The sequence below is a fragment of the Pseudonocardia nigra genome (assembly GCF_019396355.1).
Lineage (GTDB): Bacteria > Actinomycetota > Actinomycetes > Mycobacteriales > Pseudonocardiaceae > Pseudonocardia > Pseudonocardia nigra.
The window spans coordinates 1-55,379 of the sequence record NZ_JAHKRK010000005.1; the positions used below are offsets into that span (position 1 = coordinate 1).

The window sequence follows — 55,379 nt, forward strand, 5'->3', positions numbered from 1 at the left end:
CGCGGTCGAGGACCTCGCGGGCGGCCGGCGGGCGCTCCGCGCCCGGATCCTGGCCCCGCCGTTCCGGCGGCTGGACGTGCCCGCGCACCTCACGCTGGTGCACCCGCGCACCTCGCCGGCCGGCCCGGAGGCGTGGCGGGAGCTGCGCGGCGCCCGGTTCGACGCCGCGTTCACCGTGACCGAACTCCTGCTCACCGCGACCTCCGCGGCAGGCTGCACCGTGCTCGCGGCCGCTCCCCTGCGGCCGTAGCCGGCTCATCCGGCTCATACCGTCACCGGCGCCTCCCTTCGCCGGCACGCCGCCGCGTAGCCGGCGGGCGTGATCCCGATCGCCGCGGTGAAGTCGCGGATGAAGTGCGACTGATCGGAGTACCCGAGATCGACGGCGGCCTCCGCCCACGGCCGGTGCTGTTCCTGCGCCAGTAGAGCGGCGGCCTCGTGCAGCCGGTACCGGCGCAGCACCCACTTCGGGCTGACACCGACATACCGCGCGAACAGTCGCTGCAGGGTGCGCGGGCCGATATCGAACCGCTCGGCGACGTCGTCGACACGGCTGATCGTGCGATCGTGCAGCAACGTGGCGACGATCCGGCCGACGTACTCCACCTGGGGGTCGTAGGGCGGCCACCGCTCGCGCAGGAACTCCTCGACGAGCGCGATGAGTTCCTCGACCCGGGCCGTCGCGGTGAGCCGGGCGGCGAGCGCGGACGCGGGCGGCCCCCACAGCCGCTCGGCGGGCAGCACCGAACCGGTGATCTCCGACAGCGCGGTTCCGAGGAACGGGAGGAACGCCCCCGGCCGGAACTTGACGCCGAAGACCCGGCCGGTGTCGCGGTAGGCGTAGGTGAACCGGTCGCGCCCGACGCCGGAGATCGCGAGCCGCCCGCCGTCGAGCACCAGGTTGACGCACGGGTGGGGCAGCAGGGTGACCGACGCGGTGCGGCCCGGTGGGAGCTCCCAGGACACCAGCCAGTGCCGCTCGATCAGGTCGGCGAGGTCGGCGGCGGGTGGACGGCGGTCGAGCGTGAAATCGAGATCACGCACGCCGAGGACGCCGTACTCGCTCGTGGTGGCCACGTCCTGCGCCCAGGATGCCGCGCTCCACCGACAGTTCTGCGCCTTGACAAGAAAAGTTGTCGGCGGGACAGTGGGCACGTGCAGGAGCTCAGCGTCATCGAGGACCCGGCGGCGGCGGGCGTCTCCCTCGACCCGATGCGCGCGCGGCTGCTGGCCGAGCTCGCGGAGCCGGGCTCCGCCAGCAGCTTGGCGGCCAAGGTCGGACTCCCCCGCCAGAAGATCAACTACCACCTGCGGACGCTGGAACAGCACGGGCTCGTCGAGCTGGTCGAGGAGCGCCGCAGGGGCAACATGACCGAGCGGGTCATGCGCGCCACCGCGGCGAGCTACGTGATCTCACCCGCGGCGCTCGGCGCGGTCGCCCCCGATCCGTCGCGCGCCCCCGACCGCCTGTCGGCGCGCTGGCTGATCGCGGTCGCGGCCCGCACGGTCCGGGAGGTCGGGGAGCTCCTGGCCCGCGCGACGAAGGCAGGAAGACGACTGGCCACCTTCGCGATCGACGGCGAGGTCCGGTTCGCCTCCGCCGCCGACCGTGCCGCGTTCGCCGAGGAGCTCGCCTCCGCGGTCACCGCCTTGGTGGCCAAGTACCACGACGAGGCCGCGCCCGGTGGCCGCCCCCACCGGGTCGCGGTCACGGTGCACCCCACACTTTGGGAGGAGAAGCCGTGACGGAACGGCGCTTGGAGAAACAAGTCGAGCTCGACGCCACCCCCGAGCAGGTCTGGGAGGCGATCGCGACCGGTCCCGGCATCGCCACCTGGTTCGTGCCGCACCGGGTGGAACCCCGGGAGGGCGGCGTCGTCGAGCAGGACTACGGCGGCGGCTTCACCACGTCGGGACGTGTCACCGCGTGGGAACCGGGGCGCCGGTTCGCGTACGGCTCGTTCGACCAGCTCTCCGACGGTCACCCCGACTACGCCTACGAGTTCCTGGTCGAGGGTCGCGACGGTGGCAGCACCGTGCTGCGGTTCGTGCAGAGCGGCTTCCTCGACGGTGCCGACTGGGACGGCGAGTACGACAGCTTCGACGCCGGCTGGACCCTGTTCTTCGCCAACCTGCGCAACTACCTGCGGTACTTCCCCGGCCGCCCCGCCCAGAACGCGGTCGCGATGACCTACACGGCGGGGTCCGCCCGCGAGGTGTGGCCGGTGCTGCACCGCGGGCTCGGGCTCCCCGGTCATCCCGCGCTCGGCGACGAGGTCACGCTCGCCCCCGACGGGCCCAAGGCGATCACCGGGGTCGTGGACGTCGCGAACGACGAGTTCGTCGGCGTCCGCTCGGCCCACGGGCTGCACCGCATCGGTGCCGAGGGCGATGCCGGGTGTGGCGTCAGCGCGTACCACTACTTCTACGACGGGCCGGTCGACGCCGCCGCCGTCACCACCGACTGGCAGGCGTGGCTCACACGCCTGTTCCCCGTTCCGGAGGGAGAGCCTCGATGACTGCGGAGTGGAAGATCGGCACGTTCGTGCACCTCGACCTGACCGTTCCCGACGCGCCCGGGCTGCGCGACTTCTACGCGGACGTCGTCGGCTGGAAGCCCGAGCCGCTCGGCGACGACTGGATGATGCTGGCCGCGGACGGGACCCCGGCGGCCGGTGTCTGCCACGCCAGGGGCGAGAACGCCGACCTGCCGCCGCAGTGGCTCGCCTACATCGCCGTGGACGACCTCGACGCGAGCCTCGCGGCCGCGACACGCCGCGGGGGCGAGATCGTGGCGGGCCCGAAGGGCGAGGGCCCCGGCTCGTACGCGGTGATCCGCGACCCGGCCGGCGCCGTGCTCGCCCTCATCCGGCCCGCCACCTGACCGATCAGCGCTTCTGGAGGTGCATCGCCTCGAGCCGCCGGATGCGCTCGCGCAGCGGCGGGTGCGTGGAGAACAGCCGCGCGGCCTGCTCACCCGCCCGGAACGGGTTGGCGATCATCAGGTGCGACTGGGCGGTCAGCTGCGGCTGCGGAGGCAGCGGGGCGAGCTGGGTGCCGCGTTCGAGCTTGCGCAGTGCGGACGCCAGTGCGAGCGGATCGCCGGTGAGCTCGGCGCCGCTCGCGTCGGCCCCGTACTCCCGGGAGCGGCTCACCGCCATCTGCACCACCCCGGCCGCGACCGGCCCGAGCAGCGCGATGAGCAGCATGGCGAGCGGGTTGGGGCGGTCCTCGTCGCCGCCGCCGAACAGCCCGGCGAACATCGCCATGTTGGCCAGGAAGCCCACCATCGACGCGAGCGCGCCCGCGACGGACGAGACGAGGATGTCGCGGTTGTAGACGTGGCTCAGCTCGTGGCCGAGCACCGCGCGCAACTCGCGCTCGTCGAGCATCGCGAGCAGCCCGGTGGTGGCGCAGACCGCGGCGTGGCGCGGGCTACGGCCGGTGGCGAACGCGTTGGGCGCCGCGGTCGGGCTGATGTAGAGGCGCGGCATCGGCTGGCGTGCGGTGCGGGACAGCTCGCGGACAATCCGGTACATGACCGGGTGCTCCGCCTCGGTGAGGGGACGCGCGTGCATCGCCCGCAACGCGATCTTGTCGGAGTTGAAGTAGGCGTAGCCGTTCATCCCGAGGGCGAGCACCAATGCGATCAGCAGACCGCCCCGGCCGAACATCGACCCGACGAGCAGCACCAGAGCGCTCAACCCGCCGAGCAGCAGTGCCGTCTTCAACCCGTTCATCGACCTGTGCACTTCGGGTCCTTCCTTCCGACCCGTTCAACGAGCAAGGACCGGGCGGTGTTCCGGTCGCGCGGCGAGGGACGACCGTCACAGGCGCGGAGCCTCGGCCGGGGCGGGCCACTGCGGGCAGGATGCGCCCATGGCCACAGACGTCCGTACCGAGATCAGCGACGGGGTCGCCGTCCTCACCCTGTCGAACCCCGAGCGCCGCAACGCGATGAACCTGGAGATGTCCGGGAAGCTGATCGCCGCGCTCGACGCGGTCACCGCCGACGACGGCGTCGGGGCGATCGTGCTCACCGGGGAGGACCCCGCGTTCTGTGCGGGCGGCGACCTCGGGGAGCTCGCCGACGCCGACCCGGATCGGCTGCGCAACGTCTACGCCGGGTTCCTCGCGGTCGCCGACTGCCCACTGCCGACGGTCGCGGCAGTGAACGGTGCCGCCGTCGGAGCCGGGCTCAACCTGGCGCTCGCGGCCGACCTGCGCCTGGCCGGACCGCGGGCGAAGTTCGACGCGCGCTTCCTGCCGCTGGGCCTGCACCCGGGCGGCGGCTACACGTGGATGGCGCACCGGGTCCTCGGCCCGCAGGGCGCCGCGGCGGTCACGCTGTTCGGCGAGGTGCTCGACGCCGAGGAGGCTGCCCGGATCGGGCTGGTGCACCGGGTGGCCGACGACGTGGTCACCGCCGCCGTCGAGCTCGCCGGCCGGGCGGCCGCCGCGCCGCGCGACCTGGTGCGCGCCACCAAGGCGACGATGCGGCTGACCGCGGGAATGACCTCGCAGGCGGATGCCGTTGAGGTAGAGGTGCGGGCGCAGGCCGCTTCGGTGCACTCCACGGAGTTCCGCGAGCGGCTCGCCGCCCTCCAGCAGAAGATCAGCAAGTCCGGCCGTTGACACCCGACGGCGGGGTGTGACGTGGCACAGGGTGCGCGGACACCCCGCCCTACCGGGAGTTAACCTCGGAAGGCAACCCTCATCACGCCCCGTCGACCCGAGGACCGACCTCGAATGACTTCTGACACCGCCGTCGACCAGCCAGCGCAGTCCGGCGGCGGTCGTGAGGTGCTCCAGCGCGACCGCATCGTCATCCGCTTCGCAGGCGACTCCGGCGACGGCATGCAGCTCACGGGCGACCGTTTCACCTCAGAGACCGCCGCGTTCGGCAACGACCTGTCCACGCTGCCCAACTTCCCCGCCGAGATCCGGGCCCCTGCCGGCACCCTGCCGGGCGTGTCGTCGTTCCAGCTGCACTTCGCGAACTACGACATCCTCACGCCCGGCGACCGGCCCGACGTGCTCGTCGCGATGAACCCGGCCGCGCTCAAGGCCAACATCGCCGACCTGCCCGCGGGCGGCATCCTGATCGTCAACACCGACGAGTTCAGCAAGCGGAACCTGGCCAAGGTCGGGTACGAGGCGAACCCGCTCGAGGACGGCTCGCTGGAGCAGTACTCGGTGTTCCCGGTCGCGATGGCCACGCTCACCCGCGGGGCGCTGGAGGAGACCGGGCTGTCGAAGAAGGACGCGGAGCGGGCGAAGAACATGTTCGCCCTCGGCCTGCTGTCGTGGATGTACCACCGGCCGCACGAGAGCACCGAGCGGTTCCTGCGGGAGAAGTTCGCCCGCCGCCCCGACCTCGCCGAGGCCAACATCCTCGCGTTCAAGGCGGGCCACGCCTACGGCGAGACCACCGAGGCGTTCGCCGTCACCTACGAGGTGGCGCCCGCGAAGCTCGACGTGGGCACCTACCGGCAGATCACCGGCAACACCGCGCTCGCCTACGGGATCGTGGCCGCCGGGCAGACCACCGGACTGCCGGTGTTCCTCGGGTCGTACCCGATCACGCCGGCGTCGGACATCCTGCACGAGCTGTCCAAGCACAAGTCGTTCAACGTCACCACCTTCCAGGCAGAGGACGAGATCTCCGGCGTCGGTGCCGCGCTGGGTGCGGCGTTCGGCGGCTCGCTGGGCGTCACCACGACGTCGGGGCCCGGCGTCTCGCTGAAGTCGGAGACGATCGGCCTCGCGGTGGCCCTGGAGCTGCCGCTGCTGGTGGTCGACGTGCAGCGCGGCGGCCCGTCGACGGGTCTGCCCACCAAGACGGAGCAGGCCGACCTGCTGCAGGCAATGTTCGGCCGCAACGGCGAGGCGCCGCTGCCGATCATCGCGCCGCGCTCGCCCGGTGACTGCTTCGACGCGGCGCTGGAGGCCGCGCGCATCGCCGTCACCTACCGCACACCGGTGATGCTGTTGTCGGACGGGTCGCTGGCCAACGGGTCCGAGCCGTGGAAGGTGCCCGACGCCGCGTCGCTGCCGACCGTCGACCCGAACTTCGCGACCGCGCCGAACGCGCCGGACGACTCCGGCGAGTTCTGGCCCTACCTGCGCGACACCGACACCCTGGCCCGGCCGTGGGCCGTGCCCGGCACACCGGGGCTGGAGCACCGTATCGGCGGCCTGGAGAAGGCCGACGGCCGCGGCGCCATCTCCTACGACCCCGACAACCACGACCGGATGACCCGGCTGCGCGCCGCCAAGATCGACGGCATCCCGGTGCCGGACGTCGAGGTCGACGACCCCGACGGTGGCGCCGACGTGCTGGTCGTCGGCTGGGGCTCCACCTACGGCCCGATCGGCGCGGCCGCGCGGCGCGTCCGGGCGCAGGGGCACCAGGTCGCGACCGCGCACCTGCGCCACCTCAACCCGCTGCCGGCCAACCTCGGTGACGTGCTGGCCCGCTACCGCATCGTCGTGGTGCCCGAGATGAACCTCGGGCAGCTGTCGGTGCTGCTGCGCTCCCGTTACCTGATCGACGTGCAGAGCTACACGAAGGTCGCCGGGCTCCCCTTCAAGGCCGAGGAGCTGCAGGACGTCTTCCTCCACTACGTGAAGGGGGTTTCGGCATGACAGCGCTGGACCTGGGACTGCCGAGCATCGGGGGTCTCGACGGCGTCCCGACCACCGACGTCAAGCAGACCGCCAAGGACTACACCTCCGACCAGGAGGTGCGCTGGTGCCCCGGCTGCGGCGACTACGCCGTGCTCGCCGCCGTGCGCCAGTTCCTCCCCACCCTGGGCATCAAGCGCGAGAACACCGTCTTCGTCTCCGGGATCGGCTGCTCGTCGCGGTTCCCGTACTACCTCAACACCTACGGGATGCACTCGATCCACGGGCGCGCCCCGACCATCGCCACCGGCCTGGCGGTGTCCCGGCCGGACCTGTCGGTGTGGGTCGTCACCGGTGACGGCGACGCGCTGTCGATCGGCGGCAACCACCTGATCCACGCGCTGCGCCGCAACGTCAACCTCAAGATCCTGCTGTTCAACAACCGGATCTACGGTCTGACGAAGGGCCAGTACTCGCCGACGTCCGAGGAGGGCAAGGTCACCAAGTCCACGCCGATGGGCTCGGTCGACCACCCGTTCAACCCGATCTCGGTGGCGCTCGGCGCCGAGGCCACGTTCGTCGGCCGGGCCCTGGACTCCGACCGCAAGGGCCTCACCGAGGTCCTCGGCGCCGCCGCGGCCCACCGCGGCACCGCGCTGGTCGAGATCTTCCAGGACTGCCCGATCTTCAACGACGGCAGCTTCGACGTGCTCCGCAAGGGCGACGACGCCGCCGAGCGACTCATCCCCGTGCGCCACGGCCAGCCGATCCGCTTCGGCCCGGAGGCCGAGGACGGGCTGGGCAGCTACGCCGTGGTCCAGGACGGGTTCGGGCTGCGCGTCGCGAAGATCGACGAGGTCGACGCGTCGCAGGTGGTCGTGCACGACGCGACCGACCACAACCTCGCCTTCGCGCTGTCCCGGCTGTCGGACCAGGACCTCACCCACACCGTCACCGGGATCTTCCGCAACGTCGACCGCACCACCTACGACGACGCGGTGCGCGCCCAGGTCCAGCAGGCCCGCGAGACCGGCAGCAACGACCTGCAGGCGCTCCTGACCGGCCGCGACACCTGGACCATCGCCGGCTGACCCGCCGAGCGTACGAAGGGGGACCGTCGGCGACGGTCCCCCTTCGTCACGGCTTCTCAGGCCGTCCGATCGCCGGGGTCGTTCTCGGTGCGGTCAGCGGGCTGCCTGCTCAACCGGTCCAGGGCTTCCGCCGCGGCCGTTCCCGCCCCCTCCGGCCGGCGGGTGACGTCGGCGTCGAGTGCAGCCAGCGCCGGGTCGACCGGAGGTGGCGGGTCTGCGCGCTCGGCAGCGTCGGCAGTCTCGCCGGCGTCGTCGGGCCGGCCCGCCACGTGGGTACCCGGTTCGGCGCGATGCGTCGGGTGCGTGCCGCGAGTCTTTCGCAGCGGTCGCACGAACGCCAGCCACGTCACCGCCGCTCCGGCGAGGAACGCGATCGCGCACAGGACCCACACCTGTGCGAAGAGCGACCACACGACCGTCCTCCTACCCCGCGCCGATCTCTACCCGGCGGCTCTCCGCCGGAGCGGCCAACGGCTCCTCGGCACCGCGGCCACGGATGCTGATCCGCCCCCGGTCCACACCGGCCGCGACGAGCGCCTCGGCGACGACGACCGCGCGCTGCTCCGAGAGCTGCCGGCCGCCCTCGGCGTTGCCGGGGGTGTCGGCCACGTGCCCCTCCACGGCGACGGGCACGCCCGGCTCGGCCAGCAGCAACACGGCCACCTGCCGCACGGCGGCCGCGGCCTGCTCCGTCAAGTCGGCGCTGTCGGGTCCGAAGACGATCGGGCCGATCGCGGCGAGCTGCCCGGCCACCCGCTGTGCGGCATCCGGGCCCGGTGCCACCGCGGTCGTGGCCGATGTGGGCGGCGGGACGGCCGGCAGTGGAGCGGCCGACGGCAATTCCGCGGGCGACGCCTCCCGGGCGTCGACGGGCGGGCCGGTCCAGACGAGGGCGAACCCGGCGAGCGCGGTGGGCACCACGGCGAGCGCCACCACCCACCAGACCCGGGGCGCGGCGGCCGACCGGTACCGGTGCTCCCCCATGGCCCTCCTTCCGACGCGACGGGAGACTCATCCAGAAACGTCACGGTCAGATCACGGTGGGCATCGCAGCGGCCGCAATCACCCGATCGGGCGGCGTCCCGCGCGCGGGCGAGCGGCTGCGACCATGGGGAGTTCCGCGACGGCACGGTCGTCCGCAAGGACTCGTACTGGAAGATCGTCGATCCCTCGGCCGGTTGAGACCGCACTTCCGGTATGCGCGGTGCGGCTCGGCGTCAGGCGGTGCGGTCCACCACGTAGGTCGTCAGGGAGGTGAGAGCATCGCGGGCCGGGCAGTCGGGCAGCTTCTCCAGCTCCGCGCGGGCGGCAGCGGCCTGCTCGGCCAGGACGGTCCGGGCCCGGGCAAGACCCGGCCCGACGCGCAGCAGCGCGAGCGCCTCCTCCACCTCGGCGTCGTCGCTGAGGGGTTGGGCCAGCAGCGTGCGCAACCGATCGGCGACGGTGCCGGTGTCCTGCAGCGCGTACAGCATCGGAAGGGTGAGCACGCCCTCGCGGAGGTCCGTGCCCGGTGTCTTGCCCGAGCGCTCCGAGGCCGACGCGATGTCGATGACGTCGTCGGAGATCTGGAACGCCGTGCCGATGATCGCGCCGAACCGGTGCAGCGACTCGACGTGCTCCGGCGGGCAGCCGGCGAACATGCCGCCGTAGCGGCCCGACGTGGCGATCAGCGACCCGGTCTTCTCCGCGATCACTGCCAGGTAGTGCTGCACCGGGTCCTCGCCGGGGCGTGGGCCACGCGTCTCCCGCATCTGACCGGTGACCAGCTCGGCGAACGTCTCGGCGATGATCCGTACCGCGTCCGGACCGAGGTCGGCCACGAGCCGGGACGCATGCGCGAACAGGAAGTCACCGGTGAGGATCGCGACCGTGTTGTCCCAGCGCGAGTTCGCGCTCTCCGCGCCGCGCCGCATCGTGGCCGAGTCCATGACGTCGTCGTGGTACAGCGTGGCCAGGTGGATCAGCTCCACCACCGCCCCGGCGATGATCACCTCGTCGGCGTCGGGCCGCGGCCCCATCTGTGCCCCGAGCAGGGTGAACAGCGGCCGGAACCGCTTGCCGCCGGCGTCGATCAGATGCAACGACGTCTCGGTGACGAACCGGTAGTCGCTGTGCACCTCGCGGTGCAGCAGGTCCTCCACCCGGTCCAGGCCCGCCGCCGTGGCGGCGGCGAGCTCGGGGTCCCCGAGCTCCACACCCGCAATCGCGTTGCTACTCACGCTGCTCAGCCTACGAAGGCCCCGCCACCGGCCCAGCCCAAGGCCAGGGTCGGCACGATTCCGAGCAGCAGGGTGACGAGCACGCCGAGCGTGATCGCCGCGGTCGTGAACGCGCCGGGCACCGTGACGGTGGGCCCGTCCGGCGCGGGCTCGCTGAAGTACATGAGCACGATCACCCGGACGTAGAAGAACGCCGCGATGGCGCTCGCCACGAGCGCGATGACCACCAGCGGCGCCATACCGTCGGCGAGCGCGGCCGAGAACACCGCGAACTTCGCCGTGAAACCGCTGGTCAGGGGGATCCCGGCGAGCGCGAGGAGCAGGAACGTCATCACGCCCGCCACCACCGGCGACCGCTTGGCGAGCCCGGCCCACTGCGAGAGGTGGGTGGCCTCGCCGTCGGCGTTCCGGACCAGGCTGATCACGCCGAAGACCGCGATCGTGGTGAAGCCGTACGCCAGGAGGTAGAACAGCGTGCCCGAGATGCCCTGATCGGTGATCGCGATCGCGCCGAGCAGCAGGAAGCCGGCGTGCGCCACCGAGGAGTAGGCCACCATCCGCTTCACGTCGGTCTGGGTGAGACCGAGCACAGCACCGATCACCATCGAGGCGATCACGATCGCCCAGAGGACGCCGCGCCACTCCCAGCGGGTGTCGCCGAACGCCACGTGCAGCACCCGCAGGATCGCGCCGAACGCAGCCACCTTCGTGCACGCCGCCATGAACGCCGTGACCGGCGTGGGCGCGCCCTGGTAGACGTCCGGCGTCCACGTGTGGAACGGGCCCACCGAGGCCTTGAACATCAGCCCGATGACGAGCAGCGCGAGTCCGCCGAACAGCAGGGTGTCCGAACGGGCCGACCCGACCGCGGCCTCGGCGATCTCGGTGAAGCGCACCGAGCCCGCGTAGCCGTACAGCAGCGCCAGGCCGTAGAGGAAGAACGCCGACGCGAAGGCGCCGAGCAGGAAGTACTTGACCGCCGCCTCCTGCGACAGCAGCCGCCTGCGGCGGGCCAGCCCGCACATCAGGTACAGCGGCAGGCTCAGCACCTCGAGCGCGATGAACATCGTGAGCAGGTCGTTGGCCGCGCAGAAGGTCATCATCCCGCCGAGCGCGAACAGCGTGAACGGGAAGACCTCGGTCTGCATCGTGGGCGCCTGCCCCGGCAGCCCGTAGGAGCGGCCCTCGGCCGTGTTGACCGGTCCGACGCCGACCGACCCGCCGCCGACGGCGGCCCGCTCCACGGAGGACGCGATGAACGCCCCGCCGGGTTCGACCGAGCGGTCGGCGATGAGCAGCACGCCGCCGAGCCCAAGTGCGAGCAGGGTGCCCCACAGGAACAGGGTGGGCGTGTCGACCGCGATCGCGTCGGCCAGCGTCGTGATCGGGTCCGGGCCGCTGCCCGCGTACAGCCCGAGCGCGACGCCCGCTCCGCCGAGCGCGACGACCGCCAGCGCCACCTGGGCAGGCCACCGCTGGTGGCGCGGCAGGAACGCCTCCACCAGCACGGCGACGCACGCCGCACCGAGCACGATGAGCAGCGGGGCGATCGCCGCGTAGTCGATCGGGGGCGCTGACAGCGCCCCCTGGGCCAGCGTGCTCGTCACCGGGACAGTCCTCCCACCGGGTCGGCGAGACCCACTTCGTTCAAGGTGGCCATCACGGACGGATTGATGACCTCGAGCACCGGGCCGGGAAAGAACCCGAGCACGATGATCATCACGATCAGCGGCGTGAGCACCGCGATCTCACGGCCCGACAGGTCGGGGAACCCGCTGCCGTCGCGCTTCGCGGAGACGGCCGGGTCGAGCAGGGTGCCGGGCCCGCCGGAACGCTCCAGCGCACCGAGGACCGCGGCGCCGCGGACCGGGCCCTGCATCGTCCGCTGGTACATCCACAGCACGTAGAGCGCCGCGAAGATGATGCCGACGGTGGCCAGGATCGTGAAGACCGGCTGCCGCGGGAACGAGCCCACCAGCACCAGGAACTCGCTGATGAACGAGTTGGTGCCGGGCAGCGCGAGCGACGACAGGCCCGCCACGAGGAACGCCCCCGCCAGCAGCGGCGCGATCTTCGAGACGCCGCCGTAGTCGCCGACGAGCCGCGACCCGCCGCGGGCGATCAGCAGGCCGACCACGATGAACAGCATCCCCGTCGAGATGCCGTGGTTGACCATGTAGAGCGTGGCGCCCGCGAACGCCTGCGTGGAGAACGCGAAGATCCCCAGCGCGATGAACCCGAAGTGCGCGATCGAGGTGTAGGCGACGAAGCGCTTCATGTCGGTCTGGCCGACCGCGAGCAGCGCGCCGTACAGCACGCCGATCACCGCGAGGACGAGCACGAGCGGCGCAAGGCGCTGCGACGCGAGCGGGAACAGCGGCAGGCAGTACCGCAGGAAGCCGAACGTGCCGACCTTGTCCAGCACGCCGACGAGCAGCACGCCGGCCCCGACCGGCGCCTCGGCACCGGCGTCGGGCAGCCAGGTGTGGAACGGCACCAGCGGTGCCTTGATCGCGAAGGCGACGAAGAACCCGAGGAACAGCCAGATCTGCGTGGACTCCGGGACGTCGGCGGCGATGGCCTGCAGCTCGGTCCAGGAGAACGTGGCCTGGTCCAGCCGGTTGCCGCTCACGACGTACAGCCCGATCACCGAGGCCAGCATGATCAGCCCGCCGAGCAGCGAGTACAGGAAGAACTTCACCGCCGCGTACTGCCTGCGCGGCCCGCCGAAACGCCCGATCATGAAGTACATCGGGATCAGCATGGCCTCGAAGAACACGTAGAACAGGAAGACGTCGGTGGCCGCGAATACGCCGACGAGCAGGCCCTGGGTGGTCAGCAGCAGCGCGAAGAAGCCGGCCGCGGTGCGCCCTTCGGGGAGCTTCTCCTCCCAGGAGAAGCCCATGACGATCGGCACCAGCACGGCGATCAGCGCGAGCATCACCAGCGCGATGCCGTCGACGCCGAGCGCGAACTGCGTGCCGAACGCGGGGATCCACGGCACGGCCAGCTCGAGCTGGAAGCGGGTACCCGCCGCGGCGTCGGCCACCGAGTAGGAGAACCACGTCACCGCGGTGAGCACCAGCGACGCGAGCGCGAAGCCGAACGCGACGAGCTTGGCGAGCCGCGCGTTGCCCTTCAGCGGCGCCACCACCAGCGCACCGACCAGCGGCAGCACCAGAAGGATCAGCAGCAACACATTGCCTCCGGTCATGCGAACCGCACCGCCAACAGCGCCGCGACGACGAGCACTCCGCCGCCCATCATCGACAGGGCATAGGACCGGACGAACCCGGTCTGGGCCCGCCGCATCCGTCCCGAACTGCCGCCCAGCAGCGCCGCGGTGCCGTTGACGATGCCGTCGACGCCACGGTTGTCCACGTAGACCAGCGCCCGGGTGAGCCAGGTGCCCGGCCGGGCGATGAGGGTCTCGTTGATCGCGTTGGCGTACAGGTCGCGCCGCGCGGCCCGCACCGGCAGCGACACCGGCTCCGGCTTCTCCACCGGAGTGGGTCGCCTGCCCACGGTGAGGTAGGCGATCAGCACGCCGAGCGCGGAGATCCCGACGACGAGGAACGGCACCACCGAGTGCCCGAGGACGCCGTCGTGCGGCTCCTCCAGCTCACCCAGCGTCGGCGCGAGCCAGTCGACCAGCACGTGGCCGTTGTAGAGCAGGAAGCCGGCCGCCACCGACCCGACGGCGAGCACGATCATCGGCACGGTCATCACGGCGGGCGACTCGTGCGGGTGGTAGTCCTCGCCGTGCTCGGTCTTCAGGTTCTGCCAGCGCTTCTCGCCGAAGAACGTCATGAGCATCAGGCGGGTCATGTAGAAGGCGGTGAGCCCGGCCGCGAGCGTGGCCGCCCCGCCGAACACCCAGCCCTGCCAGCCCGGCTGCCCGAACGACGCGGCGATGATCTCGTCCTTCGAGAAGTACCCGGACAGGAACGGGAAGCCGATCAGCGCGAGATAACCCAGCCCGAACGTCACGAACGTGATCGGCATGTACCGCGCGAGCCCTCCGTAGCGGCGCATGTCGACCTCGTCGTGCATCGCGTGCATCACCGAGCCGGCCCCGAGGAACAGCCCCGCCTTGAAGAAGCCGTGGGTGAGCAGGTGGAAGATGCCCAGTGCGTACCCGGCCGGGCCGAGCCCGACGGCGAGGATCATGTAGCCGATCTGGCTCACGGTGGAGTACGCGAGCACCTTCTTGATGTCGTCGTAGGCGCACCCGATGATCGCCCCGATCAGCAGGGTAACCACACCGACCAGCGCGACGACCAGCCGTCCCGTCTCGGTCAGGTTGTAGATCGGGTTGGCCCGGGCGATGAGGTAGACGCCCGCCGTGACCATCGTGGCCGCGTGGATCAGCGCCGAGACCGGCGTGGGGCCCTCCATGGCGTCGGGGAGCCAGGACTGGAGCGGGAACTGGCCGGACTTGCCGCACGCGCCGAGCAGCAGCAGCACGGTGATCGCCAGGATGACGCCCTGGTCGACCTCGCCGATGCGCGCGAACACCTCGCTGTACTGGAGCGTGCCGAGGTGCAGCCAGAGCAGGAAGATCGCGATCGCGAGCCCGACGTCACCGACGCGGTTCATCAGGAACGCCTTCTTCGCGGCCGTGGCCGCGGACGGGCGGTTCTGGTAGAAGCCGATCAGCAGGTAGGACGCCAGGCCGACGCCCTCCCAGCCGAGGTAGAGCATCACGAAGTTGTCGCCGAGGACGAGCACGAGCATCGCCGCGACGAACAGGTTGAGCTGCGCGAAGAAGCGGCGGCGCGCGGAGTCGTCACTGGGCTCGCCGTCGCCCTCGCTGTCGTGCGGCGCCATGTAGCCGACCGAGTAGATGTGGATCAGCGATCCGACCCCGGTGATCAGCAGCACGAACGTCAGCGACAGCGGGTCGAGCCGCACGCCGAAGTCGATGTCCAGGCCGCCCACCGCGATCCAGGAGAACAGCGACAGCTCGCGGGCGCGCTGCTCGGGGGCGAGCCCCACGGTCTCGAGGAAGATCACCAGGCCGATCACGAAGGACGCGACGACGGTGAGCACGCCCAGCCAGTGCCCCCACGCGTTGGCACGTCGCCCGGTGACGAACAGGACAAGCGCGCCCGCGGCAGGCAGCACGAACAACAGCCAGGCGAGCGAGGCCGCCCCGGTGGCGGCTCCCACGTCGACGACCTCAGTCACGTCAGGCCTCCGCAGGTCGGAGCCACACTGCTGTCAGGACCGGGGTCGGAGCAGCAGTACGGCTCCGAGGTGCGGTTGGTTTCGGGGAGCATCTCTTCGCCTCAGTACTTCAGGAGGTTCGCGTCGTCCACCGACGCGGTCCGGCGGGTGCGGAAGATCGACATGATGATCGCGAGGCCGACCACGACCTCCGCGGCGGCCACGACCATCACGAAGAACGCCATGACCTGGCCGTCCAGCGAGCCGTTGATGCGCGCGAACGTGACCAGGGAGAGGTTCACGGCGTTGAGCATCAGCTCGATGCACATGAACACGACGATCGCGTTGCGGCGCACCAGCACGCCGACCGCACCGATGGAGAACAGCAGCGCGGAGAGCAGCAGGTAGTAGGTGGGGGTCACCGGGACTCCTCGTCGGTGTCGGCCACGGCGTCGGTGCGGTCGGGGCGGCCACCGGTGAGGGCGCGCGCCCCGGGGTCCGGCTCGTCCTCGGTGGGCCGCACCGGAGTGGCGTCGATGATCGCGGAGATCGACTCCGGTGCGATCGACCCGTCCGGCAGCACGGCGGGCACGGCCACCGAGTTCCCGGTGGCGTAGACGCCCGGGCCGGGCAGCGGGGAGATGCGGTCGTGCTCGCCGCGCAACCGGGCCTCGACGGTGGCCCGCTGGCCCCGCTTGGCGTGGGCCTTGCCCTGGGCGAACGCCAGGACCATGCCCCCGAGTGCGGCCGTGATGAGCAGCGCCGAGGTGAGCTCGAACGCGAACAGGTAGTCGGTGAAGATCAGCGCGCCGAGCCCGGTGACGTTGCCGTTCGAGCCGGCGGCGCCGGCGGCCAGCCCGACCGGCGTGACGGCCGTGAGGGAGCGGGCGATCGCGGCCACCAGCAGCACCGCCAGCCCGACGCCGAACGCGAGCGCCGCGACGCGCTGCCCGCGCAGCACTTCGACGACGGTGTCGGAGCTGTCCCGGCCGACCAGCATCAGCACGAACAGGAACAGCATCATGACGGCGCCCGTGTAGACGATGATCTGCACGAAACCGAGGAACGGCGCCTGCTGCACGATGTAGAACACCGCGAGGCTGAACATCGTGAGCACCAGCATCAGCGCCGAGTGCACGGCGTTGCGGGCGAACACCATGCCGAGTGCGCCGAGCAGCGCGACCGGGCCGAGGATCCAGAAGGTGATGGCCTCGCCGGTGGTGACGACCTCGGTGGCCTGCTGAGCGAGAGTGATCACTTGACCTGCTCCCCCACCGGGTCGTTGTCGGCGCCCTTGCGGGCGAGGACCGGACCCTGCACGTAGTAGTCCTGCTCGTCGTCGCCCAGGCGCATCGGGTGCGGCGGCTGCTCCATGCCGGGCAGCAGCGGCGCGAGCAGCTGCTCCTTCGTGTAGATCAGGTCCTGCCGGTTGTCGTCGGCCAGCTCGTAGAAGTTGGTCATCGTCAGTGAGCGGGTGGGACAGGCCTCGATGCATAGCCCGCAGCCGATGCAGCGCAGGTAGTTGATCTGGTAGATCGCGCCGTAGCGCTCACCCGGGGAGTAGCGGGCCTCCTCGGTGTTGTCGCCGCCCTCCACGTAGATGGCGTCGGCGGGGCAGGCCCACGCGCAGAGCTCGCAGCCGACACACTTCTCCAGCCCGTCCGGGTGCCGGTTGAGCTGGTGACGCCCGTGGTAGCGCGGCGCGGCGGGCGGGAAGTCCTCCGGGTACTCCTCGGTGACGACCTTCTTGAACATCGTCCCGAAGGTGACGCCGAAGCCCTTGAAGAAGTCGAACATCTACTCGTTCTCCTTGCCGCTGAGCGCGGGCGTGCGGTTGTCCGCCGGGCTCTCGAGGGGGCGGCGGCGCAGCTTGTGCCGCGAGGGGGTGGGCACTGCGAGGTCCAGCGGCGGCACCGGGTAGTCCGACGCCAGCTCGATCACCGGCTCCTCGACCTTGCGGTCGGGCACCAGGAACGCCACCAGCAGCACCACCGCCAGCAGGATGCCGAGGCCGATCAGCAGCGCGGTGACGCTGCCACCGGAGGAGCGCCACGCGCGGATCGCGAAGACCGCCAGGATCCACAGCAGGCTGCCGGGGACCAGCACCTTCCAGCCCAGCCGCATGAACTGGTCGTAGCGGTACCGGGGCAGCGTGCCGCGCAGCCAGATGAAGACGAACAGGAAGATGAACGTCTTGATCAGGAACGCGATCATCTGCAGCCAGCCGTTGCCGTTGAGGAACGACAGCGGCCACGGCCAGGTGCCGCCGCCGAGGAACAGCGTGGTGGCCATCGCCGAGACCGTCACCATGTTCACGTACTCGGCCAGGAAGAATAGCGCGAACTTCAGCGACGAGTACTCGGTGTGGAACCCGCCCACCAGCTCCGACTCGGCCTCCGGGAGGTCGAACGGGGCCCGGTTGGTCTCGCCGACCATCGCGATGACGAACACGACGAAGCTCGGCGCGAGCAGCAGGACGTACCACCAGTCCGCCGACTGGGCCGCGACGATGTCGGCGGTGGACAGCGACCCGGCGTAGAGGATGACCCCGACGACCGAGAGGCCGAGCGCGATCTCGTAGGAGATCACCTGGGCAGCGCTGCGCAGTGCCGCGATCAGCGGGTACGGCGAGCCGGACGCCCAGCCGCCGAGCACGATCCCGTACACCCCGATCGAGCTCGCGGCCAGCACGACCAGCACCCCGACCGGCAGGTCGACCAACTGCAGCACGGTGGGCTCGCCGAAGATCGAGACCTCGCCGCCGAACGGGATCACCGAGAACGCGACGAACGCCGGGATCGTGGAGATGACCGGGGCGATGAAGTACACCCGCTTGTCGGCCATCACCGGCATGATGTCTTCCTTGAAGGCGAGCTTGAGCCCGTCGGCAAGGGACTGGAGCCAGCCACCGGGACCGGTGCGGTTCGGGCCGGGACGCTGCTGCATCCGGCCCACCACCTTGCGCTCCCAGTTGATCATGAACAGGGTGAGCACCACGCCGATGGCGAACAGCGCCACGACCTTGAGCAGGATCAGCCAGAGCGGGTCGTCCGCCAGCAGCTCCTGCGTGCGTGTCATGCCCTCCTGGGCCTGCACCGGGACGTTGATCATGCCGTCACTCCCACCAGGTCGCCGTGCCCAGCGCCGAGTCGGGTGCGCACGTGGGATTCACCGGAGTTGCCCGGCAGCCACACGACGCCGTCCGGCAGGTCGGCCAGCGCCACCGGCAGCGTGATCGAGCCGCGGTCGGTGCGCACCGTGGCGTTCCCGCCCTCGGTGACGCCGAGCCGCTCCGCCGTGGCGGCGTTGAGCCGGACGTACGCGGGCCGGGCGGTGCCTGCCAGCGCGGGCTCGTCGACGGCGAGCGTGGAGTCGTCGACCAGCTGGCGCCACGTCGCGAGCACGGCCTGGCCGAACGCGGGCCGCAGGGCCTCGACCGCGGGCACCGAGGGCGCAGCGGGGGTGGCCCCGGTGCGGACGCCGAGCCGGCCCAGCTCGCCTGCGGCGGCCGCGGGCGTCTGCGTGAACAGGTCGACGTCCATCTCGACGGCCAGCGTGTCGAGCACCCGGCAGTCGGGGAGCACGCCGCTCGCGTCGAGCGCCGGGGTGAACTCGCGGCGCCGGCCCTCCCAGTTGAGGTAGCTGCCCGAGCGCTGGGCGTCGGGGGCCACCGGGAGCACCACGTCGGCGAGCTCGGTGACGGCCGAGGTGTGCAGCTCCAGGCTGACCAGGAAGCCCACCTCGCGCAGCCCGGCCAGGGCGGCGGCCGGGTCGGCCAGGTCGTGCGGGTCGAGCCCGCCGACGACCAGCGCTGCCAGCTCCCCGTCGGCCGCGGCGGCGAGGATCTCGTCGGTGTCGCGGCCCGGGGTGGTGGGGAGCGTTCCCGCCGCCAGGCCCCACGCCGACTCGACCTCGGCCCGCGCGCCGGCGTCGGTGACCGGACGGCCACCGGGCAGCAGCGTCGGGACCGCGCCCGCGTCGAGGGCACCGCGCTCACCGGCGCGACGGGGCACCCAGCCCACGGCCGCGCCGGTGCGGGCGGCCAACGCCGACACTGCGGAGTACAGGCCGGGGACCTCGGCGGCGCGCTCGCCGACGAGGATGACGCCCCCGCCGGTCAACGCCTCGACCATGTGGGTCGGGAGGTCGGAGAGCACCGCGGCCTCGGCACCCGGGACCGCCGGGATCAGATTGTCCTTCGCCGCGGGCGCCGCAGCGCCCGTCTCCAGCGAGGTTCGCTCGACCGCGGGCGTCGTCCACTGGCCGAGGTGGAACACCCGCTGGCCGTGCTTGCGGGCCGCCTTGCGCAGCCGCAGGTAGACGATCGGCGACTCCTCCTCGGGCTCGAATGCCACGCACAGCACGGCGGGCGCGGCCTCGAGGCGCGTGTAGTCGAGCGTCTCCGGGCCCTGGCCGACGACGTGCGCGGCCAGGAAGTCGAGCTCCTCGGCCGAGTGCGGCCGGGCGCGGAAGTCGACGTCGTTGGTGTGCGCGGCGACGCGGGCGAACTTGCCGTAGGAGTAGGCGTCCTCGACGGTGAGCCTGCCGCCCGCCAGCACGCCGATCCCGCGCTCACGGGCGGCGAGCAGGCCGTCGGCCGCCACCCGCAACGCCTCGGTCCACGAGGTCTCGGCGAGCACGCCGTCGGCACCCCGGACCATCGGCCGGGTGATCCGCTGCTGCGAGCCCAGGTAGCGGAACGCGAAGCGGCCCTTGTCGCAGTTCCACTCCTCGTTGACCGCCGGGTTGTTGCCCGCGAGGCGGCGCAGCACCGTGCCACGACGGGTGTCGACGCGCTGCGCGCACCCGGACGAGCAGTGCTCGCACACGCCGTCGGTGGAGACGAGGTCGAACGGCCGCGAGCGGAACCGGTACGCGGCGCTGGTGAGCGCTCCGACCGGGCAGATCTGGATCGTGTTGCCGGAGAAGTAGCTCTGGAACGGCTTGTCCTCGGCCACGCCGATCTGCTGCTTCGCACCGCGCTCGAGCAGGTCGATGAACGGGTCGCCGCCGATCTCCTCCGAGAACCGGGTGCAGCGCTGGCAGAGCACGCAGCGCTCCCGGTCCAGCAGCACCTGCGACGAGATCGGCAGGGGCTTCGGGAACGTGCGCTTGGTCTCGACGAACCGCGAGTCGGTGCGGCCGGTGCTCATCGCCTGGTTCTGCAGGGGGCACTCACCGCCCTTGTCGCAGACCGGGCAGTCGAGCGGGTGGTTGATGAGCAGGAGCTCCATCACGCCCTGCTGGGCCTTGTCGGCCACCGGCGAGGTGTGCTGGGTCTTGACGACCATGCCGTCGGCGACCGTCATCGTGCAGCTGGCCTGCGGCTTGGGCATCGGCCGCCCGCCCATCTCCACCTCGACGAGGCACTGGCGGCAGGCGCCCGCCGGGTCGAGGAGGGGGTGGTCGCAGAACCGAGGGACGATGATGCCGAGCCGCTCACAGGCGCGGATGAGCAGCTCGCCCTTGGGGGCGTCGACCTCCTGGCCGTCGATCGTGAGGCGGACGTGGCCCTCGGGGACGGGCCGGGCGTCCTTCTTCTCCTCCGGGGCAATGGTCATGCCTGGGCTCCAACCAGATCGTCCAGCTGCTCCGGACGCTGCACCGCGGGCTGCGCGGCGATCAGGTCCAGGAACTCCTGGCGGAAGTACTTGATGCCGCTCGTGATCGGGCTCGTGGCGCCGTCACCGAGCGCACAGAACGAGCGGCCGAGGATGTTGTCGCAGATGTCGAGCATCGTCTCGACGTCGGCCTCGGTGCCCTCGCCGTGCACCATCCGCTCGAGGATCTGCACCAGCCAGTAGGTGCCCTCGCGGCACGGCGTGCACTTGCCGCAGGACTCGTGCTTGTAGAACTCGGTCCACTTCATGACCGCCCACGGCACCGAGACCGTCTCGTTGAACACCTGCACGGCCGTGGTGCCGAGCATCGAGCCGGCTGCGGCCGCGCCCTCGAAGTCCAGCGGGACGTCGAGGTGCTCCGCGGTGAAGATCGGGGTGGACGAGCCGCCCGGCGTCCAGAACTTGAGCGGGATCCCGTCCTTCATCCCGCCCGCGAGCTCCAGCAGCTGTCGCAGCGTGATACCCAGCGGGGCCTCGTACTGGCCGGGCCGCTCCACGTGCCCGGAGACCGAGTAGATCTTGGGGCCGGGGCTCTTCTCGGAGCCCATGGTGCGGAACCAGTCGCTGCCGCCCTGCACGATCGCGGGAACCGAGGCGATGGTCTCCACGTTGTTGACGACAGTGGGCGAGGCGTAGAGCCCGGACGTGGCCGGGAAGGGGGGCTTGAGGCGAGGTTGACCGCGACGACCCTCGAGCGAGTCGAGCAGCGCCGTCTCCTCGCCGCAGATGTAGGCGCCGGCCCCGGCGTGCACCACGATGTCCAGGTCGAACCCGGAGCCGAGGATGTCCTTGCCGAGGTAACCCTTGGCGTAGGCCTCCTCCACGGCGCGGCGCACCCGGCGGATGCAGTGCAGCGCCTCGCCACGCACGTAGATCGCGCAGAAGTTCGCGCGGATCGCGTAGCTGGTGATGATGCAGCCCTCCACCAGCGAGTGCGGGTCGGCCATCATCGTCGGGATGTCCTTGCAGGTGCCCGGCTCGCCCTCGTCGGCGTTGATCACCAGGTACTTCGGCTTGGCGCCGGGCCCGGTGGGCCCCTGCGGGATGAAACCCCACTTCATGCCGGTGGGGAACCCGGCGCCACCGCGGCCGCGCAGGCCGGAGTCCTTGACCAGCTGGATGAGCTGGTCGGGGTGCGCGGTCAAGGCGTGCCGCAGCGCCTGGTAGCCCTCGAGCTGCTCGTAGGTGTCGATCGACCACGACCGCGGCGACTGCCAGCGGCGGGTGAGCACCGGGGTCAGCGGGTCGGGTGTGGTGGAAGCAGTCACTTCTTCTCCGGGAGGTCCGGGAGGGCGGGCGCCGTGTCGGGCATCGACGGGGCGGTCCACCCCCGCTCGCTCGCGAGCCGGGCACCGCGCAGCGTCTCATCCGCCACCGACGATCCTTCGACGCTGCGCTCCAGGTCCGGGAAGATCCCGGCCAGCTCGAGCTCGGCGGTACGGAAGTCGGTGAGCGGGGCGCCCCGGGTGGGCTGGGGCTTCTCGCCGCGCTGCAGCGCGTCCACCAACTGCTCGGCCGAGTCGACCGTCTGGTTGTCGAAGTACTCGTAGTTGACCTGCAGCACCGGGGCGAGGTCGCAGGCCGCCAGGCACTCCGCGTGCTCGAGCGTGATCGAGCCCGGCTTCCCCGGCCCGCCCGCCGTCTCCTCGTGGCCCAGCGGCCGGCCCGGCGTGCCGAGCTTCTCCTGCAGCTTCACGTAGATCGCGTCGCCGCCCAGGGCCGCGCAGAGTGTGTTGGTGCAGACGCTCACCAGGTGCTCACCGCACGGCGTGCGCTTGTACATCGCGTAGAAGGTGGCGACCGCCGATACCTCGGCGGTGGTCAGCTCCAGCGCCTCGGCGCAGTACCGGATCCCGTCCTGGCTGACGTGCCCCTCCACCGACTGCACCAGGTGCAGCAGCGGGAGCAGCGCCGACCGCGACTGCGGGTACCGGGCGACGATCTCCTTGGTCCGCTGGCGCGTGACCTCGTCGAAGACCGGCGAGACCGGGCCGCCCTCCTCGACGACCGGCTCGAACACGACCTCCTCCGGCGCACTGATCGGGCCGTAGGACTCCGGGGTGCCCTCGGGGAGTGTCATTCTGGCGTCCTCGCTGCGCTCGGCCGACGTGTCACCGGTCCACACCTCCCATGACGGGGTCGATCGACGCGACGGCCGCGATGACGTCGGCGACCATGCCGCCCTCGCTCATCGCGGGCATCGACTGCAGGTTCACGAAGCTGGGGTCCCGCACGTGGACGCGCACCGGCCGGGTGCCGCCGTCGGAGACCAGGTGGTAGCCCAGCTCGCCGCGCGGCGACTCGACCGTCGCGTACACCTGTCCGGCCGGCACGGAGAAGCCCTCGGTGACCAGCTTGAAGTGGTGGATCAGCGACTCCATCGACTGACCCATGATCTTGCGGACGTGCTCGAGGCTGTTGCCCATGCCGTCGGAGGCGATCGACAGCTGCGCGGGCCAAGCGACCTTGCGGTCCTCCACCATCACCGGGCCGGGCTCCATCTTCGCCGCGGCCTGCTCGACGAGCTTGAGCGACTCGTGGATCTCGGCGACGCGCAGCCGGTAGCGCGCGTAGCAGTCGGCCTCGGTGGCCGTCGGCACCTCGAAGTCGTACTCCTCGTAGCCGCAGTACGGGTCGACCTTGCGCAGGTCCCACGGCAGGCCCGCGGACCGCAGGATCGGGCCGGTGGCGCCGAGGGCGAGGCAGCCGTCGAGCGGGAGGTAGCCGACGCCCTCCAGGCGCTGGCGCCAGATCGGCTGGGCGGTGAGCAGCTTGTCGTAGTCCGGCAGCCGCTTCTTCATCAGCTTGACGAAGTCGGCGACCTTCACCTCCCAGCCGTCCGGGAAGTCCTGCGCGAGCCCGCCGGGGCGGGCGTAGGCGTTGTTCATCCGCAGGCCGGTGAGGAACTCCATGAGGTGGAGCACCTCCTCGCGCTCGCGGAAGCCCGCCGTCATGCCGGTGAGGGCGCCCAGCTCCATGCCACCCGTGGCCAGCGCCACCAGGTGCGAGCCGATGCGCGTGAGCTCCATCAGCAGCACGCGGGCGACCTGCGCCCGCCGCGGCGCCTCGACGCCGAGCAGCCGCTCCACACCCAGGCAGTACGCCGTCTCGTTGAACAGCGGCGCCAGGTAGTCCATGCGCGTCACGAACGTGACGCCCTGGGTCCACGTGCGGTATTCGCAGTTCTTCTCGATGCCGGTGTGCAGGTAGCCGATCACCGACCGGGCCTGCTGCACCGTCTCGCCCTCGAGCTCCAGCACCAGCCGCAGCACGCCGTGCGTGGACGGGTGCTGCGGGCCCATGTTGATGACGATGCGGTCGTCGTGCTCTTCGTCGATCAGGGTGTCCCAGTCGCCACCGGTGACCGTGTAGACCGTGCCCTCGGTGGTCTCGCGCCCGGGGGCGTAGGCGTCCTGCGTCATGAGTAGGCCCTCCGCTGATCGGGCGGTGGGATCTCCGCCCCCTTGTACTCCACGGGGATCCCGCCGAGCGGGTAGTCCTTGCGCTGGGGGTGGCCGTCCCAGTCGTCCGGCATGAGGATCCGGGTGAGCGCCGGGTGGCCGTCGAAGACGATCCCGAACATGTCCCAGGTCTCGCGCTCGTGCCAGTCGGCCGTGGGGTAGATCTCGACGACGCTAGGGACGTGCGCGTCGTCGACGTCGAGGGCGACCTCGAGGCGGATCCGGCGCCGGTAGGTCATCGACAGCAGGTGGTAGGCCACGTGCAGCCGCTGCGGCACGTCCACGCCGTAGTCGACACCGGAGACCGACGAGCACAGCTCGAACCGCAGGCCCTCGTCGTCGCGCAGGGTGCGGCAGAGGTCGACGATCCGCTCGCGCTGCACGTAGAGCGTGATCTCATCGCGGTCGACCGTGATCTGCTGCACGGCGCCGCGCGGGATGCCGCGCTCGTCGAGCGCCTCGGCGAAGTCGTCGGCGAACTCGTCGAACCAGCCGCCGAACGGCCGCTCGGACGGTGCGGGCGCGTAGCCGGGCAACCGCAGGCCGCCGAAGCCGGACGTGTCGCCGGAGCCGGAGACGCCGAACATGCCGGCGCGGGGCCGCATCGCGGGCGCCCCGATCCGCGTGCCGCCCTCCGGGGTGGTCTGCTCGTCGGTCTCGGTGCCCGACGGCGCGTCGATGGGGGCGCCGGTCTGCTCGACCTCGCCGCCGCGGGCGTCCTCGGCCCCGCGGGCCCGCTGCTCCGCGGCGTCCGGACCGCTCTGCTGCGCGGACGATCCCGGGGTGCCGGTGCCCGGCTTGACGTCGTCGTTGTTCTCGGTCATCGGCTCACTTCCCCACGGTCTTCTTGGGGGCGAACTTGATCGACGACGGCACGAGCTCGGTCTTGTGACCGCTCTCGGCCAGCGCCGCGGCCCGCTTGGCGCCCAGCGGCTCGTCCATGATCTTGGCGTGGATCTTGAGGATCGCGTCCATCAGCATCTCCGGCCGCGGCGGGCAGCCGGGCAGGTACATGTCGACGGGCACGACGTGGTCGACGCCCTGGACCACCGCGTAGTTGTTGAACATGCCGCCGGAGGAGGCGCACACGCCCATCGCGAGCACCCAGCGCGGCTCCGGCATCTGGTCGTAGATCTGCCGCAGGACCGGGGCCATCTTGTTGCTCACCCGGCCCGCGACGATCATCAGGTCGGCCTGACGAGGCGAGGCGCGGAACACCTCCATGCCGAAGCGCGCGAGGTCGTAGCGCGGCGCACCGGTGGTCATCATCTCGATCGCGCAGCACGCGAGACCGAACGTGGCGGGCCACAGGGAGGACTTGCGCGTCCAGTTGACGAGCTTCTCGACGCTGGTCAGCAGGACGCCGTTGGGCAGGTGCTCTTCGAGACCCATCTCAGTTCCAATCCAGCCCGCCGCGCCGCCACACGTAGATGTAGGCGAAGCCGACCGTGACGATGAACAGCACGATCTCCACCAGCCCGAACAGGCCGAGCGCGTCGGCGCTCACCGCGAACGGGTAGAGGAAGACCATCTCGATGTCGAACAGGATGAACAACATCGCGGTGAGGTAGTAGGCGACCGGCATCCGGCCACCGCCCACGACGGGGTCCGGCGACGGCTCGATGCCGCACTCGTAGGCGTCGAGCTTCGCGCGGTTGTAGCGGCGGGGCCCGACGTACGGGGCGGCGGTCACGGAGAACAGCGCGAACGCCGCCGCCAGGGCGAACAGCAGCACCAGCGGGAGGTAGGGATCGAGCATCCGTTCAGCCTCGTCTTCTGATTCGATACCGGCCGCGACACTAGGTCGGGGCGCCCGCCGGACCGGAGCCAGGCAAGCCTTACTACTGGCCCTACAAACTCGGTGTGACCCTGGTCATCGCGGTGATGACCCGGTCGCTGACGCCGCCGCCCCGCGGGTCGTACAGGTTGGCGAGCAGCTTGAGGATGAACCTCATGAGCGTGGCTCGGGGCAGCCCGTACTTGGTGGCGACGCCCATGATCGTCGGGTTGCCGATCAGCTTCGAGAACACGTTGCCGATGCGGTAGTAGCTGCCCAGCGCCTGGCTCATCGCCGCCGGGTAGCCCGCCAGCGCGGCCTCGGCCGATGCGCCCGAGCGGGCGAGCGCCTGCACCGCGCAGCGGGAGGCGATCGCCGCCGACTCCATGGCGTAGGCGATGCCCTCGCCGTTGAACGGGTTGACCATGCCGCCGGCGTCGCCGACGAGCAGCAGCCCGGGCCGGTAGTGCGGCACCCGGTTGAACCCCATCGGCAGCGCGGCACCACCCACGGTGCCGACCGCGTTCTCGTCGCGGTAGCCCCACTCCTCCGGAGTGCCGTCCAGCCAGGACTTCAGCAGGGCGCGGTAGTCGGTGGAGCCGTAGGCCTTGGACGTGGACAGGATCCCCAGCCCGACGTTCGAGGTGCCGTCGCCCATGCCGAAGATCCAGCCGTAGCCGGGCAGCAGCTTCGGGTGCGCCGGGTCGGACCGGTCCCACAGCTCCAGGTGGCTCTCGAGGAAGTCGTCGTCGGTGCGCGGCGAGTTGTAGTAGCGGCGGACGGCCACGCCCATCGGCCGGTCGTCGCGCTTGGCCATCCCGAGGGAGAGCGCCAGCCGGGCGCTCACGCCGTCGCAGGCGAGGGTGAGCGGGGCCCGGAAGGTGACCGGCCGCTTGTCCTTGCCCTTGCCGACGTGGCCGGTGACGCCGAGCACGCGGCCCGTCCGGTCGTCGGTGACGGCCTCGGTGACCGTGGTGTCCTCGTGCAGCCGGGCCCCGGACTTCTCCGCGTGCCGCACCAGCAGCTCGTCGAAGTCCTGCCGGGGCCGCACGGCCCCGTAGTTCGGGAAATTGGCGAGGACGGGCCAGTCGAGCTCGAGGGTGACACCCCCGCCGACGACCCGCAGGCCCTTGTTGCGCAGCCAGCCGTTCTGCTCGGAGCAGTCGATGCCGAGGTCGATCAGCTGCTTCATCCCGCGCGGGGTGAAGCCGTCGCCGCACACCTTCGGGCGCGGGAACGTCGACTTCTCCAGCAGGAGGACGTCCAGCCCGGCGCGGGCGAGGTATGCGGCTGCGGTGGATCCGGCGGGGCCGGCGCCGACGACGATGACGTCGGCGTCGCCTGTGGTGGGTTCGGGCGCGGCCATGCGGCTCCTTGTGAACAGATTCACGAAGTCATGCCGCAGTCTAAGCAACCTGTTCGGGCGACGCGCGTCCGCACCCGGGCGGCCGGGTGCTCGGAGGGGTGCACCCGGTCGCGGGGCGCGATCGCGGCGGTAAGCGGGAGCGATCGGCGCGAGGGTGCGGTTTTCGTCGTGGGGACCGCGACAACTGCGCTGTCGTGGGGATCATCGGGGCCGTGATCGGCGCGCGAGCGCACTTTCCGTCGTGTAGCCGACGAGAACGCGCACCTCACGGGGATCAAGCGTGCGGCGGACGCCGGCGGGAGTGATCAGCGCGAGAGTGCATATTCCGTCGTCGCAACGACAAGGAGGGACCTCTCACAGTGATCACGGAGGCGGTGATCGCCGCGAGCGAGCACTCAACGTCCTGCGGACGACGACAACCCGCACCTCACGACGATCTTCCCGTCCGGGCCGGGATGATCAGGCGCGGCGCGCGCGGTGCAGGGCGACGGCACCGATGGCGAGGTTGCGCCAGGCCACCTGGGTCCAGCCGGCCGCAGCGATGCGCCGCGCCAGCTCGGGCTGGGGGCTCCAGTCGCGGATGGACTCGCCGAGGTAGCTGTAGGCCTCCGGATTGCTCGACACCTGCCGTGCGACCGCGGGCAGCACCCGCTCCAGCCCCGCGTAGTAGGCCGCCCGGAACGGCGCCCAGGTCGGGCGGCCGAACTCGCAGACGACGAGGCGCCCGCCCGGCCGCGTCACCCGGGCCAGTTCGCGCAGCGCGGCGTCCGGGTCGGTCACGTTGCGCAGCCCGAACGAGATCGTCGCGGCGTCGAAGGCGCCGTCGGCGAACGGCAGGTGCAGGGCGTCGGCCGCGACCTTCGGGACCGCGCGCTCCGCCCCGGCCCGCAGCATCCCGAGCGAGAAGTCGGCCGCCACGCACCAGGCCCCGGAGCGGGAGAGCTCCACCGTGGACACCGCCGTGCCGGCGGCGAGGTCGAGCACCCGCTCCCCCGGCCGCAGGTCCAGCGCTTCCCGGGTGAGCCTGCGCCAGCGGCGGTCCTGCCCGGCGGTGAGCACGGTGTTGGTCAGGTCGTAGCGGCGGGCGACGCCGTCGAACATCGCGGCGACGTCGTGCGGGTCCTTGCGGAGGTCGGCGCGGCTCACGGCGGGAACGCTACGCGGGGCCCGCCGCCAGCCGCCGCAGTGCCTCCTCGAGCCCGGCGCGGTAGTCCCTGCGGGTGCGCTCGGCGAGCGCGGCCCACTCCGGCGCGGGCAGGCTGAGCGGTTCGCCGGCGGGCCCGCCGAAGGCCGCCATCCCGTGCAGGTTGATCCAGCGGTGATCGTAGTCGTGCGGCGTGGCCCGGTCCCAGGCCACGGCCCGCTCGACGAGCGCCCGCAGCAGGTCCGGGTCGCGGAACGCGTGCGCCTTGACCGGTGGCCCGAACCGCTCGTTCAGCGATCCGACGGCGGCCGCGGCCGTCGGGTCGGTGCAGCGGTTCGCGTCGAACCGGGCGCGCAGTTGCGCCGCGTAGAACCAGAACGCGCCCTCGTCGCGCTCTCCGTAGACGGACAGGACCTCGGACAGCGCGTAGAGCACCGGGGGTGCGAAGCGCCCGGGGGCCTCGAGGACGGCGGTGACGGCCCGGGCCCGCCCGGCCTCGTCCGGCCCCAGCAGCGCGCCGACGGCGGCGTTCTGCCCGGCGACGTCGATCTCGGCGTAGGCGCCGCCCGGGGTGAGGGTCACGCGCGCGCCGGCCGGTTCGTCCATGCCACGAGCATGCGGCGCGCGGCCCGGCACCCGCATCCGTACGACTACGGGGTCAGCGTGGCCAGCATCCGGTCCACCGACGTCGGCCAGTCGTACCGCTCCGCTCGCGCCCGCGCCGCGGCCCGGCGGGCGCCCGCGTCGGCGGCCAGCAGGCCCGTCACACCCGCGGCGAACGCCTCCGGCGAGTCCCGGGCCGCCGCCCCGGACGCGCCGACGATCTCCGGCAGCGCCGAGGACGCCGACACCACCACCGGTGTGCCGCTGGCCAGCGCCTCAAGCGCCGAGAGCCCGAACGTCTCGTGCGGGCCGGGCGCGAGGGAGACGTCCGCCGACGCGAGCAGCGTGGCCAGCCGGGCCCGGTCGGGCACGTACCCGACGAACGTCACCGGCAGCCCCGACGCCCGTCGCTCCAGCGCGGGCCGCCGCGGCCCGTCGCCCGCCACGACCAGGCGCACCCGGTGTCCCTCGTCCCGCAGCGCGGCGACGGTGTCGATGGTGCGCTCCGGGTGCTTCTCCGGTGACAGCCGCCCGCAGTGCACGAGCAGCGCGTCCGCCCCGCCGGTCAGGGAAGCGCGCAGCCGCGGGTCCCGGTGCAGTGGCGAGAACGTCGTGAGGTCCACGCCGAGCGGCACCTGAGCGACGTTGCGCGCGCCGATCCGGTCGAACTCGGCTCGCGCAAAGGACGTCGTGCACACGACCCGGTCGTAGGCCTGCGCCATCCGGGAGTTGGCCGCGTCGGCCACCCGGCGGGCCGCGGGTGGCGGGAGCAGGAACTGCGCCAGCAGCCGGTCGAGGCGCTCGTGGGAGATCACGACGCCGGGCACGCCGCGGCGCCGCGCCCACCCGCCGAGGCCGCGCAGGGTCAGCCGGTCCGACACCTCGATCGCGTCGGGCGCCAGCCGGTCGAGCAGCCGCTGCACCCGCCACGGGTCGACGGCCCGGTAACCGCCGGTGCCGGGCAGGAGCGGCGCCGCCACCGTGACCCGACGGATGCCCGACGGCAGCCGCTCGTCGACCGACCGCGGGCCGGGCACGACGAGCACCACGTCGTGCCCGCGCCCGGCGTAGCCCGCGCCGAGGTGGTGCAGCGCGGTGCGCAGCCCGCCGGAGCGCGGGCCGTAGAAGTTCGCGAGCTGGACGATCCGCATCCCTACGCCGCCGCCACCGACGTCCCGACGACGTCGGCGTAGTGCGCAAGCAGCTCGTCGCCCACCGTGGACCAGGTCCGGCGCAGCACCGACTGGCGCGCCGCCGACCCGAATCGGGCGCGCGTCGCGCCGTCGGTGAGCGCTTGCACCGCGGCCCGCAGCTGCGCATCCGCGGCGAGCGACGCCGGCTCGTCGGCGGCCGGCCCGTCGGGGCGCGGGGGCACCAGGAAGCCGGTGCGGCCGGGCAGGACGAGGTCGCGCGGGCCGCCGGCGTCCGGGGCGACGACCGGCAGCCCGGACGCGAGCGCCTCCTGCACCGCCTGGCAGAACGTCTCGGACGGTCCGGTGTGGACGAACACGTCGAGCGAGGCGTACACGCGCGCCCGCTCGTCGCCGTCGCGGAAGCCGAGGAACGCCACCGTCGGCAGCGCGGCCCGCAGCTGCTCCTCGCTCGGGCCCGCCCCGACGACGACGAGCCGCGTGCCCGGCAGACCCGCCAGTGCAGCGAGCCGCTCGACCTGCTTCTCCGGCGCCAGCCGCCCCACGTAGCCCACGAGCAGCTCGCCGCCGGGGGCGAGCTCGGCCCGCAGCCCGGCGTCACGCTTCGACGGCGTGAACCGCCGCGTGTCCACGCCCCGCGCCCACTGGTACACGTGCGGCACCCCGCGCGCCCGCAGCGCCTCGGTGGCCCAGCTGGACGGGGCGAGCGTCCGATCGGCCTGGGCGTGCAGGCGGCAGGTCCAGCGCCACGCGGCGCGCGCCGTGAGCCCGAGGCCGTAGGAGGAGGCGAAGCCCGCGACGTCGGTCTGGTAGACCGCCACCGTCGGGATGCCGAGCCTGCGCGCCGCCGCCAGCCCCCGGTAGCCCACGACGAACGGCGCCGTCAGATGGACGACGTCCGGGGCGAACGCCCGCAGCGTCGTCAGCACGCGCCTGCTCGGCACGCCCACGGGCATCGAGGAGACGACCGGCAGGTCCACAGCGGGAATGCGGACCACCGGGGCGCCGTGGTACTCCGCGGGCCCGTCCATCCCCGGGGCGACGACGAGCACCTCGTGTCCGGCCGCCGTGAGGTGCTCGACGACCCGCAGCACCGAGTTGGTGACACCGTTGACGACCGGGAGGAAGCACTCGGACACGATCGCGACGCGCACGGGAGCACCGTTCCCCCGCAGGCGGTCGCGGTGTTGACGATGCCGCGAACCCGGGGCCAACAGCATGTGTCCGGCACACAGTTGGCCCGGTGATCCGCGACACGTCACCTGCGCGACGCACCCGGGTCACCGGCCTTGCCGACGCTCGGGTCGTATGACGGTCCAGCAGCATCTCAGCGCATCCGCCCCACCGCCACCGGTGGAACCGGGCCTGCTCTCGCGCGCACTCGACGTGGCGGGCCGGCTGGCCAACGACGCTGCTGAGGTCATCACGGCGACCGCGGGCCGCGACCACCAGCCGGGCGCGGTGGCCAAGTCCAACCCGTACGACTGGGTCACCGACACCGACCGCACGCTCGAGCGGCACACCCGGCGCGTGCTGGCCGCCGAGTTCCCCGACATCCCCGTCGTCGGCGAGGAGTACGGCTCCGACCCCGGAGCCGTCGAGGCGCCCTACCGCTGGGTCGTCGACCCCGTCGACGGCACCGCCAACTACGTCGCGGGATTCCCGTGGTGCGCCTACAGCCTGGCGCTCGTCGACGGGGCGGGCCCGGTGGTGGGCGTGATCGCCGACCCGAGCCGGGCGCAGATCTACGCGGCCGCCCGGGGCCGGGGGGTGCGGGCGAACGGGGTTCCCGTCCGGGTCACGCCCCGATCCCCCGTCGGCGGCCTGGTGTGCGCCGAGCTCACCGTCGACCGGGCGGCCGCGTTCACCCCGCGCGCCGTCGCCGCGCACGTGGGCGTCCGGATGCTCGGGTCGTCGGCACTCGCGGTCACGCAGGTCGCGCTGGGCCACGCCGTCGCCGCGGTGCTGGACAAGTACCGGGAGTGGGACGTCGCGGGCGCGCTGTGCCTCGCCCAGGAGGCGGGCGCTCTCGTCGTCGACGGGGACGGGCGGCCGGACCGGCTGCCCGCCGGGGCGATGGTCGTCGCCGCGCCGGGGGCGCTGGACGAGGTGCTGGGGTGGTGGCTCGCGGACCGGTAGCGCGTCCTACTCGCGGGCGCGGCGCCTGCGCAGCCACAGCGAGAGCGGCCCCAGCAGCGCCCACACGACCAGCACGCCGAGCAGCAGCGGAACGGAGCTCGTGAGCGCGCTGCGGCCGGCGACCCGCACGAGCTCCGGGTCGGTGACGTCGTACTCGACGGCCACGGTCTCCCCCGGCTGCAGGCCGCGCGGGTAGAAGACGCCGCGCTCGGGCACGACCGCCTCGCCGTTCGCGACGGTGAACCGCACGAGCGTGCGCGCGAACGAGGAACCCTCCAGCACCTCCGCCTGCGCCACCGCGGGGTTGGCCGCGATCGCGCGGTCGTCGAGGGCCGAACCGGCGATCGCGAACGCGACCAGCGCAGTGACCAGCACCGCCAGCCCGGCGACGATCTCGGGAAGGCGGCGGGTGACCGCGAGGGCCAGCGGACGCAGCAGGTCCGCCAGCTCGTGCACCGCCCGGGTGCGGCCGCTGCCGGCGCCATCGGTCACGGACGGTCATCCTAGGCGCCGAGCCGGCGAGTGTGTCCGGTACCTCCCGGGCCGCGCGCGCACGGAGCGTCCGCGCCTCTTACTCTCGAATGGTGACGATCGCCCCGCTACCGACCGGGTTGGGCGTGCGAACCAGGCTCGTCGACGACCCGGGCCGGTTGATCGACCTGCTGCCCGACGACCGCGGACCCCTGTCCTGGGTCCGCGGCTCCGAGGGGCTGGTCGGGTGGGGTGAGGTGGCCCGCTGCGCGATCGCGGGCCCCGGGCGGTTCGCGGAGGCGGACACCTGGTGGCGCTCGTTCACCGCGCAGCTGGACGTCCGCGACGAGGTCGGGATGCCCGGCACCGGACCCGTCGCGTTCGCGAGCTTCACCTTCACCGACACCTCCCCGGGCTCGGTCCTCCTGGTGCCCCGCGTGCTCGTCGGGCGCCGCGACGGGATCTCGTGGATCACCGAGTTCTCCCACGGCGACGGCCCCTCGGCGGTGCGCTCGGTCAGCCCGGTCCGGTCCAGCGGCACGCTGCGCTTCGCCGACGGGCGGCTGCCGGTGGGGCGCTACCGCAGCGCGGTGGCCGAGGCGGTGCGGCGGATGCAGGCCGGCGAGCTCGAGAAGGCCGCGCTCGCCCACGACCTGCTCGCCGTCGGCGACACCCCGCTCGATCCGCGGTTCCTGCTCGGGGGGCTGGCGCAGCGCTACCCGACGTGCTGGTCGTTCGCCGTCGACGGGCTGGTGGGCGCCACGCCGGAGCTGCTCGTGCGGCGCGCCGGTACGAGCGTCGAGTCCCGGGTGCTGGCCGGCACGATCTGGCCCGGCGAGTCCGACGACCTCGCCGGGCAGCTGCTCGGCTCGGCGAAGGACCGCCGCGAGCACGCGCTGGCCGTCGACTCGCTCGCCGCGGCGCTGCACCCGCTCTGCAGCGCGCTCGACGTGCCCGAGACCCCCGCCGTGATCGCGCTGCACAACGTCTCGCACCTGGCCAGCGACGTGCGGGGCGACCTCGAGGCGGACGCACCCGCGTCGCTGCTGCAGCTCGCCGAGGCCGTGCACCCGACGGCCGCCGTCGGCGGCACGCCCCGCGACGCCGCGCTCGCGCTGATCGCCGAGCTGGAGGACATGGACCGCGGCCGGTACGCGGGCCCGGTCGGCTGGGTCGATGGCGGCGGCGACGGGGAGCTGGGCATCGCGCTGCGCTGCGCCCAGCTCGACGGGCCGGTCGCGCGGCTGTTCGCCGGCTGCGGTGTGGTGGCCGACTCCGATCCCGACACCGAGGTGCGCGAGGCCGCGGCGAAGCTCGTGGCGGTGCGCGACGCGCTGGAGGACGGCACCGCGTAGGTGCGCCCGGTCAGACGACCACGGTCGGGACGGGCGCGGCGCAGTCGGACGCGGGCAGGTCGAGCACGGCGGTGCAGCCGTGGTCCCCGTAACGCACCGTGAACGTGCCCTGGTGCCTGCCGACGATGTCGGCGCTCCGGGCGAGGCCGGCCCCGGGCCCGTCGGGGGTGCCGCCTTCCTGTCCCCTCCGGAGTAGCACCGCCATGGAGTCCGGGGTGAGCCCCGGCCCGTCGTCGGCGACCTCGATCCGCACGTGGCGGCCCCGCGACAGGGCGCGGATGCGCACTCGTCCACCCGGCGTGTTCGTGGCGCAGTCGGCGAGCAGGTGCGTCAGCACGTCGGCGAGCACCGCGGGCGGGGCGGCGACGCGCGGCTCGCCGTCGACGTCCACGTCGACGGCCAGCAGACCACCGGAGTGCACCACCGCGAGCTCACGCAGCACCGTGGCGACCGCGGTGCCCGCCTGGCCGGCGGGCTCCGGCGCGTCGAGCATGCGCTGCAGCCGTTCCAGCTCGGCGCCCTGCCGGGACACGGTGCGGGCGGTCGCGAGCAGGAAGGGCACCGCCGCCACCAGGAACATCGCGACGGCGGCCAGAACGAGGGCACTCACCGCCGCGCCGCTGGTGCCGCCGTCGCGCGCGACGAACCGGATCGCGTGCGCGATCGCCAGCGTGACGAACCCGAGCGCGATGCGGCGCATCAGCGGGCCACCCCCGCCGACGCCCGCGGCGAGCAGCAGGACGGCGGCCGCACCGACCCCCGACCAGGCCACCAGGTCGACCGTGCGGACGACCGGGGCGGGGAGCACGAGGCCCGGGGCCACCAGGGTGCCCACCGCTGCGGCGGCCGCGGCGAGGACCGCGAGCCCGAAGACGACGGCGACGGTGCGGTCACGGGTGCTGGAGCCGCGCACCGCGAGCACCAGGAGCGCGATCACGCCGAGGACGGCCAGGCTGCCGAACACCGCCCACATCCCGCGCTCACCCGCGCCGACCGTGCGCAGCAGCAGCACCGTGCCGACGTAGAGCCCGACGCCCTCCGCGATCCGGCGCGCCGTGTCGCTCCCGCTCATGTAGGCGCCGACGGCCAGCAGGATCGTGGCGGACACGCCCGCGGCGAACGCGAGCACCGCGAAGGTCCGCTCGACGACGCCCGGCGCGCTCTGCAGGCCGATGACCAGCAGCACCGCCCCGGTGATCAGCACGAGCTGCGCCAGCGTCTCGACCGCGGCGGCCCGGACGGCCTGCCGGGGAGCCACCGGACGACGCCATCCGGGAAACCTGTCGATCACGATCTACCCCTCGAACGACCGAGGACGGCCGCGCCGCAGTGCGCGGGCCGGGTGCTGGGGAGCTCCGAAGGGACTGTCGACGCAGTGCTGCGCCCCGTTACCGATCACTCACGGCGCGGCGACGGCCTCCGCCACCGCGGCGTCGACGGCGGCCCGCAGTGCGGCGTGTCCCGCGCGCAGCGCGGTGCGGTCGGCGCGCACCTCGACCAGGCGCAACCCGGGCGCGGGCTCGACGGCGGCGGCGAGTCCGGCGACGTCGGTGGTGATGTGGGCGACACCGGTGGCGGCGCACAAGGCGGCGATGTCGACCCGGTGCGGTGTGCCGAACACCCGCTCGAAGGCGGCGGCGTGCTCGGGCGCGCCCTGCTCCAGCAGCCCGAAGATCCCGCCGCCGCCGTCGTTGAGCACGACGATGGTCAGGTCGGGTCGCGGCTCGTCGGGACCGATCACCAGCCCGGTCGTGTCGTGCAGCAGCGTGAGGTCGCCGAGCAGGGCGTAGGCCGGGCCGTTGTGCGCGAGCGCGGCGCCGACCGCCGTGGACACGGTGCCGTCGATGCCCGCGACGCCCCGGTTGGCCAGCACGGTCAGGCCGCGGCGCGGGACCGCGGCGAGCGACACGTCCCGTACCGGGTTGGACGAGCCGAGCAGCAGCAGGGCGCCGTCGGGCAGCGCGGCGGGCAGTGCGCGGGCCAGCCGCAGGCCGACCGGCCCGGCGGGGTCGTCGAGGAGCCGGTCAAGCGCCGCACCCGCGGCGGCGTCCGCCGCGCACCAGCGCCCCACCCACTCGGCGTCGGGGGTCAGCGGCGGCAGCGCCCCGATCGACCGGACGGCGCCCGCCACGTCCGTCCACGGCCCGCCGCGGGGGTCGGCGAGCCCGAACACCGCGACGTCCGGGTCGGCGAGCAGCCGCTGCACCGGCCGGTGCAGCGTGGGCCGGCCCGCCACCACCACCTGCCGCGGCGCCAACGCGGCCGCCGACGGTGTGCCGAGCAGCCACGGGCCGGTGCGCAGCGCCGTGGGCCACGCCGCCGATCCGGGCTCGGCGATGACCGGGACCGACAGTTCGAGCAGGTCGTCGGGCGCACCGTGCCCGGCGACGACGACCGTGGGCGCGGACGGGTCCAGCGGCAGCGACGGCACCTGCCGGGTCACCGGCGCGACAGCGGTCCACGGCTCTGCCCCGGCGCGGCCCGCGGGCGGCGGTTCCGCCGAACCGTGGGGCACCAGCGGCTCGGCGAAGGGGAGGTTGAGGTGCACGGGACCGGGCGGGCCGCCGAGCGCTCCGGTGGCCGCGGCGACGACCCGGTCGACCGCCGACCGCCACCGCCCGTTGTCACCCGGCCCGCCGCCGACGGCACCGTTGACCGCGAGCCGCACGGCCGCGCCGAAGATCCCGGGCTGGACCACGGTCTGGTTCGCGCCCGTGCCGATCAGTTCGGGCGGCCGGTCCGCGCTCAGCACCACCAGCGGCACCCCGGCGTGCGACGCCTCGAGCACCGCGGGATGAAGGTTCGCCACGGCCGTGCCCGATGTCGTGGACACCGGCACCGGACGGCCCGACCGCAGCGCCAGCCCGAGGGCGAGGAACCCGGCGGTGCGCTCGTCGATCCGCACGTGCAGCCGCAGGCGGCCGGCGGCGTCGGCGGTGTGCAGCGCGAACGACAGCGGCGCGTTGCGCGAGCCGGGGCACAACACGGCGTCGGTGACGCCGCACCGCACGAGCTCGTCGACGATCACCTGGGCCTGCATCGTCGACGGGTTCACCCGCGGCAGCCTAAGTGCGCCCCGATGCGCGCCTGCGGCCAGACCGCACGAACGACGCACGTGCTCGCGGCGAATTCCCGCACGAGGCTCACCGGGCGGCGCCTCGTGCGGGGGGATCGCTGACGGTGCCCGGAACACCCGCCGGGGTGTCCCGGGCACCGCTTCCTCTCACCTGTGCTGCAGCGAGCGGCGGAGCAGGCCGCGGTTGCGGAGCATCCAGTCGGCCGACCTGGCCCGCCACGCCAGCGACCACAGCGGCGCCGGGTCCGTGCTGTCCGGCCCGATCCCGGCCCGCCTCGCCTCCCACGCACAGTCCTGAACCGTGAACTCGATCATCGCGTCCACGACGTCCGCACGGTGCGCGCGCGGGACCTCGTAGCCGTCCAGGAAGTGGCGCACCGACGCGGCTCGGGTACCGGCGTCCGGCAGCCCGTGTCGCGCGGCGACGTCGTCGTCCTGGAGCTGCGCGTTCCATGCAGCCGTCGCGGCGACCTCGACACGGCGTTCGACGGGGCCCGCGAGGGTCCAGTCGATGAACGCCACCGGAAGGCCGTCGCGAGCCACGATGTGCCACGGCCCGGTGTCGCAATGGCCGATGACGGTGCCGGGACCGCTGTGGTGGAAGTGCCAGGGCTGCCACGTCGCGTCCGCAGGCGGCACGAACGACTCCGTCGACCCGATCGTCACGAGCGTAGCCAGGCTCACCGAGGTGATCGACACCGCCGTGAAGTAGCAGGTCTGGAACAGCGCGGCGAGTGCTCCGGTCGCCGCGATGCGGCGCCATGCCGCAGCCCCATGGGGCAGCGGGGCGCCCGTGCCGAGCAGGTAGCCGACGATGAGCAGCCCGCCCGCGGCGAGCCGGTAGGTGGCGACGGCGGACGACGCCAGCCCGGCAGCGGCGCCGAACAGGCTGCCGAGCAGCCCGCCGGTGCCCCAGAGGACGCCGGCGAGCACGAGGAAGGACACCCCTGTGGTCGGGGTGGTGCGAACGAGGGACATGAAGGTCTGCGCTCCTGCGACGAGACGGATGAGGTCGCGGAAGCGGGGCACGGCCCGAGATCACCGAAACGGCCGGATGCCGAGGAGCGCGCCCGCCGGTCGGCGAGCGCGCGGGTGAAGGCGGCCCCGCTGTATTCCCACTGGTGGATCTCCGCCTGACGGCGTTGATCCACCAGACAGGCGTCAGGAGCGGGGCGGCGGGGTGATCGGGAACGTGCGGTGCACGTGATCACCCTACCGGGCGCGATCAGCCGTCGGCGGGCGGTTTCGTCACTTCGACGCCCTCAGGCGGGGTGACGGCCTCCGGATCGGCCGCCATCTCGAGCTCCGTGTCGATGACGGGCTCGATCGGCCTGCGCCCGAGGAACGTGTGCACGATGTGCTGCTGCCAGCCCGGCACGGTCTGCACCCGCAGGTCCTCGAACCCGGCGGCGGCCATCCGCGCCGTCAGTGCCCCGACGCCGTCGAACTTGCGCACGCTGCGCCACAGGTAGCGGTAGAGGTCGGCCGAGCCGGCGCGGATCCGGCCCACCGGGATGATCACACCCCAGCACACCGTGGTCCAGACGATCCGGCTGCGGAACGAGTCGCGCACCGAGTACTCGTGCAGCGCGATCGGGGCGCCGGGCCGGAGCAGCCCGAGGAACTGGCGCAGCGCGGCGTCGTGGTGGACGAGGTTGCGCAGCAGGTACGCCGCGAGCATGCCGTCGTAGGGCCCGGTGATGCCGCTCATCGCGAGGTTCTCGGCGTTGCCCTGCACGAACCGCACGGTCGAGGGCCACGACTTCCGCCGCGCCTGCTCCAGCATCTCCTCGGAGGCGTCCACCGCCGTGATGTCGGCCTCCGGCGCGGCGTCGAGCAGTGCCGCGGTGGAGGCGCCCGTGCCGCAGCCGAGGTCGAGCAGGCGCAGGCCTGCCCCGCGGTTCGGCAGGCCCATCCGCCTGGCCGACATCCGCAGGTGCTCGTGGTAGCCGGGATTGGACGCGACGAGCTTGTCGTAGGTGCGCGCGTGCGCGTCGAACGAGCGCAGTACGGTCCCGCGATCGATCCGGCGGGGCTTCGACGAGGCACTCACGTCTCGCATCCTGACGCACGGAAGCGGTGTGCGCACGTGAGCCGTACCCTGTCGGCGGTGGTCCGGGCGTTGGCGCTGAGCGACGAGGTCGAGGCCGCGCTGTGCAACGGCGCCGCGCGGCGGCTCGACGTCGACCTGATCGTCGCGGCAGGTGACCTCCCGTTCGACTACCTCTCCGAGGTGTCCGACCACGTCGACCGGCCGGGCGTGCTCGTCCCCGGCAACCACGACCCCGACCTCTCCGGCTACTCGCAACGGGCCGGCCTGTGGATGCGCGCCGGGCTCCCCTGCCGGTGGCCGGGCCCCGCGGGCTTCGACGACGCCGACGGCCGGGTCGTCGACGTGGCGGGCGTCCGCTTCGCCGGCCTCGGCGGCAGCGTGCGCTACCGCGAGGGGCCCAACCAGTGGACGCAGGAGCAGCAGGCGCGCCGGGCCCGCAAGCTCGTGCGCGCGGCGCGGCGCGCCACCCGCCGGGACGGCCGGCCGGTGGACGTGCTGCTCACCCACGCCCCGCCCCGGCACTGCGGCGACCGCGAGGACGGACCCCACCACGGCTTCGAGTGCCTGCACGCGGTGGTGGCGGCCCTGCGGCCGCGGCTGCTCGTGCACGGCCACATCCACCCGTACGGGCAGTCGGTGCCCGACCGGTTCCTCGGGGACACGCGGGTGGTCAACGTCGTCGGCCGCCGGGTGCTGGAGCTGTAGGGACATGGCCGACACGGGCTTCCCGCAGACCGACGCCGAGCACGACTTCCTGCGGATCCGCCGCCGCCAGGTGCTCTCCCGCCTGGCCGGGTGGCTGCGCCGCGAGCCCGACGACGTGTCCGAGATCCTCCCGTTCGACGAGGTCGTGGCCGCGCTGGGCCTGGTCGGCGAACGCAGGCTCGGCATGCAGGTGATCCCGCTGGACTCGATCGTCGGCAGCGTCGACCGCACCCGCGACTTCGACCGCTGGTTCCGGCCGCGCTCCCACCGCACCCGGGAGCGCTGGGAGCGGCTGGCCCGGGCCCAGCGACGCGGCGAGACGATCCCGCCGATCGACGTCTACCGCGTGGGCGAACTGCACTTCGTCCGCGACGGGCACCACCGCGTCTCGGTCGCGCACGCACTCGGGCTCCGCGAGATCGACGCGTTCGTCACCGAGGTCACTACCAAGATCGACGCGACCGGGATCGGCAGGCGCGGCGACCTCATCACCAAGGACCTGCGCCGGGTGTTCCTCGACCGGGTGCCGCTGCCCGGCCCGGCGCTCGCGTCCATCCTCGTCACGAGCGCCTGGTCGTACGCGGAGCTCAGCCTCACCGTGGAGGCCTGGGGGTTCCGGCTGATGCAGCAGGAACGCCGCTACCTCGACCGCGAGACGGTGGCCCGGCGCTGGTACTCCGAGGAGTTCCGGCCCGTCGTGCGCATGCTCGCGCAGGCCGACCTCATCGGCGACCGCACGGAGGCCGAGGCCTACCTCCAGCTGGCCGCGCAGCGGTACCGGCTGATGCGCACCCACCGCTGGGACGACGAGGTGGTGTCCCGCCTGCAGGCCGACCCCGGCCACTGACCGAACCCCTCGCGAGTCGCCCGATCCGGACACGCGAGTCGGCCATCTCCCGCACGCGAGTCGCCCGGACCGGCGAGTTGCCCGATCCCGACCACCGAGTCGCCCGACTCCGAATGCGAGTTGCCCGATCGAGAACGCGAGTCTCGCTCGGCGCTCGGCGCTCTGAAATCGAGCGACTCGCGTGGCGACGATGGGCGACTCGCGTGGCGAAAACGGGCGACTCGGGTGCGATTTCGGGCGACTCGCGGGCGGGGGCCGGGGGTCAGCCGGCGGCGGGGGCTGCCGCCGGTTCGCGGGTGGTCAGGTTCTTCCCGCTGGCCGGGTCGAACACCTGGATCTTGCTGGTGTCCACCCAGACCTCCGCGCGCCTGCCCTCCTGCACTCCGGACGCCGCCGACAGGCGCGTGACGAGCGTGCCGGCGTCACCGCCCGGGACGTCGGCGGTGCCGGCGTCGGCGGCCAGGTCGGCGAGGTCGGCGGACATCGCCTGCTCCCCTTCCACGCTGAAGTAGGCGAACTTGTCCGAGCCCATCGACTCGACCACGTCCACCTCGGCACCGAACACGGCGCCGCGGGACCGCACGTGGTCCTCGACCAGCGCCGCGTCCTCGAAGTGCTCCGGGCGGATGCCCATGATCACCTCGCGCGGGGCGTCGCCCGACTCGAGCGTCCGGCGCAGCTCGTCGGTGAGCGTGAGATCGCCCAGCGCCGTCCGGAAGACCCCCTCCTCCAGCTTCGCGGGGAGGAAGTTCATCGCGGGCGAGCCGATGAAACCGGCCACGAAGAGGTTGGCGGGGTTGTCGTAGAGCGTCTGCGGGGACCCGGTCTGCTGCACCACCCCACCGCGCATGACGACGATGCGGTCGCCAAGCGTCATCGCCTCGGTCTGGTCGTGCGTGACGTAGACGGTGGTGGTCTGAAGGCGCTGCTGCAGCTTCGACACCATCGTGCGCATCTGCACCCGCAGCTTGGCGTCCAGGTTGGACAGCGGCTCGTCCATGAGGAACGCCTTTGGGCTCCGGACGATCGCCCGCCCCATCGCCACCCGCTGGCGCTGCCCGCCCGACATGTTCGCCGGCTTGCGGTCCAGGTGCTGGGTGAGGTCGAGGATCCTGGCCGCGTCCTCGACCTTCCGGTTGATCTCGGCCTTGTCCACCTTGGCCAGCTTCAGCGGGAAGCCCATGTTCTCCCGCACCGTCATGTGCGGGTAGAGCGCGTAGGACTGGAACACCATCGCGATGTCGCGGTCCTTGGGCGCGCGCTCGTTCATCCGCTCGCCGCCGATGCGCAGTTCGCCGTCGCTGATGTCCTCCAGGCCGGCGATCATGTTGAGCGCCGTCGACTTCCCGCAGCCCGACGGCCCGACCAGGATGATGAACTCGCCGTCGGCGATCTCGATGTTGATGTCGTCGGCCGCCACGGTGCCGTCCGGGTACCGCTTGGTCACGTGGTCGAGAACGATGTCAGCCATCGACTTACCCCTTCACTGCACCGGAGGTCAGGCCGGCCACGATCCGGCGCTGGAAGAACAGGACGAAGATGATGATCGGGATCGTGAGCAGCACGGCGGCCGCCGCGATCGACCCGGTCGGCTCCGCGAACTCGCTGGCGCCGGTGAAGTTCGCGATCGCCACCGTCGCGGTCTGCGACGCCTCGGTGGAGGTCAGGGAGATCGCGAACAGGAAGTCGTTCCAGCAGAAGATGAACACGAGGATCGCCGTGGTGAACACGCCCGGTGCCGCCAGCGGCACGATCACCGACCGGAACGCCTGCAGCGGGGTGGCCCCGTCCATCTTCGCGGCCTTCTCCAGCTCCCACGGGATCTCGCGGAAGAACGCCGAGAGCGTGTAGATCGCCAACGGGAGCGAGAACGTGATGTAGGGCAGGATCAGGCCCGGCCACGTGTCGAACAGGCCGATCGCGCGTTCGATGTCGAACAGCGGGCTCACCAGCGAGATCGGCGGGAACATCGCGATCAGCAGCGAGACGCCGACGAGCAGCCCCTTGCCGGGGAACCGCAGCCGGGCGATCGCGTAGGCCGCCATCGTGCCGATGACGACGGCGAGCACCGTGGCGATGACCGCGATCCCGATCGAGTTGATCAGTGCGCTGGTGAACAGGTCGACCCCGAACACCTGCGCGTAGTTGTCGAGCGTCCACTCCCGCGGAATGAAGTTGCCGTCGGTGATACTGCTCGCCGGCTTGAACGACAGGCTGACGATCCACAGCACCGGCACGAGCGCGTAGATCAGCACGAGGGTGTTGGCCACGGCCCACTTGCTCTTGGCCGCGGTGCCGGTGGTCCCGGGCTGGCCTGCCATCTCAGCGCCTCCCCTCGGGGTCCGAGCCCGGCGCCGCCGCGCCGAACAGCTTGATGAAGATGAACGCGATGATCGCCACCGCGATGAAGATCAGCACGCTGATCGCCGACCCCACGCCGAGGTTGAACGCCCGGAACAGGTTGTTGTAGCCGAGCATCGAGACCGAGCCGGTGCCGTTCGACCCGCCGGTGAGGATGTAGATGTTGTCGAAGATCCGGAACGCGTCGAGCGTGCGGAACAGCAGCGCCACGAGGATCGCCGGCTTCATCATCGGCAGGATGATCTGCGTGAGTCGCTGCCACGGCCCGGCCCCGTCCACCTGGGCGGCCTTGAGCAGGTCGTCGGGCACCAGCGCGAGCCCGGCGAGCAGCAGCAGCGCCATGAACGGCGTGGTCTTCCACACCTCGGCCAGGATGATCAGCGCGATGGACGCCGCCTGGTCGGTCAGTGGCGCGCTGCCCTCGGGCAGCAGGTTGGCCAGATATCCGGTGTCCGGCGTCCACGCGAACTGCCAGCTGAACGCCGCCACCACCGTGACGATCCCGTACGGGATGAGCACCACGGTGCGGGTGAGCCCGCGGCCGAGGATCGTCCGGTGCATGATCAGCGCCAGCGCCAGCCCGAGCACGAACTCGATCGCCACCGAGATCACCGTGATCAACATGGTGACGCCGAACGCGTTCCACCAGTAGCCCGAGGTCAGCACCACCACGTAGTTGGTGAGCCCGGCGAACGCCTGCTCGTCGGGGAACCGCAGGTCGTAGCGCTGCAACGAGAGCCAGATCGCATAGCCGATCGGGTAGGCCGTGACCGCGATCATGATGATCACCGCGGGCGCGCACAGCAGGAACGCGAGGCGCCGCTCGGCGCGAGCCCCTTCCGACAGCGGTGGCTTGCGCCGGGACTGCCCCTGCGCCCTGGTCTCGACCTCAGCTGCCGGCGCAGTGCTCTGGATACTCATCGCAGGCCCTCGCTGCGCTCGGGCCGCGCTTCGCGCAGACGCTGTGTCATGATTCGCTCGCAAGCTCGCTCATTACGGCACCAGCCCTTCGGAGTTCACCGCACGCTCGACCTCTTCGACCATCCGCGGCACGATCGTCTCCGGGTTGATCTCCGCAGGCGGGTTGAGCAGGTCGGCGAGGACGATCGAGATGCTCGTGTAGGCCGGGGTCTTCGGCCGCACGCTCGCGCTCCGCAGCGACTCGCGGATGGCCTCCCACGCCGGGTACTCGGCCTGGAACTCGGGGTCGTCGTACAACGCGGCCAGGGTGGGTGGGATGCCCGCGTTGACGGCGTTGAACAGTTGGTTCTCCCGGTTGCGCAGGCACTGGGCCGCCTCGAACGCCAGGTCCTGGTCGCCGCCGGTGGTGCTCACGCCGATGTTGAAGCCACCGATCGTCACGGTCGCCTGCTCGTTCGGGTCGACGCGCGGGTAGGGCGCCCACGCGAAGACGTCGGCGACGCGGCGCCCGGTGTCGACGTTCGTCGGGCGGCCGGCCTCGTCGATGAACGTGCCGCCGCCTCCGCCGTCCGGCGGCGGGGTGTTGATCGAGGCGTTGACGAACGGGTAGTTCACCTGGAACGCCGCCAGCCCGGCCTCCATGGCGAGCCTGCCGTCGTTCTCCTGCGCCACCGACAGCGACGGGTCGGCCGCCGGCGAGCTCGCCACCCGCTGCATGATCGAGGCGGCGAGCCGGGCGGCGTCGCCCTGACCGACGAGCACCTCGCCGTCCTCGGAGACGATCTGGCCGCCTGCGCTGGTGAGCAGCGTGTTGAACCACACGACGATGCCCTCGTACTGCGCCGCCTGTACCTCGATGTAGGACGGCAGCCCCTGCTCGAAGAGCACCTCGGACATCTCGATCATCTCGTCCCACGTCCGGGGTGGCGTCGGGGCGAGGTCGCTGCGGTACCAGAGCAGCTGCGTGTTCGTGTTGAGCGGCGCGCCCCAGAGCCGGTCCTGGTACATGGCCGTCTCGAGCGGCCCCTCGAGCGTGCCCTCCGCGACCTGGGCGGCCAGGTCCTCGGGCCACGGCTCGATCCAGCCCGCCTCGGCGAACTCCGCCGTCCAGGTGACGTCGAGGGTCATGAGGTCGACCTCGGAGTCGCCCGCGACGAGCCTGCGGGCGAGCTGGAGGCGCTGGTCGTCGGCGCTCTTCGGGAGCGTCTGCTGGACGACCGTGTAGCGGCCGTCGGCAGCCTCGGTGCAGGCCTGGGCCGCCGCCGCGTACGCCGTGGCAGCGTCGGCCGCCGTGTAGAAGTTCAGTACCGGTGGCCCGGCGGCATCCGAACCGCATCCGGCCACCGCGGCGGCGGTCAGAACCGCACAGGCCCCCGCGACCAGCGCGCGCCGACGCGGTCGCCGCGACGTCGGATGGACCGCTTCGCGCATGCGTTCCCCCCGTTCCGGGCGGCGCCATTGCCCACCGCGCGCCCACAGGTGTGATTCCGGTCACTCGACGTGGCCGGTGATCCGAACCTATGCGCGTGGCGCGGGGCCCGCAAACGCTGAGTGCGCCCGAGACGGGAACGCAACCTTCATTTAGGAGTGGCTTGAGCCCATCGCAAGCTTGGCGAGCAGCTCACGGGCCTTCTCGGCGTTCCGCGGCTGGCAGAGCACGTCGTAGCGCCCGGCCACCATCTGGCTCGCAGAGGTGAAGTCGCGGCGGCCGCGGCTCGCTCCGTACCCGACCGCGGCGAACACCACGCCGAACACCACGCCACTGACCAGGCCGACCAGGATGGGGCCGAACGGGGTGGCGCCCGGGCTGAAGAAGCTCAGGAGAAGGCCGACGAAGAGACCGAACCACGCACCGGACGCGGCGCCCGACAGCAACACTCGTCCCCACGTGAGCCTGCCGATCACCCGCTCGACGAGCATGAGGTCGACCCCGACGATCGTGACGTCACGGACGGGGAAGTTCGAGTCGGCCAGGTGGTCGACGGCCCGCTGTGCCTCCTCGTAGGTGGCGTAGGAACCGACGGGCCACCCGGTGGGCGGCGTCGGCAGGTTGGGCAGGCCGGGCGCGGGGCGCGCGGGGCCGCCGAACGGAGTAGTCACGGGGCCTCCTGATTCGTTCGGGTCGGGACTCCCGGTCATGACGGGTCTGCACCGTCAACGCGCGGTTCAGAAACGGAGTGCCCGTTTTGCCGATCATCACACGAATCGGCATGGTATGACGCCCGCTGCCGGTCACGACCCGGCCACAGAGCGGCGTGGAGGCCGAGACCCAGCCCGTACGGCCGAACAGGCGCGGGCCGAACGGGGCAGAGAAAGCGCCCGGACAGCCGAATGCTCCGGGCTGATCAGCCGCTCCCACCGCTGATCAGCGGGACGTACCGTTGATCACGCCGGGAACGGGCGGCAACGGGGCCGCCGGGGGGCGTTCCCTCCGGATGGGAGCGAAACCATGCCCTTCCTGTCCCTCGCCCAGCCCCTGCTCGGCGTATCCGTCGGAGCCGGCTCGGGCACGAGCACGCTGGTGGTCATCGCCATCGGCGTGCTCGTGGCCTGGCTGCTGTCCCTGCTCCTGCATCCCTTCACCGCGTGCTCCTCGTGCAAGGGCAGCCCGAAGTCCTACGGCGCTGTCGCCACCAAGTCGTTCCGGACGTGCGGCGCGTGCGGGGGCTCGGGCAAGCAGCTGCGAATGGGTGCAGGGCTCTGGAGCCGCAACCGGGAGTGATCCCGGCCCCTACCGCAGCTTGTACTCCCGCAGCAGGCCCCGGCTGATGATGGTCTTCTGGATCTCCGACGTGCCCTCGCCGATGAGCAGGAACGGCGCCTCGCGCATGAGCCGCTCGATCTCGTACTCCTTCGAGTAGCCGTAGCCGCCGTGGATCCGGAAGGCCTCCTGTGTGACCTCGGCGCAGTACTCGCTCGCGAGCAGCTTCGCCATGCCCGCCTCGACGTCGTTGCGACTGCCGGCGTCCTTCAGCCGGGCGGCGTTGACCATCATCAGGTGCGCGGCCTCGACCTTGGTGGCCATCTCGGCCAGCTTGAACGCGATGGCCTGGTGCTCGACGATGGGCTTGCCGAACGTGCTGCGCTGCTGGGCGTACTCGGCCGCCAGCTCGAAGGCGCGGATGGAGATCCCGCACGCGCGGGCGGCGACGTTGACGCGGCCGACCTCGACGCCGTCCATCATCTGGGCGAACCCGCCGCCGCGCTTGCCCCCGAGGATCGCGCTCGCGGGCACGCGGTGGCCCTTGAACACCATCTCGGTGGTGTCCACGCCCTTGTAGCCCATCTTGTCGATCTTGCCGGGCACCGTGAGCCCCGGGGCGACCTCGCCGTAGCCGGTGGGCTTCTCCACGAGGAACGTGGTGAGGTTCTGATACGGCTTGGGCGCACCCTCGTCGGTCTTCACCAGCACCGCGGTGAGGTTGGACGTGCCGCCGTTGGTCAGCCACATCTTGGCGCCGTCGAGGACGTAGTCGTCGCCGTCGGCCACGGCCTTGGTCTTGATCGCCGCGACGTCGGAACCGAGGTCGGGCTCCGACATCGAGAACGAGCCGCGCACGTCACCCGCGGCCATCTGCGGGAGGTAGCGCTGCTTCTGCTCGTCCGTGCCGTGCTGGTTGATCATGTACGCCACGATGAAGTGGGTGTTGATCACACCGGAGACGCTCATCCAGCCGCGCGCGATCTGCTCCACGACCAGCGCGTAGGTGAGCAGCGACTCACCGAGCCCGCCGAACTCCTCCGGGATCGTGAGGCCGAACAGCCCCATCTCCTTCATCCCGTCGACGATGTCCTGCGGGTAGGTGTCGGCGTGCTCGAGCGCCGTGGCGTGCGGGATGATCTCCTTGTCCACGAACGTCCGGACGGTGGACAGGATCTCCTGCTGGACCTCGGTGAGACCGGCGGTATGAGCGAGCTTGGCCATGTGTGCCTCCTGGCGGGCGTCCGGGATCGCCGGGTCCCGCTCGGCCCGGCGCTGGGCTACCGGGCGGTAGTATCCCCCGCCGACCCTGCTCGGACGCTGTGAAGGTTCTCACCGGCGCCGAACACATCGCGGAGACTCCGCACACACCGCCGGCGGGCTCCGCCGGACGCGCGGAGTCCACCGCGTGTGCGCGGCCGGGCGGAGCCCGACGGCCGGCGCGATCACGGGCAGAAGGCCGTGCCCGACGATGTCCTCGCCGCCCTCCTCCCGTGATCGTCGTGGAGGGGCCGATCCCGCATCGCGACCGCCGAGCAGCCGCCCCACCACGACGCGATCACGGGCAGACGGTCGGGCCGGCGACGAACTCGCCGCCCTCCGCCCGTGATCACCGCCGATGCGCTCTCAGCACTCCACCGCCGAGCCGGGTTCGGACGCCGGCGCGATCATGGGCGAATGGTCGCGGAGGGGGACCAGCACTCCGCCCTGCGCCCATGATCGCCGTGAGAGCGCACGTTTCGCAGCCCCGACCGCCGAAACGGTCACCTCGCGGCGATGAGCGCCCGCAGTGATCGCCGCGAGATCCCCGGGGCCGCACCCCGCACCGCGAAAACCGCACACTCACGACGATCACTGACGACCGCGCGCGACCCCGTGGCCGTGGGTGGCCCCGGCCGGCGGGATCACGGGCAGATGGTCGTTCCCGGCGAGGCAACCGCCACCCTCTGCCCGTGATCACCACGAGAGCGCACTTCTCGCAGCACCGACCGCCGAAACGGTCACCTCGCGGCGATCACGCACGCCCTGGTGGCCGCGCGATCACGGCCGATCGCTCGACCGCAGTTCTCCCCGCGGCCGGCACACACCTCCCCCGGCGCCCGCACACACCGCCGGACCACCGCCGGACGTGTGTGCCGGGCCCAGGAGGTGTGTGCGAGGCGGCTCAGCTCTCCGGCGGGGTCCAGCGGTTCGTCCGCTCCATTCCGGCGGCCCGGCCCTTGCCGCTGATCACCAGGGCCATCTTGCGGCTCGCCTCGTCGATCATCTCGTCGCCGATCATCGCGGCGCCGCGCTTCCCGCCCGCCTCGGACGTGTAGTACTCGTACGCGTCCAGGATGTTCTCGGCGTGGTCGTAGTCCTCCTGGCGCGGGCTGAACGTCTCGTTCGCCGCGTCGATCTGGCCGGGGTGCAGCACCCACTTGCCGTCGAAGCCGAGCGCGGCGGAGCGGCCGGCCACCCTGCGGAACCCGTCGACGTCCTTGATCTGCAGGTACGGGCCGTCGATGGCCTGCTTGTCGTGGGCCCGGGCGGCCATGAGGATGCTCATGAGGATGTGGTGGTAGGCGTCGCCCACGTCGTAGCCCGGCGGCTGCTCCCCCACCACCAGCGACTTCATGTTGATCGACGCCATGAAGTCGGCGGGACCGAAGATGATCGTCTCGACGCGCGGCGATGCCGTGGCGATCGCGTTGACGTTGGTGAGGCCCAGCGCGTTCTCGATCTGGGCCTCGATGCCGATCTTCCCGACCTCGTAGCCCATGGCCTTCTCGATCTGCGTGAGCAGCAGGTCGAGGGCGACGACCTGCTCGGCCGTCTGCACCTTCGGCAGCATGATCGCGTCGAGGTTCGCGCCTGCGCCCTCCACGACCTCGGTGACGTCGCGGTAGGTCCACTCGGTGGTCCAGTCGTTCACCCGGACCACGCGGATCTTCTCGCCCCAGCCGCCCTCGTTCAGCGCCTCGACGATCGTCTTGCGGGCCCCGGGCTTCGCCAGGGGCGCGCAGGCGTCCTCGAGGTCGAGGAAGACCTGGTCGGCCGGCAGCGTGTGGGCCTTGTCGATGAATTTCTGGCTGGATCCCGGCACGGCCAGGCAGGACCGGCGGGCTCGGGTCTGGGTGGTCGCCACGGGCGAAGCTCCTCGTCGAGATCGGCGCGATTGGCGACGATGCTGACACGATCGCGAACGCCCGGCGTGCTGTGGTGACGGGTTTCTCACCCGCCGTGCCGCCTCATCGCCGGCTGTTCGCTCCGCAAGCTCTGCTCAGCTTGATCTTTAACCTCAGGGCCGTCTGCAGCGCTGGCGAGTCGAACCCGGTTGATCATGAGTGCAGCCCTTGGTTGATCATGCTTCTGTCGAAGGAAGACGATCTACACAAGGGCTGCGGTGGACAGTGTGCACGATCAAGCTCGGGCGGCGGCACTCGGGGAGCTGTCCCGGTTCCGGCACCAGTTCTACGCGTCGTTGCCCGCCCGGGCGGACGCGCTGTTCGAGCTGACCGATGCGGTGTTGTGCGCCGACGGGCCGGTGACGGCGTTAGTGGACCTGACGCTGGTGGCCGAACACCGGCGCGGGCACGGCGCGATGTACGACGCGCTGAACCACGGCCGGGTGGAACCCGAGCGGATCCGCCGCGCGGTGGCGTCCTTGCCGCTGCCGCGGGCCGCGGACGGGCGGATCGTGCTCGCCGTGGACGTCAGCCCGTGGCTGCGCTCGGACGCCCCGAGCAGCGCCGATCGGCTGTTCTGCCACGTCTATGGGCGCGGCAAGGGCCAGGCCCAGCTGATCTCGGGCTGGCCCTACTCCTTCTTCGCCGCGCTGGAACCCGGCCGCACCTCGTGGACCGCGCTGCTGGATGCGGTCCGGCTCGGGCCCGCCGACGATGCCAGCGTGGTCACCGCGCAGCAGCTGCGCGCGGTCATCGGGGGGCTGGTCACGGCGGGGCACTGGCGTGCCGGGGATCCGGACATCCTGATCGTCACCGACGCCGGCTACGACGTCACCCGGCTGGCGTTTGTGCTGGCCGATCTGCCCGTCGAGCTGCTTGGCCGGCTCCGCTCCGACCGGGTCCTGCGCCGCCCGAAGCCGCCCCGGCCGCCCGGCACCACCGGGCGCCCGCCCAAGCACGGGCCGGAGTTCGCCCTGGCCAGGCCCGCGACCTGGCCCGAACCGGTGCACACCACGACCTCCGCGACCAGCCGCTACGGCACCGCGACCGCGACCAGCTGGGATCGGCTGCACCCGCGGTTGACCCATCGTGGCTGCTGGGCCGACCACGACGGCGAGCTCCCGCTCATCGAGGGCACCCTGATCCGGCTGCAGGTCGAGCACCTGCCCGGTGACCGCGACCCGAAACCGGTCTGGCTGTGGTCCTCGACCACCGGCGCCACCGCGGCCGATGTGGGCCGCTGGTGGCAGTCGTTCCTGCGCAGATTCGATCTCGAACACACGTTTCGACTGCTCAAGCAGACCCTGGGCTGGACCGCCCCGAAGATCCGCAGCCCACAGGCCGCGGACCGCTGGACCTGGCTCCTCGTCGCCGCCCACACCCAGCTCCGCCTCGCCCGACCGCTGGCCCAAGACCTGCGCCGGCCCTGGGAGAAGCCCGCCCCACCCGGGCGGCTGACCCCAGCGCGGGTCCGCCGCGGCTTTCGGAACCTCCGCCCGCACACCGCCCTCCCGGCCAGCGCGCCGAAACCCGCTCACCCCGGCCCCGGGCGCCCACCCGGCTCCCGCAACCGCAGGCCCGCACCCCACCACCACGTCGGGAAGATCACCAGTCGCGAACCCGCCATCACCCCACGCCAACAGCGCGCAGGTTAAAGATCAAGCTCAGGGCACGGACAGCAATTCCCCCCTCGCCACCGCCGCCACGTTCCCGCGCACGGACGTCGTCACCGCGGCCCCCGCCTCGGCCCGCACGAGGACCGCGAGCTCGGACGGGCGGCCGATCTCCGCGCCCTGGGACACGACGAACCCGGACTGCCCGTCCGCGCCGAGCAGACCGCGGTCGGTGAGGAACACCCCGAGTGCGACGGCGGCCGAACCGGTGGCCGGGTCCTCCACCACCCCCGCCTCCGGCGCGAACATCCGCACGTGAGCGCGCCAGTTCGTCCGGTCGAACGCCACCACGCTGAGCCCGACGAGGTCGTCCGGGAGCGCGGCGCGCATCGCCCCGGCGTCCGGCACGGCACGCGCGACGGCGTCGGGCCGCACCGGCAGGAACGCGAACGGCACGCCCGCGCCGGCCACCCCGGCCGGCACGTCGGGGTCGACGTCGGCGGCGGTGAGCCCGACGGCGGCGGCGAGGCCCGGCCCGTCCAGCGCCTGCCCGACCTCCGGCTTCCCTCCGGTCACCTGCGCACCGTGGTCGTCGACCTCCACCGGCAGCAGCCCCGCGCCGCACTCCTGCACTACCGTCCCGGTGCGGATCAGCCCGGCCCTGGCGAGCGTCCAGGCCGCGCCCACGCTCGGATGGCCCGCGAAGGGCAGCTCGCGCGACGGCGTGAAGATCCGCAGCCGGTAGTCGGCGTCGGGTGTGGTCGGGGGGAGCGGGAACGCGGTCTCGGAGAGGCCGAACTCGGCGGCGATCACCTGCATCTGCTCGCCCGTGAGGGCGCCGCCGCCGTGCACGACGGCGAGCGGATTGCCGGTGTAGGCACCGTCGACCGTGAACACGTCCACCACGTCGTACCGGAGAGGATTCACGATCGAAGCCTAGGCTTTCCGCCGTGGGCACCGAGCGGGTCTTCGTGGCACAGCTGGCGGGCCTGGCCGTGTTCGGACCCGACGGGGAGCGCATCGGCAAGGTCCGTGACCTGGTGGCCGCGCTGCGCGTCGACGCCGCCCCGCCGCGCGTCCTCGGCCTGGTGGTGGAGCTCGCCACCCGCAGGCGGATCTTCGTGCCGATGCTGCGGGTCACCACGATCGATCCCGGCGCCGTCGCGCTGGCCACCGGCTCGGTGACGCTGCGCGGCTTCGCCCAGCGGCCCAACGAGACGCTGCTCGTCGGGCAGCTGCTCGACGCTCCCGTCCGGCTCGTGGAGACCGGCGAGGAGGTCGTGGTCGTCGACGCCGCCATCGAGCCCACCCGCTCGCGGGACTGGGTGGTCGGCAGGCTCGCGGTGCGCGCCCGCCGCCACGGGTTCAGCAGGCGGGGCCCGGTGCAGGTGGTGTCGTGGCGGGCGGTCACCGGGCTGTCGCTGTCGGACCGGCAGGGCACCGAAGGGCTGCTGTCGGTGTTCGAGACGATGCGCCCCGCCGACGTCGCCGCCGCGCTGCTCGAGCTGCCCGAGAAGCGCCAACACGAGGTCGTCGACGCCCTCGACGACGAGCGCCTGGCGGACGTGTTCGAGGAGATGGCCGAGGCCGACCAGCGGGCGCTGCTCGCGCACCTCGACGTCGAACGGGCCGCCGACGTGCTGGAGGCCATGTCCCCCGACGACGCCGCCGACCTGTTGCACGAGCTGCCCGACGCCGAGTCGGACGCGCTGCTGGCGCTGATGGAGCCCGGCGAGTCCGCGCCCGTGCGCAGGCTGATGCGGTACTCGTCGGACACCGCGGGCGGCCTCATGACCCCGGAGCCGATCATCCTGCGCCCGGACGCCACCGTGGCCGAGGCACTGGCGCGGATCCGCAACCCCGACATCCCGCCCGCGCTCGCCAGCATGGTGTTCGTCTGCCGGCCGCCGTCCGACACGCCGACCGGCCGCTACCTCGGCTGCGCCCACGCCCAGCGGCTGCTGCGGGAGGCGCCGTTCGAGCTCGTCGCGGGCGTCGTCGACACCGACCTGGCGCGGCTCGGCCCGGGGTCCACGCTCGGGGAGATCACGCGCTACTTCGCGGCCTACAACCTCGTGGCGGCGCCGGTGGTCGACAACGAGGATCATCTGCTGGGTGCCGTGACGGTGGACGACGTGCTCGACCACCTGCTGCCGCCGGACTGGCGCGACCGGCTGACCGAGTCCGACGAGCGGAACGACGAGGTGGCGGATGCCTGAGATCACCACGCACCGCAGGCTCGACCAGCCGCGGCTGGGCCGGGCCCGCTTCGAGCTCGACCCGGACTGGTTCGCGCGGCTGTCCGAACGGATCGCCCGGTTCCTCGGAACGGGCCGGTTCCTCGCGATCCAGACCATCATCGTGCTGGTCTGGATCGCGATCAACCTCGCAGCCGCGTCGCTGCGGTGGGACCCGTACCCGTTCATCCTGCTGAACCTGGCGTTCTCCACCCAGGCCGCGTACGCGGCGCCGCTGATCCTGCTGGCCCAGAACCGGCAGGACGACCGCGACCGCGTCTCGCTGGAGGAGGACCGCGTGCGCGCCGACCGCACGAAGGCCGACACGGAGTACCTCGCGCGCGAGCTCGCCGCGCTCCGGCTCGCCGTGGGCGAGGTCGCGACCCGCGACTACCTGCGCGGTGAGCTGGACAAGCTGTGCGACCGGCTGGGCGCGGGGCCGGATCCGGCCGCCGAACGGGCCAAGGCGCGCGTCACTCGGCAAGTCGACGGCTGATCCGCTCCAACGCGCCGAGGTCGTCCTCGTGCAGCCGGGCCGCGAAGTGCGTGCCGATCCCGCGCAGGTGCGTGCGGGACGCGGTGCGCAGCCGGCCGAGCCCCGCCCGGGTGAGCTCGGCGGCCACGCCCCGGCCGTCGTTCGCCACCGGGCTGCGCGTCACGAGCCCCGCCCGCTCCAGCCGGTCGACGAGCCGGGTGACCCCCGACCGCGACAGCAGGACCGCGTCGGCCAGCTCGGTCATCCGCCGCCGCCGGTCCGGCGCCTCGGCCAGCTGCACCAGCACGTCGTACGCGGCCAGCGACAGATCCTGCTCGGCCACGAGCTCGGACTCGAGCACCTTCGTGATCGTGGCGTGCGCTCGCAGGAAGGACCGCCACGCGCCGAGCTGTTCGCGCGTGGGGCCGCTGCGGCCACGCCCGGTCTCCTCGCGGACCGTCCCGGTCGGTGGCGCGTGTGCCTCGGTCTCCATCCCGGCTCCCCCCGTGTTGCCTCGTCGACGACCGTACGAGCCGGTCCTCGGGCGCAACGATGCTACGGACGCGGACCGACAGCGGCACGCACGTAGCATGGGAATCGGGCTCTCGCGCAGCGCCCCGCCCGAGCAGCCTCGCCAGGAAGGTGCAGCGGAAACCCTGATGTCCAGCAGCGGAAACACCACCACGACGATCGAGCAGGCCGTCATGGCCGCGCTCGCCGGGGTCGAGGATCCCGAGATCCACCGGCCGATCACCGAGCTCGGCATGGTCAAGGGCGTCGCGGTGGCCCCCGACGGGCGCGCGCACGTCGGCGTCTACCTCACGGTGGCCGGCTGCCCGATGCGCGACACCATCACCAACCGCGTCACCACCGCCGTCTCGGCGGTGCCCGGGATCAGCGCCGTCGACGTCGAACTCGACGTGATGAGCGACGAGCAGCGCACCGAGCTGCGCCGCGGCCTCCGCCGCACGAGTGCGCCGCAGGGATTTCGGGCATCAGAAGGCATGGACCACTTCACGATCGCGACCG

The 55,379-nt window shown here is 72.3% G+C and carries 52 protein-coding genes and 3 pseudogenes (1 of these 55 running past the window's edge); 17 read left to right on the plus strand and 38 right to left on the minus strand.

Features of this window, described 5'->3' with window-relative positions:
• The coding region (locus KME75_RS02375; protein ID WP_219412838.1) for a hypothetical protein at positions 1 to 250 on the plus strand (250 nt) is incomplete at its 5' end.
• A 14-nt stretch (positions 251 to 264) separates the two neighbouring features.
• Here the strand turns inward: KME75_RS02375 and KME75_RS45565 are convergent.
• Positions 265 to 1,077 carry an AraC family transcriptional regulator gene (locus KME75_RS45565; protein WP_219412839.1) on the minus strand — a complete coding sequence of 271 codons (813 nt, stop codon included), beginning with the start codon at positions 1,075 to 1,077 and terminating at the stop codon, positions 265 to 267.
• Between the two features lie 135 nt (positions 1,078 to 1,212).
• On the opposite strand from KME75_RS45565, the gene KME75_RS02385 reads away from it, so the two are divergent.
• The 3 genes from KME75_RS02385 to KME75_RS02395 are packed head-to-tail and all read left to right on the plus strand — an operon-like array spanning position 1,213 to position 2,884.
• The gene (locus tag KME75_RS02385) at positions 1,213 to 1,746 is read left to right on the plus strand and encodes an ArsR/SmtB family transcription factor (protein WP_246631329.1); all 534 of its coding nucleotides are present in this window, start codon (positions 1,213 to 1,215) and stop codon (positions 1,744 to 1,746) included.
• Positions 1,743 to 2,519, plus strand: coding sequence for an SRPBCC family protein (locus tag KME75_RS02390; protein ID WP_219412841.1), 777 nt, complete (start codon positions 1,743 to 1,745; stop codon positions 2,517 to 2,519). The genes KME75_RS02385 and KME75_RS02390 overlap by 4 nt, the downstream gene beginning before the upstream one ends.
• Positions 2,516 to 2,884 carry a VOC family protein gene (locus KME75_RS02395; protein ID WP_219412842.1) on the plus strand — a complete coding sequence of 123 codons (369 nt, stop codon included), beginning with the start codon at positions 2,516 to 2,518 and terminating at the stop codon, positions 2,882 to 2,884. The genes KME75_RS02390 and KME75_RS02395 overlap by 4 nt, the downstream gene beginning before the upstream one ends.
• Positions 2,885 to 2,888: 4 nt before the next feature.
• Here the strand turns inward: KME75_RS02395 and htpX are convergent, their stop codons facing one another.
• Positions 2,889 to 3,752, minus strand: a complete 864-nt coding sequence (htpX, locus tag KME75_RS02400; RefSeq protein WP_219412843.1) for a zinc metalloprotease HtpX — start codon at positions 3,750 to 3,752, stop codon at positions 2,889 to 2,891.
• 127 nt (positions 3,753 to 3,879) lie between these two features.
• On the opposite strand from htpX, the gene KME75_RS02405 reads away from it, so the two are divergent.
• From KME75_RS02405 to KME75_RS02415, 3 genes are all read left to right on the plus strand, one after another.
• Positions 3,880 to 4,635: an enoyl-CoA hydratase gene (locus tag KME75_RS02405; RefSeq protein WP_219412844.1), complete on the plus strand. Its 756-nt coding sequence runs from the start codon at positions 3,880 to 3,882 to the stop codon at positions 4,633 to 4,635.
• A gap of 114 nt (positions 4,636 to 4,749) precedes the next feature.
• Positions 4,750 to 6,648 (plus strand): 2-oxoacid:acceptor oxidoreductase subunit alpha, encoded by a 1,899-nt coding sequence (locus KME75_RS02410; RefSeq protein WP_219412845.1) that lies wholly within the window; start codon positions 4,750 to 4,752, stop codon positions 6,646 to 6,648.
• Positions 6,645 to 7,718 carry a 2-oxoacid:ferredoxin oxidoreductase subunit beta gene (locus KME75_RS02415; RefSeq protein ID WP_219412846.1) on the plus strand — a complete coding sequence of 358 codons (1,074 nt, stop codon included), beginning with the start codon at positions 6,645 to 6,647 and terminating at the stop codon, positions 7,716 to 7,718. Before KME75_RS02410 ends, KME75_RS02415 begins: the two co-directional genes overlap by 4 nt.
• Positions 7,719 to 7,774: 56 nt before the next feature.
• On the opposite strand, the gene KME75_RS02420 is transcribed toward KME75_RS02415, so the two are convergent.
• The 22 genes from KME75_RS02420 to KME75_RS02525 form a co-directional block, all read right to left on the minus strand.
• Complete coding sequence (locus KME75_RS02420; RefSeq protein ID WP_219412847.1) at positions 7,775 to 8,131, minus strand: hypothetical protein; 357 nt, start codon at positions 8,129 to 8,131, stop codon at positions 7,775 to 7,777.
• A 10-nt stretch (positions 8,132 to 8,141) separates the two neighbouring features.
• Complete coding sequence (locus KME75_RS02425) at positions 8,142 to 8,702, minus strand: OmpA family protein (protein WP_219412848.1); 561 nt, start codon at positions 8,700 to 8,702, stop codon at positions 8,142 to 8,144.
• 233 nt (positions 8,703 to 8,935) lie between these two features.
• Positions 8,936 to 9,937, minus strand: coding sequence for a polyprenyl synthetase family protein (locus KME75_RS02430; RefSeq protein ID WP_219412849.1), 1,002 nt, complete (start codon positions 9,935 to 9,937; stop codon positions 8,936 to 8,938).
• 5 nt (positions 9,938 to 9,942) lie between these two features.
• Positions 9,943 to 11,544, minus strand: coding sequence for an NADH-quinone oxidoreductase subunit NuoN (gene nuoN, locus KME75_RS02435; protein WP_219412850.1), 1,602 nt, complete (start codon positions 11,542 to 11,544; stop codon positions 9,943 to 9,945).
• Positions 11,541 to 13,151: an NADH-quinone oxidoreductase subunit M gene (locus KME75_RS02440; RefSeq protein WP_219412851.1), complete on the minus strand. Its 1,611-nt coding sequence runs from the start codon at positions 13,149 to 13,151 to the stop codon at positions 11,541 to 11,543. Before KME75_RS02440 ends, nuoN begins: the two co-directional genes overlap by 4 nt.
• On the minus strand, positions 13,148 to 15,127 hold the full coding sequence (nuoL, locus tag KME75_RS02445; RefSeq protein WP_219412852.1) for an NADH-quinone oxidoreductase subunit L: 1,980 nt from the start codon (positions 15,125 to 15,127) through the stop codon (positions 13,148 to 13,150). Before nuoL ends, KME75_RS02440 begins: the two co-directional genes overlap by 4 nt.
• 101 nt (positions 15,128 to 15,228) lie before the next feature.
• The gene (gene nuoK / locus KME75_RS02450; RefSeq protein ID WP_219412853.1) at positions 15,229 to 15,528 is read right to left on the minus strand and encodes an NADH-quinone oxidoreductase subunit NuoK; all 300 of its coding nucleotides are present in this window, start codon (positions 15,526 to 15,528) and stop codon (positions 15,229 to 15,231) included.
• Positions 15,525 to 16,364 (minus strand): NADH-quinone oxidoreductase subunit J, encoded by an 840-nt coding sequence (locus KME75_RS02455; protein ID WP_219412854.1) that lies wholly within the window; start codon positions 16,362 to 16,364, stop codon positions 15,525 to 15,527. Before KME75_RS02455 ends, nuoK begins: the two co-directional genes overlap by 4 nt.
• Positions 16,361 to 16,903 carry an NADH-quinone oxidoreductase subunit NuoI gene (gene nuoI / locus KME75_RS02460; RefSeq protein WP_219412855.1) on the minus strand — a complete coding sequence of 181 codons (543 nt, stop codon included), beginning with the start codon at positions 16,901 to 16,903 and terminating at the stop codon, positions 16,361 to 16,363. The genes KME75_RS02455 and nuoI overlap by 4 nt, the downstream gene beginning before the upstream one ends.
• The gene (gene nuoH, locus KME75_RS02465) at positions 16,904 to 18,184 is read right to left on the minus strand and encodes an NADH-quinone oxidoreductase subunit NuoH (RefSeq protein ID WP_219412919.1); all 1,281 of its coding nucleotides are present in this window, start codon (positions 18,182 to 18,184) and stop codon (positions 16,904 to 16,906) included. It lies immediately after the preceding gene.
• A gap of 29 nt (positions 18,185 to 18,213) precedes the next feature.
• Positions 18,214 to 20,667 carry an NADH-quinone oxidoreductase subunit G gene (locus KME75_RS02470; protein WP_219412856.1) on the minus strand — a complete coding sequence of 818 codons (2,454 nt, stop codon included), beginning with the start codon at positions 20,665 to 20,667 and terminating at the stop codon, positions 18,214 to 18,216.
• Positions 20,664 to 21,995: an NADH-quinone oxidoreductase subunit NuoF gene (nuoF, locus tag KME75_RS02475; protein WP_219412857.1), complete on the minus strand. Its 1,332-nt coding sequence runs from the start codon at positions 21,993 to 21,995 to the stop codon at positions 20,664 to 20,666. The genes KME75_RS02470 and nuoF overlap by 4 nt, the downstream gene beginning before the upstream one ends.
• Positions 21,992 to 22,807, minus strand: a complete 816-nt coding sequence (gene nuoE / locus KME75_RS02480; RefSeq protein ID WP_219412858.1) for an NADH-quinone oxidoreductase subunit NuoE — start codon at positions 22,805 to 22,807, stop codon at positions 21,992 to 21,994. The genes nuoF and nuoE overlap by 4 nt, the downstream gene beginning before the upstream one ends.
• A 31-nt stretch (positions 22,808 to 22,838) precedes the next feature.
• Positions 22,839 to 24,149 carry an NADH-quinone oxidoreductase subunit D gene (locus KME75_RS02485; protein ID WP_219412859.1) on the minus strand — a complete coding sequence of 437 codons (1,311 nt, stop codon included), beginning with the start codon at positions 24,147 to 24,149 and terminating at the stop codon, positions 22,839 to 22,841.
• Positions 24,146 to 25,012 (minus strand): NADH-quinone oxidoreductase subunit C, encoded by an 867-nt coding sequence (locus KME75_RS02490; protein WP_246631326.1) that lies wholly within the window; start codon positions 25,010 to 25,012, stop codon positions 24,146 to 24,148. Before KME75_RS02490 ends, KME75_RS02485 begins: the two co-directional genes overlap by 4 nt.
• Before the next feature lie 4 nt (positions 25,013 to 25,016).
• Positions 25,017 to 25,580 carry a NuoB/complex I 20 kDa subunit family protein gene (locus KME75_RS02495; protein WP_219412860.1) on the minus strand — a complete coding sequence of 188 codons (564 nt, stop codon included), beginning with the start codon at positions 25,578 to 25,580 and terminating at the stop codon, positions 25,017 to 25,019.
• Position 25,581: 1 nt separating this feature from the next.
• Complete coding sequence (locus KME75_RS02500; RefSeq protein ID WP_219412861.1) at positions 25,582 to 25,947, minus strand: NADH-quinone oxidoreductase subunit A; 366 nt, start codon at positions 25,945 to 25,947, stop codon at positions 25,582 to 25,584.
• A 91-nt stretch (positions 25,948 to 26,038) separates the two neighbouring features.
• Entirely contained in the window at positions 26,039 to 27,331 is a 1,293-nt protein-coding gene (locus tag KME75_RS02505; protein WP_219412862.1) for a geranylgeranyl reductase family protein, read from the minus strand.
• 459 nt (positions 27,332 to 27,790) lie between these two features.
• Complete coding sequence (locus KME75_RS02510; RefSeq protein WP_219412863.1) at positions 27,791 to 28,477, minus strand: demethylmenaquinone methyltransferase; 687 nt, start codon at positions 28,475 to 28,477, stop codon at positions 27,791 to 27,793.
• A gap of 10 nt (positions 28,478 to 28,487) precedes the next feature.
• Positions 28,488 to 29,081, minus strand: coding sequence for an LYR motif-containing protein (locus tag KME75_RS02515; RefSeq protein WP_219412864.1), 594 nt, complete (start codon positions 29,079 to 29,081; stop codon positions 28,488 to 28,490).
• A gap of 44 nt (positions 29,082 to 29,125) precedes the next feature.
• Positions 29,126 to 30,229, minus strand: coding sequence for a glycosyltransferase (locus KME75_RS02520; RefSeq protein ID WP_219412865.1), 1,104 nt, complete (start codon positions 30,227 to 30,229; stop codon positions 29,126 to 29,128).
• Positions 30,230 to 30,231: 2 nt separating this feature from the next.
• On the minus strand, positions 30,232 to 31,383 hold the full coding sequence (locus tag KME75_RS02525) for a glycosyltransferase family 4 protein (RefSeq protein ID WP_219412866.1): 1,152 nt from the start codon (positions 31,381 to 31,383) through the stop codon (positions 30,232 to 30,234).
• Positions 31,384 to 31,537: 154 nt separating this feature from the next.
• Here KME75_RS02525 and KME75_RS02530 point away from each other — a divergent pair, with 154 nt between their 5' ends.
• Entirely contained in the window at positions 31,538 to 32,368 is an 831-nt protein-coding gene (locus tag KME75_RS02530) for an inositol monophosphatase family protein (RefSeq protein ID WP_219412867.1), read from the plus strand.
• 6 nt (positions 32,369 to 32,374) lie between these two features.
• Here the strand turns inward: KME75_RS02530 and KME75_RS02535 are convergent, their stop codons facing one another.
• Positions 32,375 to 32,860, minus strand: coding sequence for a DUF3592 domain-containing protein (locus KME75_RS02535; RefSeq protein ID WP_219412868.1), 486 nt, complete (start codon positions 32,858 to 32,860; stop codon positions 32,375 to 32,377).
• Positions 32,861 to 32,985: 125 nt separating this feature from the next.
• Here KME75_RS02535 and KME75_RS02540 point away from each other — a divergent pair, with 125 nt between their 5' ends.
• On the plus strand, positions 32,986 to 34,194 hold the full coding sequence (locus KME75_RS02540; protein WP_308282504.1) for an isochorismate synthase: 1,209 nt from the start codon (positions 32,986 to 32,988) through the stop codon (positions 34,192 to 34,194).
• A gap of 10 nt (positions 34,195 to 34,204) precedes the next feature.
• Here KME75_RS02540 and KME75_RS02545 read toward each other — a convergent pair whose 3' ends face one another.
• From KME75_RS02545 to KME75_RS02560, 4 genes are all read right to left on the minus strand, one after another.
• Entirely contained in the window at positions 34,205 to 35,452 is a 1,248-nt protein-coding gene (locus KME75_RS02545; RefSeq protein ID WP_219412870.1) for a sensor histidine kinase, read from the minus strand.
• 141 nt (positions 35,453 to 35,593) lie between these two features.
• Entirely contained in the window at positions 35,594 to 37,249 is a 1,656-nt protein-coding gene (gene menD, locus KME75_RS02550; RefSeq protein WP_219412871.1) for a 2-succinyl-5-enolpyruvyl-6-hydroxy-3-cyclohexene-1-carboxylic-acid synthase, read from the minus strand.
• A 168-nt stretch (positions 37,250 to 37,417) separates the two neighbouring features.
• Entirely contained in the window at positions 37,418 to 38,248 is an 831-nt protein-coding gene (locus tag KME75_RS02555) for a DMT family transporter (RefSeq protein ID WP_219412872.1), read from the minus strand.
• Between the two features lie 247 nt (positions 38,249 to 38,495).
• The gene (locus KME75_RS02560) at positions 38,496 to 39,323 is read right to left on the minus strand and encodes a class I SAM-dependent methyltransferase (RefSeq protein WP_308282505.1); all 828 of its coding nucleotides are present in this window, start codon (positions 39,321 to 39,323) and stop codon (positions 38,496 to 38,498) included.
• A 57-nt stretch (positions 39,324 to 39,380) separates the two neighbouring features.
• Between KME75_RS02560 and KME75_RS02565 the strand changes: the two genes are divergently transcribed.
• Both KME75_RS02565 and KME75_RS02570 read left to right on the plus strand, forming a co-directional pair.
• Entirely contained in the window at positions 39,381 to 40,028 is a 648-nt protein-coding gene (locus KME75_RS02565; RefSeq protein WP_219412921.1) for a metallophosphoesterase family protein, read from the plus strand.
• A 4-nt stretch (positions 40,029 to 40,032) separates the two neighbouring features.
• On the plus strand, positions 40,033 to 40,875 hold the full coding sequence (locus KME75_RS02570; protein ID WP_219412874.1) for a ParB N-terminal domain-containing protein: 843 nt from the start codon (positions 40,033 to 40,035) through the stop codon (positions 40,873 to 40,875).
• A 262-nt stretch (positions 40,876 to 41,137) separates the two neighbouring features.
• Here the strand turns inward: KME75_RS02570 and KME75_RS02575 are convergent, their stop codons facing one another.
• The 5 genes from KME75_RS02575 to KME75_RS02595 form a co-directional block, all read right to left on the minus strand.
• Positions 41,138 to 42,346 carry an ABC transporter ATP-binding protein gene (locus KME75_RS02575; protein WP_219412875.1) on the minus strand — a complete coding sequence of 403 codons (1,209 nt, stop codon included), beginning with the start codon at positions 42,344 to 42,346 and terminating at the stop codon, positions 41,138 to 41,140.
• Between the two features lie 4 nt (positions 42,347 to 42,350).
• Positions 42,351 to 43,196, minus strand: a complete 846-nt coding sequence (locus KME75_RS02580) for a carbohydrate ABC transporter permease (RefSeq protein WP_219412876.1) — start codon at positions 43,194 to 43,196, stop codon at positions 42,351 to 42,353.
• Position 43,197: 1 nt separating this feature from the next.
• Positions 43,198 to 44,157, minus strand: a complete 960-nt coding sequence (locus tag KME75_RS02585) for a carbohydrate ABC transporter permease (RefSeq protein ID WP_219412877.1) — start codon at positions 44,155 to 44,157, stop codon at positions 43,198 to 43,200.
• 72 nt (positions 44,158 to 44,229) lie between these two features.
• Positions 44,230 to 45,501: an ABC transporter substrate-binding protein gene (locus tag KME75_RS02590; protein ID WP_308282506.1), complete on the minus strand. Its 1,272-nt coding sequence runs from the start codon at positions 45,499 to 45,501 to the stop codon at positions 44,230 to 44,232.
• A 237-nt stretch (positions 45,502 to 45,738) separates the two neighbouring features.
• A complete protein-coding gene (locus tag KME75_RS02595; RefSeq protein WP_219412879.1) occupies positions 45,739 to 46,257 on the minus strand; it encodes a YflT domain-containing protein in 519 nt (172 codons plus the stop codon).
• 349 nt (positions 46,258 to 46,606) lie between these two features.
• Between KME75_RS02595 and KME75_RS02600 the strand changes: the two genes are divergently transcribed.
• Positions 46,607 to 46,879 (plus strand): hypothetical protein, encoded by a 273-nt coding sequence (locus KME75_RS02600; protein ID WP_219412880.1) that lies wholly within the window; start codon positions 46,607 to 46,609, stop codon positions 46,877 to 46,879.
• A 9-nt stretch (positions 46,880 to 46,888) separates the two neighbouring features.
• Here KME75_RS02600 and KME75_RS02605 read toward each other — a convergent pair whose 3' ends face one another.
• Together KME75_RS02605 and KME75_RS02610 are read right to left on the minus strand one after the other, a co-directional pair.
• Positions 46,889 to 48,082, minus strand: coding sequence for an acyl-CoA dehydrogenase family protein (locus KME75_RS02605; RefSeq protein WP_219412881.1), 1,194 nt, complete (start codon positions 48,080 to 48,082; stop codon positions 46,889 to 46,891).
• 940 nt (positions 48,083 to 49,022) lie between these two features.
• Complete coding sequence (locus tag KME75_RS02610; RefSeq protein WP_219412882.1) at positions 49,023 to 49,985, minus strand: HpcH/HpaI aldolase/citrate lyase family protein; 963 nt, start codon at positions 49,983 to 49,985, stop codon at positions 49,023 to 49,025.
• Positions 49,986 to 50,243: 258 nt separating this feature from the next.
• Between KME75_RS02610 and KME75_RS02615 the strand changes: the two genes are divergently transcribed.
• Positions 50,244 to 51,680, plus strand: coding sequence for an NF041680 family putative transposase (locus KME75_RS02615; RefSeq protein WP_308282507.1), 1,437 nt, complete (start codon positions 50,244 to 50,246; stop codon positions 51,678 to 51,680).
• A gap of 9 nt (positions 51,681 to 51,689) precedes the next feature.
• On the opposite strand, the gene KME75_RS02620 is transcribed toward KME75_RS02615, so the two are convergent.
• Positions 51,690 to 52,565 carry a PhzF family phenazine biosynthesis protein gene (locus tag KME75_RS02620; RefSeq protein WP_219412883.1) on the minus strand — a complete coding sequence of 292 codons (876 nt, stop codon included), beginning with the start codon at positions 52,563 to 52,565 and terminating at the stop codon, positions 51,690 to 51,692.
• A 44-nt stretch (positions 52,566 to 52,609) separates the two neighbouring features.
• On the opposite strand from KME75_RS02620, the pseudogene KME75_RS47560 reads away from it, so the two are divergent.
• From KME75_RS47560 to KME75_RS02630, 3 genes and pseudogenes are all read left to right on the plus strand, one after another.
• A pseudogene (locus KME75_RS47560) lies at positions 52,610 to 53,002 on the plus strand (PRC-barrel domain-containing protein); the annotation flags it as partial.
• 165 nt (positions 53,003 to 53,167) lie between these two features.
• Positions 53,168 to 53,857: pseudogene (locus KME75_RS47565) on the plus strand (magnesium transporter MgtE N-terminal domain-containing protein); the annotation flags it as partial.
• Positions 53,850 to 54,371, plus strand: coding sequence for a DUF1003 domain-containing protein (locus tag KME75_RS02630; RefSeq protein WP_219412885.1), 522 nt, complete (start codon positions 53,850 to 53,852; stop codon positions 54,369 to 54,371). The pseudogene KME75_RS47565 and the gene KME75_RS02630, both read left to right, overlap by 8 nt.
• On the opposite strand, the gene KME75_RS02635 is transcribed toward KME75_RS02630, so the two are convergent.
• On the minus strand, positions 54,349 to 54,843 hold the full coding sequence (locus KME75_RS02635) for a MarR family winged helix-turn-helix transcriptional regulator (protein ID WP_219412886.1): 495 nt from the start codon (positions 54,841 to 54,843) through the stop codon (positions 54,349 to 54,351). The two genes, KME75_RS02630 and KME75_RS02635, sit on opposite strands and share 23 nt — an antisense overlap.
• Positions 54,844 to 55,009: 166 nt before the next feature.
• Here KME75_RS02635 and KME75_RS02640 point away from each other — a divergent pair.
• Positions 55,010 to 55,379 (plus strand): annotated as a pseudogene (locus KME75_RS02640) (Mrp/NBP35 family ATP-binding protein) (it continues 877 nt past the right edge of the window).

Bases quoted from the DNA above. Each gene is read 5' to 3' on its own strand.
- KME75_RS02385 (WP_246631329.1), top strand. From the start codon at position 1,213: ATGCGCGCGCGGCTGCTGGCCGAGCTCGCGGAGCCGGGCTCCGCCAGC.
- KME75_RS02395 (WP_219412842.1), top strand. From the start codon at position 2,516: ATGACTGCGGAGTGGAAGATCGGCACGTTCGTGCACCTCGACCTGACC.
- KME75_RS02405 (WP_219412844.1), top strand. From the start codon at position 3,880: ATGGCCACAGACGTCCGTACCGAGATCAGCGACGGGGTCGCCGTCCTC.
- KME75_RS02410 (WP_219412845.1), top strand. From the start codon at position 4,750: ATGACTTCTGACACCGCCGTCGACCAGCCAGCGCAGTCCGGCGGCGGT.
- KME75_RS02415 (WP_219412846.1), top strand. From the start codon at position 6,645: ATGACAGCGCTGGACCTGGGACTGCCGAGCATCGGGGGTCTCGACGGC.
- KME75_RS02425 (WP_219412848.1), bottom strand. From the start codon at position 8,702: ATGGGGGAGCACCGGTACCGGTCGGCCGCCGCGCCCCGGGTCTGGTGG.
- KME75_RS02440 (WP_219412851.1), bottom strand. From the start codon at position 13,151: ATGACCGGAGGCAATGTGTTGCTGCTGATCCTTCTGGTGCTGCCGCTG.
- nuoI (WP_219412855.1), bottom strand. From the start codon at position 16,903: ATGTTCGACTTCTTCAAGGGCTTCGGCGTCACCTTCGGGACGATGTTC.
- nuoH (WP_219412919.1), bottom strand. From the start codon at position 18,184: ATGACACGCACGCAGGAGCTGCTGGCGGACGACCCGCTCTGGCTGATC.
- KME75_RS02470 (WP_219412856.1), bottom strand. From the start codon at position 20,667: ATGACCATTGCCCCGGAGGAGAAGAAGGACGCCCGGCCCGTCCCCGAG.
- nuoE (WP_219412858.1), bottom strand. From the start codon at position 22,807: ATGACACTCCCCGAGGGCACCCCGGAGTCCTACGGCCCGATCAGTGCG.
- KME75_RS02485 (WP_219412859.1), bottom strand. From the start codon at position 24,149: ATGACGCAGGACGCCTACGCCCCCGGGCGCGAGACCACCGAGGGCACG.
- KME75_RS02490 (WP_246631326.1), bottom strand. From the start codon at position 25,012: ATGACCGAGAACAACGACGACGTCAAGCCGGGCACCGGCACCCCGGGA.
- KME75_RS02495 (WP_219412860.1), bottom strand. From the start codon at position 25,580: ATGGGTCTCGAAGAGCACCTGCCCAACGGCGTCCTGCTGACCAGCGTC.
- KME75_RS02500 (WP_219412861.1), bottom strand. From the start codon at position 25,947: ATGCTCGATCCCTACCTCCCGCTGGTGCTGCTGTTCGCCCTGGCGGCG.
- KME75_RS02505 (WP_219412862.1), bottom strand. From the start codon at position 27,331: ATGGCCGCGCCCGAACCCACCACAGGCGACGCCGACGTCATCGTCGTC.
- KME75_RS02515 (WP_219412864.1), bottom strand. From the start codon at position 29,081: ATGGACGAACCGGCCGGCGCGCGCGTGACCCTCACCCCGGGCGGCGCC.
- KME75_RS02520 (WP_219412865.1), bottom strand. From the start codon at position 30,229: ATGCGGATCGTCCAGCTCGCGAACTTCTACGGCCCGCGCTCCGGCGGG.
- KME75_RS02530 (WP_219412867.1), top strand. From the start codon at position 31,538: ATGACGGTCCAGCAGCATCTCAGCGCATCCGCCCCACCGCCACCGGTG.
- KME75_RS02555 (WP_219412872.1), bottom strand. From the start codon at position 38,248: ATGTCCCTCGTTCGCACCACCCCGACCACAGGGGTGTCCTTCCTCGTG.
- KME75_RS02570 (WP_219412874.1), top strand. From the start codon at position 40,033: ATGGCCGACACGGGCTTCCCGCAGACCGACGCCGAGCACGACTTCCTG.
- KME75_RS02575 (WP_219412875.1), bottom strand. From the start codon at position 42,346: ATGGCTGACATCGTTCTCGACCACGTGACCAAGCGGTACCCGGACGGC.
- KME75_RS02580 (WP_219412876.1), bottom strand. From the start codon at position 43,196: ATGGCAGGCCAGCCCGGGACCACCGGCACCGCGGCCAAGAGCAAGTGG.
- KME75_RS02585 (WP_219412877.1), bottom strand. From the start codon at position 44,157: ATGAGTATCCAGAGCACTGCGCCGGCAGCTGAGGTCGAGACCAGGGCG.
- KME75_RS02600 (WP_219412880.1), top strand. From the start codon at position 46,607: ATGCCCTTCCTGTCCCTCGCCCAGCCCCTGCTCGGCGTATCCGTCGGA.
- KME75_RS02605 (WP_219412881.1), bottom strand. From the start codon at position 48,082: ATGGCCAAGCTCGCTCATACCGCCGGTCTCACCGAGGTCCAGCAGGAG.
- KME75_RS02630 (WP_219412885.1), top strand. From the start codon at position 53,850: ATGCCTGAGATCACCACGCACCGCAGGCTCGACCAGCCGCGGCTGGGC.
- KME75_RS02635 (WP_219412886.1), bottom strand. From the start codon at position 54,843: ATGGAGACCGAGGCACACGCGCCACCGACCGGGACGGTCCGCGAGGAG.